At 66.7% G+C, this 55,353-nt stretch carries 55 protein-coding genes, 3 tRNA genes and 1 other RNA gene (2 of these 59 cut by a window edge); 29 read left to right on the forward strand and 30 right to left on the reverse strand.

The features are described from left to right. The 8 genes from ACYU8W_RS14660 to ACYU8W_RS14695 all read left to right on the forward strand — a co-directional run. A protein-coding gene (locus ACYU8W_RS14660) for a Na(+)/H(+) antiporter subunit C (RefSeq protein ID WP_129624208.1) crosses the window boundary here: on the forward strand, positions 1–220 show its 3' portion. Its footprint begins 209 nt before the window's first position; 220 of the gene's 429 nt are visible here — the last part of the coding sequence; the start codon falls outside the window, past its left edge; the stop codon is at positions 218–220. Beyond that, positions 217–1,758: a Na+/H+ antiporter subunit D gene (locus tag ACYU8W_RS14665; RefSeq protein ID WP_499470194.1), complete on the forward strand. Its 1,542-nt coding sequence runs from the start codon at positions 217–219 to the stop codon at positions 1,756–1,758. Before ACYU8W_RS14660 ends, ACYU8W_RS14665 begins: the two co-directional genes overlap by 4 nt. Further along, positions 1,755–2,345, forward strand: coding sequence for a Na+/H+ antiporter subunit E (locus tag ACYU8W_RS14670; RefSeq protein ID WP_499470196.1), 591 nt, complete (start codon positions 1,755–1,757; stop codon positions 2,343–2,345). The genes ACYU8W_RS14665 and ACYU8W_RS14670 overlap by 4 nt, the downstream gene beginning before the upstream one ends. Beyond that, the gene (locus ACYU8W_RS14675; RefSeq protein ID WP_170221670.1) at positions 2,342–2,665 is read left to right on the forward strand and encodes an MrpF/PhaF family protein; all 324 of its coding nucleotides are present in this window, start codon (positions 2,342–2,344) and stop codon (positions 2,663–2,665) included. Before ACYU8W_RS14670 ends, ACYU8W_RS14675 begins: the two co-directional genes overlap by 4 nt. Continuing rightward, the gene (gene mnhG, locus ACYU8W_RS14680; protein WP_129624212.1) at positions 2,662–3,036 is read left to right on the forward strand and encodes a monovalent cation/H(+) antiporter subunit G; all 375 of its coding nucleotides are present in this window, start codon (positions 2,662–2,664) and stop codon (positions 3,034–3,036) included. Before ACYU8W_RS14675 ends, mnhG begins: the two co-directional genes overlap by 4 nt. A gap of 33 nt (positions 3,037–3,069) precedes the next feature. Then, entirely contained in the window at positions 3,070–3,222 is a 153-nt protein-coding gene (locus ACYU8W_RS14685; RefSeq protein WP_499470199.1) for a hypothetical protein, read from the forward strand. A gap of 252 nt (positions 3,223–3,474) precedes the next feature. Further along, entirely contained in the window at positions 3,475–4,269 is a 795-nt protein-coding gene (locus tag ACYU8W_RS14690; RefSeq protein WP_499470201.1) for an ABC transporter ATP-binding protein, read from the forward strand. Position 4,270: 1 nt separating this feature from the next. Beyond that, positions 4,271–6,826, forward strand: a complete 2,556-nt coding sequence (locus ACYU8W_RS14695) for an ABC transporter permease (RefSeq protein ID WP_499470203.1) — start codon at positions 4,271–4,273, stop codon at positions 6,824–6,826. A 115-nt stretch (positions 6,827–6,941) separates the two neighbouring features. Here the strand turns inward: ACYU8W_RS14695 and ACYU8W_RS14700 are convergent, their stop codons facing one another. Beyond that, complete coding sequence (locus ACYU8W_RS14700; protein WP_239702530.1) at positions 6,942–8,429, reverse strand: amino acid permease; 1,488 nt, start codon at positions 8,427–8,429, stop codon at positions 6,942–6,944. Positions 8,430–8,644: 215 nt separating this feature from the next. On the opposite strand from ACYU8W_RS14700, the gene ACYU8W_RS14705 reads away from it, so the two are divergent. After that, positions 8,645–10,399, forward strand: coding sequence for an alpha-amylase family glycosyl hydrolase (locus ACYU8W_RS14705; protein ID WP_499470205.1), 1,755 nt, complete (start codon positions 8,645–8,647; stop codon positions 10,397–10,399). Positions 10,400–10,662: 263 nt separating this feature from the next. Here ACYU8W_RS14705 and ACYU8W_RS14710 read toward each other — a convergent pair whose 3' ends face one another. The 3 genes from ACYU8W_RS14710 to ACYU8W_RS14720 all read right to left on the reverse strand — a co-directional run bounded on the left by ACYU8W_RS14710 (position 10,663) and on the right by ACYU8W_RS14720 (position 13,263). Then, complete coding sequence (locus ACYU8W_RS14710; protein WP_499470207.1) at positions 10,663–11,688, reverse strand: phosphotransferase family protein; 1,026 nt, start codon at positions 11,686–11,688, stop codon at positions 10,663–10,665. Between the two features lie 116 nt (positions 11,689–11,804). Continuing rightward, a complete protein-coding gene (locus ACYU8W_RS14715) occupies positions 11,805–12,437 on the reverse strand; it encodes a CoA transferase subunit B (protein ID WP_499470209.1) in 633 nt (210 codons plus the stop codon). 1 nt (position 12,438) lies between these two features. Next, positions 12,439–13,263, reverse strand: coding sequence for a CoA transferase subunit A (locus ACYU8W_RS14720; protein ID WP_499470211.1), 825 nt, complete (start codon positions 13,261–13,263; stop codon positions 12,439–12,441). Between the two features lie 131 nt (positions 13,264–13,394). Here ACYU8W_RS14720 and ACYU8W_RS14725 point away from each other — a divergent pair, with 131 nt between their 5' ends. Continuing rightward, positions 13,395–14,387 (forward strand): patatin-like phospholipase family protein, encoded by a 993-nt coding sequence (locus ACYU8W_RS14725; protein WP_499470213.1) that lies wholly within the window; start codon positions 13,395–13,397, stop codon positions 14,385–14,387. 241 nt (positions 14,388–14,628) lie between these two features. Here ACYU8W_RS14725 and ACYU8W_RS14730 read toward each other — a convergent pair whose 3' ends face one another. The 8 genes from ACYU8W_RS14730 to ACYU8W_RS14765 all read right to left on the reverse strand — a co-directional run bounded on the left by ACYU8W_RS14730 (position 14,629) and on the right by ACYU8W_RS14765 (position 22,162). After that, complete coding sequence (locus tag ACYU8W_RS14730; RefSeq protein ID WP_499470215.1) at positions 14,629–15,288, reverse strand: DUF2461 domain-containing protein; 660 nt, start codon at positions 15,286–15,288, stop codon at positions 14,629–14,631. A gap of 76 nt (positions 15,289–15,364) precedes the next feature. After that, a complete protein-coding gene (locus ACYU8W_RS14735) occupies positions 15,365–16,234 on the reverse strand; it encodes an amino acid ABC transporter permease (protein WP_499470216.1) in 870 nt (289 codons plus the stop codon). Beyond that, positions 16,231–16,911: an amino acid ABC transporter permease gene (locus ACYU8W_RS14740; protein WP_129624220.1), complete on the reverse strand. Its 681-nt coding sequence runs from the start codon at positions 16,909–16,911 to the stop codon at positions 16,231–16,233. The genes ACYU8W_RS14735 and ACYU8W_RS14740 overlap by 4 nt, the downstream gene beginning before the upstream one ends. Before the next feature lie 70 nt (positions 16,912–16,981). Then, entirely contained in the window at positions 16,982–17,803 is an 822-nt protein-coding gene (locus ACYU8W_RS14745; protein ID WP_129624221.1) for a glutamate ABC transporter substrate-binding protein, read from the reverse strand. Positions 17,804–17,858: 55 nt separating this feature from the next. Then, positions 17,859–18,665, reverse strand: coding sequence for an amino acid ABC transporter ATP-binding protein (locus ACYU8W_RS14750; RefSeq protein WP_499470217.1), 807 nt, complete (start codon positions 18,663–18,665; stop codon positions 17,859–17,861). 99 nt (positions 18,666–18,764) lie between these two features. After that, complete coding sequence (locus tag ACYU8W_RS14755) at positions 18,765–19,823, reverse strand: aspartate-semialdehyde dehydrogenase (RefSeq protein ID WP_499470219.1); 1,059 nt, start codon at positions 19,821–19,823, stop codon at positions 18,765–18,767. A gap of 6 nt (positions 19,824–19,829) precedes the next feature. Continuing rightward, on the reverse strand, positions 19,830–20,882 hold the full coding sequence (locus tag ACYU8W_RS14760; RefSeq protein ID WP_141927481.1) for an aspartate-semialdehyde dehydrogenase: 1,053 nt from the start codon (positions 20,880–20,882) through the stop codon (positions 19,830–19,832). Then, complete coding sequence (locus tag ACYU8W_RS14765) at positions 20,879–22,162, reverse strand: aspartate kinase (RefSeq protein ID WP_129624225.1); 1,284 nt, start codon at positions 22,160–22,162, stop codon at positions 20,879–20,881. The genes ACYU8W_RS14760 and ACYU8W_RS14765 overlap by 4 nt, the downstream gene beginning before the upstream one ends. 304 nt (positions 22,163–22,466) lie before the next feature. On the opposite strand from ACYU8W_RS14765, the gene ACYU8W_RS14770 reads away from it, so the two are divergent. Genes ACYU8W_RS14770 through ACYU8W_RS14780 form a run of 3 tightly spaced genes read left to right on the forward strand, consistent with a single transcriptional unit; the run spans position 22,467 to position 24,397 of the window. After that, positions 22,467–23,189, forward strand: coding sequence for a phosphatase PAP2 family protein (locus ACYU8W_RS14770; RefSeq protein WP_499470222.1), 723 nt, complete (start codon positions 22,467–22,469; stop codon positions 23,187–23,189). A 52-nt stretch (positions 23,190–23,241) separates the two neighbouring features. Beyond that, positions 23,242–23,844, forward strand: a complete 603-nt coding sequence (gene recR / locus ACYU8W_RS14775; RefSeq protein WP_499470224.1) for a recombination mediator RecR — start codon at positions 23,242–23,244, stop codon at positions 23,842–23,844. Continuing rightward, positions 23,837–24,397 (forward strand): DUF5063 domain-containing protein, encoded by a 561-nt coding sequence (locus ACYU8W_RS14780; RefSeq protein ID WP_499470226.1) that lies wholly within the window; start codon positions 23,837–23,839, stop codon positions 24,395–24,397. Before recR ends, ACYU8W_RS14780 begins: the two co-directional genes overlap by 8 nt. 4 nt (positions 24,398–24,401) lie before the next feature. Here the strand turns inward: ACYU8W_RS14780 and ACYU8W_RS14785 are convergent, their stop codons facing one another. Beyond that, entirely contained in the window at positions 24,402–25,073 is a 672-nt protein-coding gene (locus ACYU8W_RS14785) for a lysophospholipid acyltransferase family protein (RefSeq protein WP_499470228.1), read from the reverse strand. A gap of 2 nt (positions 25,074–25,075) precedes the next feature. Further along, positions 25,076–27,412, reverse strand: coding sequence for a DNA polymerase III subunit gamma and tau (locus tag ACYU8W_RS14790; protein WP_499470230.1), 2,337 nt, complete (start codon positions 27,410–27,412; stop codon positions 25,076–25,078). A gap of 291 nt (positions 27,413–27,703) precedes the next feature. On the opposite strand from ACYU8W_RS14790, the gene ffs reads away from it, so the two are divergent. Further along, an RNA gene (gene ffs, locus ACYU8W_RS14795) (signal recognition particle sRNA small type) lies at positions 27,704–27,800 on the forward strand. Positions 27,801–27,880: 80 nt separating this feature from the next. Here the strand turns inward: ffs and ACYU8W_RS14800 are convergent. Further along, a tRNA-Ser gene (locus ACYU8W_RS14800) sits at positions 27,881–27,967 on the reverse strand. Positions 27,968–27,996: 29 nt separating this feature from the next. Then, entirely contained in the window at positions 27,997–28,674 is a 678-nt protein-coding gene (locus ACYU8W_RS14805; RefSeq protein WP_499470232.1) for a MerR family transcriptional regulator, read from the reverse strand. 211 nt (positions 28,675–28,885) lie between these two features. On the opposite strand from ACYU8W_RS14805, the gene ACYU8W_RS14810 reads away from it, so the two are divergent. After that, entirely contained in the window at positions 28,886–29,707 is an 822-nt protein-coding gene (locus ACYU8W_RS14810) for a LytR C-terminal domain-containing protein (RefSeq protein WP_499470234.1), read from the forward strand. A gap of 13 nt (positions 29,708–29,720) precedes the next feature. Here the strand turns inward: ACYU8W_RS14810 and ACYU8W_RS14815 are convergent, their stop codons facing one another. Next, positions 29,721–31,214: a helicase HerA-like domain-containing protein gene (locus tag ACYU8W_RS14815; RefSeq protein ID WP_499470407.1), complete on the reverse strand. Its 1,494-nt coding sequence runs from the start codon at positions 31,212–31,214 to the stop codon at positions 29,721–29,723. 270 nt (positions 31,215–31,484) lie between these two features. Between ACYU8W_RS14815 and ACYU8W_RS14820 the strand changes: the two genes are divergently transcribed. Further along, positions 31,485–32,009: a LytR C-terminal domain-containing protein gene (locus ACYU8W_RS14820; RefSeq protein WP_499470235.1), complete on the forward strand. Its 525-nt coding sequence runs from the start codon at positions 31,485–31,487 to the stop codon at positions 32,007–32,009. Between the two features lie 91 nt (positions 32,010–32,100). Continuing rightward, a complete protein-coding gene (locus tag ACYU8W_RS14825; protein WP_499470409.1) occupies positions 32,101–32,694 on the forward strand; it encodes an alpha-hydroxy-acid oxidizing protein in 594 nt (197 codons plus the stop codon). On the opposite strand, the gene ACYU8W_RS14830 is transcribed toward ACYU8W_RS14825, so the two are convergent. Together ACYU8W_RS14830 and ACYU8W_RS14835 are read right to left on the reverse strand one after the other, a co-directional pair. Beyond that, positions 32,607–33,050: a VOC family protein gene (locus tag ACYU8W_RS14830; RefSeq protein ID WP_499470237.1), complete on the reverse strand. Its 444-nt coding sequence runs from the start codon at positions 33,048–33,050 to the stop codon at positions 32,607–32,609. The genes ACYU8W_RS14825 and ACYU8W_RS14830 overlap by 88 nt on opposite strands. A gap of 115 nt (positions 33,051–33,165) precedes the next feature. Then, entirely contained in the window at positions 33,166–33,555 is a 390-nt protein-coding gene (locus tag ACYU8W_RS14835; RefSeq protein ID WP_499470239.1) for a helix-turn-helix transcriptional regulator, read from the reverse strand. Between the two features lie 54 nt (positions 33,556–33,609). Here ACYU8W_RS14835 and ACYU8W_RS14840 point away from each other — a divergent pair. After that, a tRNA-Ser gene (locus tag ACYU8W_RS14840) sits at positions 33,610–33,699 on the forward strand. 54 nt (positions 33,700–33,753) lie between these two features. On the opposite strand, the gene ACYU8W_RS14845 is transcribed toward ACYU8W_RS14840, so the two are convergent. The 4 genes from ACYU8W_RS14845 to tadA form a co-directional block, all read right to left on the reverse strand. Next, positions 33,754–34,527, reverse strand: a complete 774-nt coding sequence (locus ACYU8W_RS14845; protein WP_499470241.1) for an acetoin reductase — start codon at positions 34,525–34,527, stop codon at positions 33,754–33,756. A 10-nt stretch (positions 34,528–34,537) separates the two neighbouring features. Then, positions 34,538–36,325 (reverse strand): NAD(P)/FAD-dependent oxidoreductase, encoded by a 1,788-nt coding sequence (locus tag ACYU8W_RS14850; RefSeq protein ID WP_499470243.1) that lies wholly within the window; start codon positions 36,323–36,325, stop codon positions 34,538–34,540. An 89-nt stretch (positions 36,326–36,414) separates the two neighbouring features. Continuing rightward, on the reverse strand, positions 36,415–37,587 hold the full coding sequence (locus tag ACYU8W_RS14855; protein WP_499470245.1) for a GAF domain-containing protein: 1,173 nt from the start codon (positions 37,585–37,587) through the stop codon (positions 36,415–36,417). 90 nt (positions 37,588–37,677) lie between these two features. Beyond that, positions 37,678–38,163: a tRNA adenosine(34) deaminase TadA gene (tadA, locus tag ACYU8W_RS14860; RefSeq protein ID WP_499470247.1), complete on the reverse strand. Its 486-nt coding sequence runs from the start codon at positions 38,161–38,163 to the stop codon at positions 37,678–37,680. On the opposite strand from tadA, the gene upp reads away from it, so the two are divergent. Further along, positions 38,162–38,803 carry a uracil phosphoribosyltransferase gene (gene upp, locus ACYU8W_RS14865; RefSeq protein ID WP_499470249.1) on the forward strand — a complete coding sequence of 214 codons (642 nt, stop codon included), beginning with the start codon at positions 38,162–38,164 and terminating at the stop codon, positions 38,801–38,803. The genes tadA and upp overlap by 2 nt on opposite strands. A gap of 4 nt (positions 38,804–38,807) precedes the next feature. Here upp and ACYU8W_RS14870 read toward each other — a convergent pair whose 3' ends face one another. The 3 genes from ACYU8W_RS14870 to ACYU8W_RS14880 form a co-directional block, all read right to left on the reverse strand. After that, positions 38,808–40,052, reverse strand: coding sequence for an MFS transporter (locus ACYU8W_RS14870; RefSeq protein ID WP_499470251.1), 1,245 nt, complete (start codon positions 40,050–40,052; stop codon positions 38,808–38,810). Continuing rightward, positions 40,039–40,587 carry an ArsR/SmtB family transcription factor gene (locus ACYU8W_RS14875; protein ID WP_499470252.1) on the reverse strand — a complete coding sequence of 183 codons (549 nt, stop codon included), beginning with the start codon at positions 40,585–40,587 and terminating at the stop codon, positions 40,039–40,041. Before ACYU8W_RS14875 ends, ACYU8W_RS14870 begins: the two co-directional genes overlap by 14 nt. A 70-nt stretch (positions 40,588–40,657) precedes the next feature. Next, the gene (locus ACYU8W_RS14880; protein ID WP_499470254.1) at positions 40,658–41,605 is read right to left on the reverse strand and encodes a small ribosomal subunit Rsm22 family protein; all 948 of its coding nucleotides are present in this window, start codon (positions 41,603–41,605) and stop codon (positions 40,658–40,660) included. A 146-nt stretch (positions 41,606–41,751) separates the two neighbouring features. Between ACYU8W_RS14880 and ACYU8W_RS14885 the strand changes: the two genes are divergently transcribed. From ACYU8W_RS14885 to ACYU8W_RS14910, 6 genes are all read left to right on the forward strand, one after another. Further along, complete coding sequence (locus ACYU8W_RS14885) at positions 41,752–41,925, forward strand: hypothetical protein (RefSeq protein WP_168990104.1); 174 nt, start codon at positions 41,752–41,754, stop codon at positions 41,923–41,925. A 4-nt stretch (positions 41,926–41,929) separates the two neighbouring features. After that, on the forward strand, positions 41,930–42,871 hold the full coding sequence (locus ACYU8W_RS14890) for a PH domain-containing protein (protein WP_499470256.1): 942 nt from the start codon (positions 41,930–41,932) through the stop codon (positions 42,869–42,871). A gap of 69 nt (positions 42,872–42,940) precedes the next feature. Further along, positions 42,941–43,519 (forward strand): peptide deformylase, encoded by a 579-nt coding sequence (gene def / locus ACYU8W_RS14895; protein WP_129624248.1) that lies wholly within the window; start codon positions 42,941–42,943, stop codon positions 43,517–43,519. Between the two features lie 59 nt (positions 43,520–43,578). Beyond that, entirely contained in the window at positions 43,579–45,135 is a 1,557-nt protein-coding gene (locus tag ACYU8W_RS14900; protein ID WP_499470258.1) for a metallophosphoesterase family protein, read from the forward strand. Positions 45,136–45,257: 122 nt separating this feature from the next. After that, positions 45,258–46,418 carry a hypothetical protein gene (locus tag ACYU8W_RS14905; RefSeq protein ID WP_499470260.1) on the forward strand — a complete coding sequence of 387 codons (1,161 nt, stop codon included), beginning with the start codon at positions 45,258–45,260 and terminating at the stop codon, positions 46,416–46,418. Between the two features lie 155 nt (positions 46,419–46,573). Next, positions 46,574–46,646, forward strand: a tRNA-Arg gene (locus tag ACYU8W_RS14910). An 85-nt stretch (positions 46,647–46,731) separates the two neighbouring features. Here the strand turns inward: ACYU8W_RS14910 and ACYU8W_RS14915 are convergent. Next, on the reverse strand, positions 46,732–48,411 hold the full coding sequence (locus ACYU8W_RS14915; protein ID WP_499470262.1) for a long-chain fatty acid--CoA ligase: 1,680 nt from the start codon (positions 48,409–48,411) through the stop codon (positions 46,732–46,734). 90 nt (positions 48,412–48,501) lie between these two features. Here ACYU8W_RS14915 and ACYU8W_RS14920 point away from each other — a divergent pair, with 90 nt between their 5' ends. Both ACYU8W_RS14920 and ACYU8W_RS14925 read left to right on the forward strand, forming a co-directional pair. Beyond that, positions 48,502–50,823 (forward strand): glycoside hydrolase family 3 C-terminal domain-containing protein, encoded by a 2,322-nt coding sequence (locus ACYU8W_RS14920; RefSeq protein WP_499470264.1) that lies wholly within the window; start codon positions 48,502–48,504, stop codon positions 50,821–50,823. Between the two features lie 65 nt (positions 50,824–50,888). Continuing rightward, on the forward strand, positions 50,889–51,617 hold the full coding sequence (locus tag ACYU8W_RS14925) for a TSUP family transporter (RefSeq protein ID WP_499470266.1): 729 nt from the start codon (positions 50,889–50,891) through the stop codon (positions 51,615–51,617). Positions 51,618–51,665: 48 nt separating this feature from the next. Here ACYU8W_RS14925 and ACYU8W_RS14930 read toward each other — a convergent pair whose 3' ends face one another. The 3 genes from ACYU8W_RS14930 to ACYU8W_RS14940 form a co-directional block, all read right to left on the reverse strand. Continuing rightward, a complete protein-coding gene (locus ACYU8W_RS14930) occupies positions 51,666–52,463 on the reverse strand; it encodes a transglutaminase-like domain-containing protein (protein ID WP_499470268.1) in 798 nt (265 codons plus the stop codon). A 74-nt stretch (positions 52,464–52,537) separates the two neighbouring features. Beyond that, the gene (locus ACYU8W_RS14935; protein WP_499470270.1) at positions 52,538–52,720 is read right to left on the reverse strand and encodes a hypothetical protein; all 183 of its coding nucleotides are present in this window, start codon (positions 52,718–52,720) and stop codon (positions 52,538–52,540) included. 75 nt (positions 52,721–52,795) lie between these two features. Continuing rightward, positions 52,796–53,704, reverse strand: a complete 909-nt coding sequence (locus ACYU8W_RS14940) for a GNAT family N-acetyltransferase (protein ID WP_499470272.1) — start codon at positions 53,702–53,704, stop codon at positions 52,796–52,798. A gap of 110 nt (positions 53,705–53,814) precedes the next feature. Between ACYU8W_RS14940 and ACYU8W_RS14945 the strand changes: the two genes are divergently transcribed. After that, complete coding sequence (locus tag ACYU8W_RS14945; protein WP_499470274.1) at positions 53,815–55,218, forward strand: class II fumarate hydratase; 1,404 nt, start codon at positions 53,815–53,817, stop codon at positions 55,216–55,218. 29 nt (positions 55,219–55,247) lie between these two features. Then, on the forward strand, positions 55,248–55,353 hold the 5' portion of the coding sequence (gene corA / locus ACYU8W_RS14950; protein WP_499470276.1) for a magnesium/cobalt transporter CorA. Its footprint extends 1,049 nt past the window's final position; only the first 106 of its 1,155 coding nucleotides appear in the window; it begins with the start codon at positions 55,248–55,250; its stop codon lies off the right edge, out of view.

Here is a 55,353-nt window from a genome sequence, read left to right on the forward strand (position 1 = left end):
GCCGCAGGCCATGGTGCTCACCGCGATCGTCATCACCCTCGCCGTGTCGGCGTTCGTGCTCGCGATGGCGTACCGCAGCTTCCAACTGCACGGTCACGACGAGACGGCGGACGACGTCGAGGACTCCCGCATCCGCGAACTGGCCAAGAAGGACGAGGCGTCCGACTCCTTCGAGGAGACCACCTTCTCCGACAGCGGTGAGGACGTGGTGAGCGAATGAACAACCTGCTCCCCGTCCCCGTCCTGCTCACCATCTTCGGTGCCGGTGTCGCGCTGGCGCTCCCACGTCGTCCGCGCCTGCAGCGTGCCGTCTCGGTGCTGTGCCTTTCCGGCGTCATCGTCGTCGCCGCGATCCTCATGTGGCACACCGACCAGGAAGGTCCGCTGGCGCTGTGGATGGGTGACTGGCCGGCGCCGCTCGGCATCGTGCTGGTGGCAGACCGCCTGAGCGCGCTCATGCTGCTGGTCGCATCCGTGGTGGCCCTCGCCGTCCTGGTGTTCTCCACCGGCGCCGAACACGACGAGCAACGCCGCGACATCCCGGTCTCGATCTACCACCCGACCTTCCTGCTGCTGATCGCCGGCGTCTCCAACGCCTTCCTGGCCGGCGACCTGTTCAACCTGTTCGTCGGATTCGAGATCCTGCTGTTCGCGTCCTATGTGCTGCTCACCCTCGGCGGCACGGCCGACCGCATCCGGGCCGGCACGACCTACATCATCGTCAGCCTGCTGTCGTCGTCGCTGTTCCTCATCTCGATCGCCTCGATCTACGCGGCGACCGGCACCGTCAACATGGCGCAGCTGTCCCAGCGGCTGGGTGACCTGTCCGAGCCGGTGCAGTTGTTGCTGCACATGCTGTTGCTGGTCACCTTCTGCATCAAGGCGGCCGTCTTCCCGCTGTCGGCCTGGTTGCCGGACTCCTACCCCACCGCCCCGGCACCGGTCACGGCCGTGTTCGCCGGCCTGCTGACAAAGGTCGGCGTGTACGCGATCATCCGGACGCAGACATTGCTGTTCCCCGGCGAGCACCTGACCAACCTGTTGTTGGTGGCCGGTTTGCTCACGATGATCATCGGCATCCTGGGCGCGGTCGCGCAGACCGAGATCAAGCGGATGCTGTCGTTCACGCTGGTCAGCCACCTGGGTTACATGATCTTCGGCATCGCGGTCGCCAACCCCGCCGGCCTGGCCGCGACGATCTTCTACACCGCGCACCACATCACCATCCAGGCCACGTTGTTCCTGGTGACCGGGCTGATCGAACGCCGCGGTGGGTCGTCCGCCCTCGACAACCTGGGCGGAATGGCCAAGGTGTCACCGGTGCTGGCGTTCCTGTTCTTCCTGCCCGCGATGAACCTGGCCGGTATTCCGCCGATGTCCGGCTTCATCGGCAAGCTGGGCCTGATGCAGGGCGGTGCCGAACTCGGCACCCCGCTCGCCTGGGTGGTCGTCGTCGGCGGCATCGTCACCAGCCTGCTGACGCTGCTGGCGATGGCCAAGGTCTGGAACCGTGCGTTCTGGGGCACCTCCCCCAGCAAGTACGACGACGAGGAACTGCACGGAGCCGTCGCCGACGACCTGTCCGGCGATCGCCGTCCGATGCCGCCGCTGATGGTCGGTGCGACCGGTGCCCTGGTGCTGTTCAGCCTGTCGCTGACCTTCTTCGCCGGGCCGCTGTACGACTACACCGGCCGGGCTGCGGCGAACCTGACCGATCAGAGTTACGTCCGCGCCGTCCTGGGCGAGGTGCAGCCATGATCAACGCACGCGCCCGGATGCGCTTGCGTCCCGCCGCGGTGCTCAGCATGGCCGTGGTGTGGATGCTGTTGTGGGGGTCCCCGTCACCGGTGGCATTCCTCGGCGGCGTGTTGCTGGGTTGGCTGATCACGATCGTCTTCCCCTTGCCGCCGATCCACCTGTCCGGGCGTCCGCACCTGGTCGGTTGCATCGTCCTGCTCGGTCATCTGCTGCGCGATCTCGTCGTGTCGTCGGCCAGGATCGTCCGCCTGACCTGGGCACGCGAGGTGCATCTTCGCTCCGGCATCGTGCGTACCGAGTTGTTCTCCGACAACGACCTCTACCAGGTGCAGGTCGCCGAACTGACCTCGCTCATTCCGGGCACTGTCGTCGTCGAGATCGTCCGTTCGCCACGACGTCTTTACCTGCACGTGCTCGACCTGGAGGGTGAGAACGCGATCGCCGATGTTCGGCACCAGGTGCTCGAGACGGAGCGGCGGGTACTTCGAGCGTTCGGCACGAAGCAGGAGCAGGACGCCTTCGAGACCGCCTGCGTGAAGCTGCCGCCCACAGCCACCCGCCGCGACGAATGGGAGGTCGAGGAATGACCTTGGTTGCGCACGTCATCATCGGCATCGCAGCCGTCGTGCTCTTCGCATCCGCCCTGATCGCGGTCGGACGCATCGCGCACGGCCCCAGCCAACTCGACCGCAGCGTCGCCGCCGACCTGATGGTCGCGGTCGTCATCGCATCCGTCGGACTCTGGGCGGCGTACTCCGACTCCTCCACCGAGATCAACGTGTTGCTGCTGCTGTCGATGCTCGGGTTCACCAGTGCCGTCGCCGTGTCGCGCATGGTGGCCGACCGAATGGTCAGCCGGCGCCGCTACGAGCAGACGCACCACAGCGACCAGGAGAGCACGTCATGAACGGGTTCCTCGACCTGCTCGGCGCGATTCTGCTGCTGATCGGTTCGCTGCTGTGCCTGGGCGCGGCGGTCACGCTCGTCCGCTTCCCCGACCTCCTGTCGAAACTGCACGGAATCACCAAGCCGCAGGTGCTCGGCATCATCGTGATCGCGCTCGGCATCGCACTGTCGCTGCGCACCTGGTACGCCGTGGGCATCTGCGTGCTGATCGTCTTCATGCAACTGTTCACCGCACCGGTCGCCGGCACGATGGTCAGTCGCAGCGCCTATCGCGCCGGCCTGATCGACTCCGACACCCTCGTCGTCGACGAACTCGCCGAAGACCTCGCCGATTCCGGCTTCGCACAACGCACATCCGACGACAACCAGTAACCCTGCGGTGAGTCGGGCGTCCGCTGAGTCTGCATGGTGACACCTGTCACGGACGACGTCGGCTGTGGCGCCTTCATCCCGATCGTGGGCGCGCTGGTCGCGGTCCCGACTGTGGCGGCGATCAACGTCGTCGCGCACCACCTGCTGGACTCCCCCCGTTGCGGTGACCTTCCGATCAGGATGTGAGGGAGGGAAAGCCGGTGAAGGCATCGCGCAGAGCGAGCAGTGCGCAGCCCGGCGGTGGCTGGAGACAGGGCATGGGCGATGCTCGCGACGGCGCCTGCTGTGCGTGCTGGCCCGACGAGCGAATGTCGGGTAAACCGCAATGCGCTCTACCGGGCTCACGTGAAATGCTCGACGCAGCAGATGCTCCTCGGGGGGGACGACGCACGCTGGACGCGCCCGGTCAGCTCCCCACGCCGATCGAAAGGTTGACCGATGACGGTCCCCGCAGCACCCGTCCGTCAAGCCGCCGCGGTGGCCGAGAACCTCACGAAGACCTACGGCTCGGGTGAGACCACGGTGTACGCCCTGCGTGAAGTCAGCGCGACCTTCGACCGTGGTCAATTCACCGCCATCATGGGACCATCCGGATCCGGCAAATCGACGCTCATGCACTGCCTGGCCGGTCTCGACACCGCGTCGAGCGGGCGCGTCCTCATCGGCGACACCGACCTCAGCGGCTTGAAGGACGCCGCGATGACCAAGCTGCGGCGCGATCGCATCGGGTTCGTCTTTCAGTCGTTCAACCTGGTGCCGACGCTGACCGCGAAGGAGAACATCACCCTTCCGCTGGACATCGCCGGCGCCGCCGTGGACAAGGAATGGTTCGACACCGTCACGCAGCGACTCGGTCTCACCGACCGACTCGGTCACCGGCCCAGCGAACTGTCGGGTGGTCAGGTGCAGCGCGTCGCGTGCGCTCGGGCGCTGGTCGGACGACCGGAGATCATCTTCGGCGACGAACCGACCGGAAACCTGGACTCCAAGTCGTCCGCCGAGGTGCTCTCGATCCTGCGCGGGGCGGTCGACGACTTCGGGCAGACCGTCGTGATCGTCACCCACGACCCGCGCGCCGCGTCCTACGCCGACCGCGTCGTCTTCCTCGCCGACGGACAGGTCGTCTCCGACCAGAGCGGCCTGTCGGCCGATGACATCTACGAGTACATGAAGCACCTGGACGGTGGCGCCGGTCCGTCGTCCCCGCACACCGCCCCGACCCAGGGACGCTGACATGGCGAACACCATGCGCAAGGTGTCCTTGCGGAATCTCGGCGCGCACAAGCTGCGCCTGCTGCTCACCGTCCTGTCGGTCGTACTCGGCACATCGTTCGTGGCCGGCTCACTGGTCTTCACCGGCACCGTCGGCAAGTCGTTCAACGACCTGTTCGACAACGTCGCGGTCGGGGTGGATGCCCAGGTCACCTCCAAGAACGAGAGCGGTGGGGTCAGCACCGACCTCGGCATTCCCCAGTCGGACGTCGATCGGATGCAGGCGCAGAAGCGCCGCCTCGGCGTGGACAAGGTGCAGCTCGGCTACACGGGGACGATCGTCGTCGCCGACGCGAGCGGCAAGGCGATCCAGACCGGCGGCGCGCCCAGCGTCGGATCGAACTGGGTGCCGAACGACCAGGCGTTGGACCCGAACGGCGTCCGGATCATCGAAGGACGTGCCCCGCAGGCACCGAACGAGATCATCCTCAACCAGGACGCGGTCAAGAAGGGCAAGCTGAAGGTCGGCTCCCGGACCAAGGTGGTCGCCACCAACGGCAACGGTGAGCCGATGGACGTCACGGTTGTCGGCGTGACCAAGCTGTCGACCGCCGCCAGCGGGTACACCGAAGCCGACTTCACCACCGAGGGCGCCCGACGACTGTTCACGGACGGTGAACACGTGTCGACCGTCTCGCTCAGCGCCGTCGACGGCGTCTCCCCCGAACAGCTGAAACAGCGTGTTGCACAGGCCTTTCCGGACCTGAAGGTGACGACGGGCGACGAGGTGCGCAAGCAGGCGAAGGACTCGATCAACCAGTTCCTGCAGATCTTCAACTACATCCTGTTGTCGTTCGCGGCGATCGGCCTGATCGTCGGCACGTTCATCATCTACAACACCTTCTCGATGATCGTCGCGCAGCGGGTGAAGGAACTCGCGCTGCTGCGTGCGATCGGTGCCGGTCGCGAGCAGATCACCCGGTCGGTGCTCTTCGAGGCGTTCGTGGTCGGGCTGATCGGGTCGGTGATCGGCTTCGCGGTCGGCATCGGTCTGGCGGCCGGGTTGCAGGCGTTGCTGTCGTTGACCGGCTCGGGGCTGCCCGAAGGAGCGTTGGCGATCTCGCCGGTGGCGCTCGTCGCCTGTCTGCTGGTCGGCGTGCTGGTGACGATGGTGAGTGCGTACGCACCGGCTCGCCGCGCATCCAAGGTCGCTCCGGTCGAGGCGATGCGTGAGAGCCAAACCGACGGCGCCGCATCGCTCAGGCTGCGCACGTTGATCGGTGCAGTGCTCGCCGTCCTGGGTGCCGCCGCCATCGCGATCGGCGCAACCGGCAAGGGCGGACAGGCGGCGGGCACGGTCGGCCTCGGCGCCGTCCTGCTGATCGTCGCCATCATCATGGGATCGCCCGCCCTGTCACGTCCGATCATCGGCGCGCTCGGTGCGGTCATCGCCCGACCGTTCGGCAAGCTCGGCAACCTGGCCCGCACCAACGCCGTCCGCAACCCGCGCCGGACGGCCGCGACAGCGTTCGCGCTCACCCTCGGGCTGATGCTGGTTGCCGTGATCGGCACTCTCGGATCGTCCTTCAAATCGACGATCGACGCAGCTGTCAAGAGCGACATCACCGCCGACGTCATCCTCATCGGCAGCGAACGCGGCGTTCCGCCGGCGAGCGCCGCCGCCGTCGCCGCGGTGGACGGCGTGCAGGACGTGGTGCAACTGCGTAACGTCCCGGCGAAGGTCGACGGGAAGAATGCCGTCGGCACGGCGCCCAGCGGCGACCTGGGCAACGTGATGAAGCTCAAGATGGTGCAGGGCAGTTCCAATCTCGGCGGCAACGACCTGCTGGTCTCGGACAAGCAGGCGACCGAGCCGGGTTGGAAACTGGGATCGAAGGTGCGTCTGCAGACCGTCTTCGGCACCAGCACGACGGCGACCGTCACCGGTGTGTACCAGGAGAGTCCACTCTCGGGTCCGTACCTGATCGGCGAGGACGCGTACGCGGCCCTTGTGCCCAAGCAGTTGCAGTCGTCGTTCGTGACCCTGGTCAAGGTGGAGGACGGCGCGGACGTCCCGCCGGTGCAGGAACGCATCGGCGAGGCGACGAAGGACTACCTGACGATCAAGGTGCAGACACCGAAGGAGTTCGCGAACTCCCAGTCGGGTCAGATCGACCAGATGCTCACCGTGCTCTACGGGATGCTCGGTCTGTCGCTGCTGATCGCGGTGCTCGGCATCATCAACACGCTCGCGTTGTCGGTGGTCGAGCGCAAGCGCGAGATCGGCATGCTTCGTGCGGTCGGAATGTTGCGCAAGCAGGTGCGCCGGACGATCTACCTGGAGTCGATCCTGATCTCCATCTTCGGTGCTCTGCTCGGCATGGTCATCGGCGTCGCGATCGGCTGGTGCCTGGTGCGCACCTTCCGCGAGTGGATCCCGGACATCCAGGCGGTCATCCCGTGGGGAACGATCCTGTTCACTTTGGCGATGTCAGCAGTGGCCGGTGTGCTGGCCGCACTGTGGCCGGCCATCCGGGCGGCCCGCACCAAGCCGCTCGAAGCGATCGTCGATCTCTAGATCACCGGCAGGACGTCCGCCCAACGCGAATGTGAACGCTGCCCCTGACAACGAAAAAAGACGAACGGGCGAGCTCCTTGGAAGGAGCCCGCCCGTTCGACATCTCCGGTCGACGTCAGAGATTCGCCTTCTCCGTCGCCGGACCGGTGTAGCCCTTGGCCAGCCGGCTGCGGTGATAGCCGTAGACGAAGTAGATGACGAACCCGAGCACCAACCAGATGAGAAAGCGCAACCAGGTCTCGACCGGGAGCGTGAGCATGAGGTAGCCACAGATCAACGCCGAGATGATCGGCAGCACCGGGCTGAACGGCACCTTGAACGGGCGGTGCATGTCGGGACGCTTCTTACGCAGCACCGGGACCGCGATCGACACGAGGAAGAACGCGCTCAACGTGCCGATGTTGATCATGTACTCCAGTTCGCCGATCGGGGTCAGCGCGGCGACCAGGGCGATGACCAGGCCCAGACCCATCGTGATCCGCAGCGGGGTTCCGGTCTTCGGGTTCGTCTTGCCGAGGCTCTTCGGCAGCAGCCAGTCACGCGACATCGCAAAGATGACACGCGAGGCGCCGATCAGCAATGTCATGACGACCGTGGTCAGACCGGCGACCGCACCGGCCGCGATCAATGTCGCGAACCCGTCCTGCCCGACCGCTTCGAAGGCCTTCGACAGGGACGCACTGGGTGCGATCTCGTTGTAGGGCTGCATACCGGTCAGCACCAAGGCGACGCCGCAGTAGAGCAGGGTGCAGATGATCAGCGAACCGATGATGCCGCGCGGCAGGTCGCGAGCGGGGTTCTCGGCCTCTTCGGCGGTGGTCGCGACGACGTCAAAACCGATGAACGCGAAGAACACCAACGAGGCTCCGGCCATGATGCCCGCGATACCGAAGTGTGCTGGTGTCATGCCGAAGATCCACTCGGTCAGCGGCTGCTTCCAGACGTCCGTGGTGCCCTCGGCCGGCTTGCTGTCCGGGACGAACGGCGTGTAGTTCTCCTTCTTCACGTAGAACAGACCAGCGACGATCACGAACAGGACGATGAAGACCTTCAGCGCGACGAGTGCGAGGTTGACCCGCAGCGACTCCTTGATACCGACGCTGACCAGGATCGTCAGCACCGCGACCAGGAGAAAGGCGGGAAGGTCGAAACTCGAGCCGTACGCGATCGACTCGGGCATCGACCAGCCCATCTGTTCGAAGAACACTCCGAGATAGGCCGACCAACCCTGCGCGACGACAGCTGCACCGAGCATCAACTCGAGCAGGAGGTCCCACCCGATGATCCACGCGATGATCTCACCCAGTGATGCATAGCTGAAGGTGTAGGCCGAGCCGGAGACCGGGATCGCCGACGCGAACTCCGCATAACAGAGGGCAGCCAGGCTGCAACAGAACGCGGCGATGATGAAGGAAAGAACCACTGCCGGACCGGCGAGTTCGTTGGCGGCTTTACCGGCCACCGTGAAGATGCCTGCGCCGATGACGACGCCGACGCCGAACACCGTGAGGTCGAGCGCGGTGAGCCGCTTCTTGAGTTGGTACTCCGGTTCGTCACCCTCGGCGATCGATTGCTCGACCGTCTTCGTACGCATCATGCTCATGGCGAGAGCCTTCCTGCTGGTGCTGCCCGAGTCGACAGTTGAATCTACGACTGCCTGACCCCCTGGGCCAGAGTGAGAAAGGGAAAATTTCGCACTCGTCGGGAGTACCCAGTGGTATCGCCCACATTCCGGTCACCCCGCCCGGCGTCCGTCGCCACGTACGCTGGCGCACGGCCGTCCGGCCGGGCAGTTCGCGTCGAGTTCAGGAGACACCGATGGGTCAGCAGGCAGGGATGGGAGCGATCCCCTTCGAAGGCGGCGTCGCCTTCCGAGTGTGGGCTCCCCACGCAGAACGCGTGGCCGTCGTCGGCGACTTCAACGGCTGGGACGGCGGCGCGACCGTCATGGAGTCCGAGGGCAACGGTCACTGGTACGCCGAGACCAAGGCGGAGGTCGGCCAGGAGTACAAGTACGAGCTCACCGCCGGCGGTCAGTCCTTCCAGCGCATCGACCCGTATGCCCGCAAGGTGACCAACTCGGTCGGCAACGGGATCGTCTACGACCACGGCACGTACGACTGGGGCAACGACGCCCCCAAGCTCGACTCGATCGACGACGTGGTCATCTACGAATTGCACGTCGGCTCGTTCAACGCCGAGCAGGGACGCGGCTCGTTCGAGTCCGTCGGCGAGCGCCTGGACTACCTGAAGTCGTTGGGAGTCAACGTGATCGAGCTCATGCCGGTCATGGAATGGGCAGGCGACGACTCCTGGGGGTACAACCCGGCCCACCTGTTCGCGGTGGAATCAGTGCTCGGCGGGCCCGACGGTCTGAAGAATCTCGTCAAGGCCGCGCACGAGCGTGACCTCGCGGTCATCGTCGACGTCGTCTACAACCACTTCGGTCCGAGCGACCTGCCGACCTGGCAGTTCGACGGTTGGTCGGAGAACGGCAAGGGCGGCATCTACTTCTACAACGACGAGCGGTCCTCGACGCCGTGGGGCGACACCCGCCCCGATTACGGACGCCCGGAGGTGCGCGCGTTCATCCGCGACAACGCCCTCATGTGGTTGCGCGATTTCCACGCCGACGGTCTGCGGTTCGACATGACGCCGTACATCCGCAGCAAGGACGGCTCAGGCATGGACATCCCCGAGGGTTGGGCGATGATGCGGGAGGTCAACTCCGCTGTGCGACAGGAGTTCCCGGACCGCATCCTGATCGCCGAGGACATGCAGCAGAACCCCGCGGTCAGCTCGACGGACGAGGCCGGCGCCGCTTTCCACGCCCAGTGGGACGGTGCGTTCGTGCACCCGGTGCGTGAGGCGCTGAAGGCGTCCACCGACGAACACCGCTCGCTGGAGGCACTCGCAGGAGCGATCCTGCAGAAGTACAACGACGACGCGTTCCAGCGGGTCATCTACACCGAGTCGCACGACGAGGTGGCAAACGGCAAGGCGCGCGTGCCGCTGGAGGTCGCGCCCGACGACACGTCCGGCGAGCTCGCCCAGAAGATGGCCACGCTCGGTGCCGCGACGATGCTGACCTCCCCCGGCATCCCGATGCTGTTCATGGGTCAGGAGTTCCTGCAGGACGGCTGGTTCCAGGACACGGTCCCGCTCGACTGGTCGCTCACCGAGCAGGTGCCCGGCGTGGTCGACATCTGGCGCGACCTGATCGCGTTGCGCCGCAACGCAACCGGACGCAGTGCCGGACTGCGTGGTCAACACACCGAGGTCGTCAGCGCGGACGACCACGCCAACGTCATCGCCTACCACCGCTGGGCGCAGGGCGGCCCGAACGACAGCGTCGTCGTGGTGCTGAACTTCAGCGGCGAGGCACGCTCCGACGTTCCGGTGCGCTTCCCGGGCGCGGGTGGTTGGGAACTGTTGCTGAACACCGACGGCACGAGCTACTCCGACGAGTTCGGTTCAGTCGCAGCAGGATCGGTGACCGCGGAAGGCGAGCCGGCTGCAGCGACGGTCAACATCGGCCCGTACTCGGCCCTCGTGTTCGGCTACACCGGCTGAGCCCCAGCGCATCTCGCCTTGGTTTCGGCACGTGGGGGTTCGCAAGCTCACCCCCACGGCTCAACCAGCGGCGGTGGTCGAGCTACGCCGCCGACGAAGCAGGCAGCGAGCACGGTGGTCCACGACGAGAACCTCGTCAAGGCCGTCGGCAACCAGAAGTCGTCCGTGACCGCCTCGCTGGTACAGATCGGTCGTCGCGGCGCTGGTGACCGTAGTCATCATCCTGCTTGCCCGCCGCGACGAACGACGGTCAGCCACGTAGCTCATGCGTCGAGGGTGTCCAGACCCTTCTGGGAGATGTGCTTGACGAGGTGGTCGAGTTCGCCGAAGTTCTGGCCCGCCATCGAACCGGCCTTCTGCCGGGCGTTGATGCCCTGGACGATGCCGGCGAGCTTGAACGCGGCGAACGCCTCGTAGAAGCCGAGATCCGACAGGTCGAGCCCGGTGCGCTCGGCGTACCGCTTCTTGACGAAGTCGCGTCCCGGGAAGCCCGGCGTGCGGGTGATGGACGGTGTGATGCCGACCGGCTCGTCCGACTCCTCGACCCAGTAGAAGAGGGTCAGCGCCAGGTCGGCGAGCGGGTCGCCGAGCGCCGAGAGCTCCCAGTCGAGGACCGCGGCAACGGTGCGCGGGTCCTTCGGATCCATCATGCAGTTGTCGAGCCGGAAGTCACCGTGGATGACCGAAACCCGCTGCGGCGCAGGCGCCCCCGAGGACAGGCGGCGTCCGAGCTCGTCCATCTGCGGAATCTCGATGGTCTTCGAGCGCTGCCACTGCTCGGTCCAGCGACGCACTTGGCGCTGCATGAACCCCTCGGCCTTGCCGAAGTCGGCAAGCCCGACAGAGTCGGGGTCGGTCAGGTGCAGCGCGGCCTGAGTATCGACCAGCGCCCCCGCGATGCGCTGCATGTCGTCGACCGAGTCGGCGTATCCCTCGGGGAATGCTTCGCGGATCACGTGACCGTCGACCTTGCGCATCACATAGCAGGGCAGTCCGAGCAACTCGCCTTCGTCGACGAGCACGATCTCGGGCACCGGCACCGACGTGCCGGCGAGCGCCTTCTGCACCCGCGCCTCACGACCCATGTCGTGAGCACTCGGCAGCAGCTTGCCCGACGGTGGACGGCGCAGGATGAGTTCGCCTGCGCCGGAGCGCAGTTCGAAGGTGAGATTGGACTTGCCGCCCGCGATCAGCTTGGCCTCGAACTCACTCCATGCCTCGTCACCGGTCGCTTCGGCCAACGCGGGCCCGAGGTGCTCCGGACGCACCAACTCGTCGTACTCACTCACCGCATGTCTCCTCAAAAATCGCCACCGACGCCGATGGTCAGCAGATTACGTGGCCGCCCTCTGGCGAGACCCTGCGGGACGCGCGACGACGTCGATGCCCGCACGCCTCGGCGAGGTCAGGCGAAGGTCAGCGGAACGCCGGTCTTCTCCTGCAGTTCCTCCTGCGACAGACCATCGACGATCTCCCGGACGACGAGACCGTCGTCGGTCACGTCGATCACCGCGAGGTCGGTGATGATGCGCTGGACGACTCTCTTGCCGGTCAGCGGCAACGAGCACTCCTGCACGATCTTGTGGCTGCCGTCCTTGGCGACGTGCTCCATCAGCACGATGACCTTCTTCGCGCCGTGGACCAGGTCCATCGCCCCGCCCATTCCTTTGACCATCTTGCCGGGGATCATCCAGTTGGCGATGTCGCCGACCGCGCTCACCTGCATGGCGCCGAGGATCGCGGCGTCGACCTTGCCGCCGCGGATCATCCCGAAGCTGGTCGAGGAGTCGAAGATGCTCGCCCCCTTTCGCAGGGTGACCGTCTCCTTGCCGGCGTTGATGAGGTCGGCGTCCTCCTCCCCCTCGAAGGGATAGGCACCGGTGCCGAGGATGCCGTTCTCGGACTGCAGCACGAGTTCGACGTCGTCGGCCACGTAGTTGGGCACGAGCGTCGGCAGGCCGATGCCGAGATTGACGTAGTCGCCGTCCTGCAGCTCCTGCGCCGCACGACCCGCCATCTGTTCACGGGACAGAGCCATCTCAGGCCTCCTTGCTTTCTGCGACGTTCTCCGAGCCACCGGCCGCGCCGGCGCCCGGACGCTGACGGGTGGTCGTGCGCTCGATCAACTTGTCCTGCGCCTGCTCGGGCGTCAGGGGCACGACGCGGTGGACGTAGATGCCCGGCAGGTGCACTTCGTCCGGCTCGATCTCACCGGGCTCGACGAGGTGCTCGACCTCGGCGATCGTGACGCGCCCGGCCATCGCACAGGCCGGGTTGAAGTTGCGGGCCGACGTGCGGAAGACGAGGTTGCCGTGACGGTCACCCTTGCAGGCACGCACCAGCGCGAAGTCGGTGACGATCGACTCCTCGAGCACGTACTCGTGCTCTGCGCCGAGGCTGTCGAAGGTGCGGGTCTCCTTCGGCGGCGACTCGATCTCGGTACCTCCGTCGGCGTCGTACTTCCACGGCATGCCGCCCTCGGCCACCTGAGTGCCGACACCGGTCTGCGTGTAGAACGCGGGGATGCCGGCACCACCGGCGCGCATCTTCTCGGCCAGGGTGCCCTGCGGGGTCAGGCGAACCTCGAGCTCGCCGGACAGGTACTGCCGCGCGAACTCCTTGTTCTCACCGACATAAGACGCCTGGACGAGGCTGATCCGCTTGTCGGCCAACAGGATTCCCAGGCCGGCACCGTCAACGCCGCAGTTGTTGGAGATCACTTTCAGGTCGTCCGCGCCGGCGTCGTGCAGCGCCTTGATGAGAACCGTCGGGATGCCGCAGAGCCCGAATCCGCCGACCGCGAGCGAGGAACCGGGGCCGATGTCGGCCACCGCCTGCGCCGCGGACGCAACAACCTTGTCCATGACCGCACTTTCGTTGTGTCGAGGTGAACCAGCCTCGATGCTATCCATCATGTGACCGCGGTCACCATGGCGGCCACACACGGTGCCGGCAGCCGACTGGTGCCACGCCACACCGTCCTACAGTTGCAGTCATGACACCCGGGAAGAGAGTTGCCATCGCACTCGGCTCCGGTGGTGCCCGCGGCTACGCCCACATCGGCGCCCTCGAAGTGATCGCCGAACGCGGCCACGAGGTCGTCACGATCGCCGGCACCTCGATGGGCGCTCTCGTCGGCAGCTTCGCCGCGTCCGGCCGGATGGACAACCTCAAGGAGTGGGCGCTCAGTCTCACCCAGCGCGACATCCTGCGGCTGGTCGACCCGAGCCTCGGCGGCCCGGGTGTGGTCCGAGCCGAGCGCATCCTGACGAAGATCGGTGCACTGCTTGCCGATTCGCAGATCGAGGACTTCCCGATCCCGTTCACCGCCGTCGCCACCGACCTCGACGGACGCCGCGAGGTGTGGTTCCAGAAGGGTCCGGCCGACATCGCAGTGCGTGCATCGATCGCGATGCCCGGAGTCATCCACCCGATCACCGTCGACGGACGAATGTTGGTCGACGGCGGCCTGATGAACCCGATCCCCGTCGAACCCACGCGCGCGGTGTCCTCCGACATCACGATCGCGATCTCGCTCAACGGTGTTCGCCAAAGTCAGGGCGTGAACGAGGGTGTGCCGCTCTCGCCGCTGCGCACCATCATCGGAAGCAGCGAGGCGTTGACCCGAGGAGCTCGCCGAGTTCGCCGGAGCACCAACGAGATCCTCGAGACGCCGACGATGCAGCGGTTGTCTGCGCGACTGACCGCCAACCGTGCGGCCGAGGACGCCGACCTGGACGCCGACCCGCTGGCACGTCTGCTCGGGTCGCGCATGCCGAAGGACCTGTCGACGATCGAGATCTTCAACCGCTCGTTCGACACGATGTCGTCGCTGGTCGCGCGGTACCGGATGGCGTCCAACCCGCCGGACGTCCTGGTCACGTTGCCCTCGGACGCGTGCCGAACGCTGGAATTCCACCGCGCCGCGGAGATGATCGAACTGGGTCGGATTCTGACCGCCGAAGCCCTGGACGCCCAAGGGCTCTGAGCTGAACAGCGTCCGGCTGAGTCCCAGCCCACCGCACCGTGGTTTCGGCACCTGCGCCTTCCTGCGTCAGGCCCAGGGCTCAACCAGCAGGTGCGTCGAGCCCCAACCCTCCCCGCACCACCCAACGACGACCCGACCGACAACCGCTTGAACAGCGAGTGGGCTTGAACCCCAACCAATTCCGCTGGTTGAGCCGCGGGACTGACGAAGGAAGTCCCGCGCGCCGAAACCAACGCAACACTCAACGAAGACCCGTCCCATCGTCGCCGAGATGAGTGGCGAGCCAGTCGACAAGGGGTCGGCCGGTGCGCCAGTCGTCCCGGATCCGCGTCAACACCTCCGGGGTGTGCACGAACGGCTCGAAGCCGTACTGCTTCGACAGCGACATCGTCCTGTGTCGCAGCAGTTCGATGCGCGGGTTGTCTGCGCTGTAACCGCGCGGCGCGGTCTTGACGGTGTCACCGCCGAGCGCCCAGCCCTGCGCCGTCAGATCACCGATCATGCGCTCGAGGGTCGCGCCGCTCGGGCTGTCGATCACCTTGCGCAACAGGGCGAGTCGGTCCGGCGGGGCGTTGTAGAACCCGAGGCCGACCATGACACCGGCGGCGGACAACTGCACGTACCACCCGGTGGCCTCGGCAGCGGACACGTACATCCCCTGATGCGTCTTGTACGGGGTCTTGTCCTTGCTGAACCGGATGTCGCGGTTCGGGCGGAAGATCTTCGCCGACCCGAACTCGTCCTCCAGGTCCGCTGCGAGAGCCTCGAACGGCGCGCGCACCGACTCCTCGTAGGTCGAGCGGTGCGCGTCCCAGAACGCCTTGCTGTTGTCCTGCTCGAGGTCGTCGTAGAAGTCGAGCGCTGCCACCGGGAAACCGTCGAAACTCACATCCGAAATCACCGTTCGATCGTAGACATGAGGAAAGTCCGCAGCCCCGCCCAAAGGGACGAGGCTGCGGACTTTCTGCAGAACGGGACTACGCGGCTGCGTCGGCAGCGACCGCCGGTCCGCCGGTGACCTGCTGCTTCCTCGATCCGCGACCGCGGTTCTTCAACCGGCGCTCGACGAACTCGGCCAGCTTGGACAGCGAGTAGTTGATCAGGATGTAGATCACACCGAGCACGAACATCATCTGCACGATATTCGCGTTGTTGGATCCGATGCCCTGGCCGGTGCGCAGCAGTTCGCTGTAGAGCACGTTGTAACCGAGCGCGGTGTCCTTCAGCACGACGACCAACTGGCTGATCAAAGCCGGCAACATCGCGGTGATCGCCTGCGGCAGCTGAACCATCCGCAGGGTCTGGCTGGGTCGCAGACCGATCGACAGACCGGCCTCCCGTTGCCCGTTGGGCAACTGGTCGACACCGGAGCGGATGACCTCGGCGACCACCGAGGAGTTGTAGAGCACCAGACCGGTGACGGTCGCGTACAACGGGGCCAGTTCGTCGTCCACGGCACCACTGGTGGACAGGTAGCCGTAGCTGAACAGCATCATCAACAGCACCGGGACTGCGCGGAAGATCTCCACGAACACCGAGCAGATCCAGCGCAGCGGCGCGATCTCCGACATCCGGCCGAGGGCGAAGATCACACCCAGGACACCGGCGATCACGATCGCGATCGCGGCCGCCTTGAGCGTGCCGACCAGGCCCTCGAGCAGGGACTGCCAGACGGTGCCGGTGGTCAGCGGCTTCCACAGCGCCGACGCGAACTGGCCCTTGTCGTCCAGCCGCTTGTAGACCAGGAACATTCCGACCAAGAACAACAGCACACCGACGACGGTGAGCATCATGTGCCGGCGGCGAGCCTTCGGGCCGGGTGCATCGAACAGAACCGAGGCGCTCATCGCTTCACCGCCAGCTTCTTACCGAGGTGCCCGATGAGGACGCCGGTGGGGAGGGTCAGCAGGACGAACAGTCCGGCCGTGGCCAGGAACGCCTGGTTCAGCAGGCCGGGGTCTTTCTCGGTGACCGCGGTCAGCAGGGCTGCCATCTCTGCCACACCGATGACGACCGCGATCGTCGTGTTCTTGGTGAGCGCGATCAGGGTGTTGCCCAGCGGCACCACCGCGCCGCGGAACGCCTGCGGCAGCACGACCTCCTTCAGCGACTGACCGAAGGTGAGCCCGATGGAGCGGGCGGCCTCGGCCTGCCCGAGCGGGATCGTGTTGACGCCACTGCGCAGCGACTCACAGACATACGCGGCGTGGTAGATCACCAGACCGAGCACCGCCAACCGGAAGTTGTTGATGTCGAGGTACGCGGGGTCCTTGCTGTCGGCGAGGCTGATGCTCAGCTGCGCCCACAGGACCAGGTTCATCGACAGGATGATCAACGTCAGCGGCAGGTTGCGGAAGACGTTGACGTAGGAGGTGCCCAGGAAGCGCAACATCGGCACCGGCGACATGCGCAGCACCGCGATGATCGTGCCCAGGACGAGGCTGCCGATCGCTGCCAGGACCGTCAGCTTGATGGTCATCCAGAAAGCCGACAGCAGGTGGTACTCGTTGATGAGTTGTGACATCACTGCCTTTCGAAGTCACGAAAGGGAAACCGCGTCGGTGCCGGCATGACCGACACCGACGCGGCACCGATCACGCGCAGGTCTCGAGGGACTTCGGCGGGTTCTCGGTGGTGTTGTACTTGTAGTCGGCGCCCAGGTTCTCCTTCAGCGCCTTCTCCCACGACCCGTCCTTGATCATTTCCTGGATCGCGGAGTTGACCTTGGTGCAGGTGTCCTTGTCGCCCTTCTTCAGGCCGACGCCGTACTTCTCGGTGGAGAAGGTGCCACCGACGAGCTTGAAGGCACCCTTGTACGCCGCCTGGTTGGAGTACCCGGCGAGGATCGCGTCGTCCGTGGTCATCGCGTCGACAGCGCCCGACTTCAGCGCGGTGGCGCAGGCGGAGTAGGTGTCGTACTTCTGCGGCACCAGAGCCGGCTGCTTCTTCTTCAGGTTGTCGACCGAGGTCGAACCGGTGACCGAGCAGACCCGCTTGCCCTTGAGCGCGTCGACGCTGTTGATGTCACTGTCGGACTTCACCAACACGGACTGGCCGGCGACGAAGTACGGGCCGCCGAAGGAGACCTGTGCCTTGCGCTTGTCGGTGATCGAGTAGGTCGCGAAGATCATCTTGACGGTGCCCGCGGCCAGCATCTTCTCGCGCTGCTTCGAGGGCGACTCGACGAACTGGATCTGGTCTTCCTTGAAGCCCATCTTGCCGGCGACGTACTTGGCGACGGCGACGTCGAAGCCGGAGTTCTTGGTGCCCTCCTTGAAGCCCAGACCAGGCTGGTCGAACTTCACACCGATCTTGATCTTCTCCCCCGAGCCGGACGAGTCGTCTCCGCCGCAGGCGGCGAGGGTCAGGGATGCTGCGGCCATCATGGCGACCGCGGAAGCGGAACGGAACTTCATGATTCTCCTCCTGCTGACGGGATGGTTGTCATCCCGGGACTGTGGGTGAGCGTGCTCAGTGCGCCAGGATCTTGGACAGGAAGTCCTTGGCGCGATCGGTCTTGGGGTTGTCGAAGAACTCCTCGGGCGTCTCCTGCTCGAGGATCTGGCCGTCGGCCATGAAGACGACGCGGTCGGCGGCACGGCGCGCGAAGCCCATCTCGTGGGTCACGACGATCATCGTCATGCCCTCCTTGGCGAGCTGCCCCATGACGTCGAGCACCTCGTTGATCATCTCGGGGTCGAGTGCCGAGGTCGGCTCGTCGAAGAGCATCACCTTGGGCTCCATCGCGAGCGACCGCGCGATCGCCACGCGCTGCTGCTGTCCACCGGACAACTGCGCCGGATACTTGTTCGCCTGGTGGTCGACACCCACGCGCTTCAGCAGTTCCATCGCGCGCGACTCGGCCTCCTTGGCCTTCATCTTGCGCACCTTGATCGGCCCGAGCGTGACGTTCTGCAGGATCGTCTTGTGCGAGAACAGGTTGAACGACTGGAAGACCATGCCGACGTCCGCACGAAGCCTGGCCAGGCCCGCGCCTTCTTCCGGCAGCGGAATGCCGTCGATCGTGATCGACCCGCTCTCGTAGGTCTCCAGGCGGTTGATCGTGCGACACAGCGTCGACTTACCCGACCCGGAAGGGCCAAGGACGACGACGACCTCACCCTGGTGAACGGTCAGGTCGATGTCCCGCAACACGTGCAGATCACCGAAGTGCTTGTTCACGTTCTCCAGGACGACCAACGGCCGACCGGCCTGCCCGTCACGCCCCGCTTTGCTCAGATCCGCGGGCTGCCCCTCGGCGGCATTCTGCTGCGTCATGGCGGACACCCTAAGTCACATGAACACATCAATGTAATGACATGCGGGCATTTGGGACGTTACGCAGCGCAATCGTGACCAAATCCGGACGTCCGCCGTTCAGCTCGCAACGAGCTCCGCGAGTTGGATCATGTTGAGCGCCGACCCCTTGCGCAGGTTGTCGACGCAGACGAAGAGTTCGAGGGCGCGCGGGAAGTCACCGGGCTGCCTGACCCGTCCGACGAACACCGGGTCCGTGCCGACGACGTCGACGGGCGTCGGCCACTCCTGCCGCAACGGATCGTCCAGGACGACAACGGAGTTGGATCTCTCGGTCAGCGCGCGGACGGCGTCCGCCCGCGTGAGTCGTCGCTCGAAGCTCAGATGCAGCGAGGCCGAGTGGGTGGTCGTGACCGGCACCTGGACGCAGGTGGTCGCCATCCGCAGATCGGGTTCACCCAGGATGGCGCGCACCTCTTCGCGGACACGCAGTTCGGTACTCGACCAACGTCCGTCGCCCGGGCCACCGACCCACGGAATCACGTTGAACGCCACCGGCGCCGGGAACGGTGAGCGCCCGTCGATGTCGGACACGAAGCGACGCACATCGCCCGGAGTCTGACCGACGCCTCGGTTCCCGGCAAGCTCGGCGGTCTCGTCGTACAGGCGATGAACGCCGCGGACACCGGCGTCGGACACGGCCTGGTACGTGGCGGCGACGACCTCGCGCAGATGCCAGACCTCGTGCAAAGTCGCGAGCGTGTTGGCCATCAGCAAGGTCGTGCCCCCGGGACTGGCGATGATCCGCCCGCCCTCGCCGCGGGCTGCATCCGGATTGATCTCCGGCACCACCAACGGCACGGTCGGGTTGACCGTGTGGGCCCCGGAGTTGTCGATGACGACGGTGCCGGCTCGCGCGATGATCGGCGCCCAGGTGCGGGCGACATCGATCGGCACGCTGAGGATGCAAACGTCGACGTCGTCGAAGTTCGCCTCCGCCAACTCCTGGACAGGCAGTTCCTGGCCGAGCGCCTGCATCGTTGCTCCGTGGGAGTGTCCGGACGCGAGCAGCCGCACCTCGCCCCAGACGTCGGGACGGGTGGGCAACATCGAGACCAGGGTCTGTCCGACCACCCCCGTCGCACCCACGACGGCGAGAACAGGTCGGCGACCGTTCATCGGGCCTCACGTCCCCGAAGCGATGACCTCGGCGATCTGCACGGTGTTGAGCGCGGCACCCTTGCGCAGGTTGTCGTTGGAGATGAACAGCACCAGACCCTTGCCGTCGGGGACGGACTGGTCCTGCCGAATCCGTCCGACGTACGACGGGTCGGCGCCGGCAGCATCGAGCGGAGTCGGGACGTCGGCGAGCTCGACGCCGGGGGCGTCGGCCAGCAGCGAACGGGCCTCGTCCGGCGTGATCGGCTTGTCGAACTCGGCGTGGATCGCCAGCGAGTGACCCGAGAAGACAGGGACGCGGACGCAGGTGCCGGCGACCAGCAGGTCGGGCAGACCGAGAATCTTGCGACTCTCGTTGCGCAGCTTCTGTTCCTCATCCGTCTCCCCCGATCCGTCCTCGACGACGTTACCCGCGAGGGCGACGACGTTGAAAGCGATCGGAGCCACGTACTTCTTGGCCGGGCCGAGTTCGACCGACGAACCCTCGTGGGCCAGTTGCTCGAGGTTGCCGGACTCCACGCCCTGGCGCACCTGGCCGGCAAGCTCCTCGACACCGGCGAGACCCGAGCCGGAAACAGCCTGGTAGGTGGCAACCGTCAACCGACGCAGATCTGCCTGGTCGGACAGCGGCTTGAGCACCGGCATCGCGGCCATGGTGGTGCAGTTCGGGTTGGCGATGATGCCCTTGGCGGGCGAGAGCGCCTCGTTCGGGTTCACCTCGGTGACGACGAGCGGCACCTCGGGGTCCATGCGCCAGGCCGACGAGTTGTCGATCACGGTCACACCGGCGGCGGCGAACTTCGGCGCCAGTGCCTTCGAGGTCGCCCCTCCGGCGGAGAAGATGGCGATGTCGAGACCCGACGGGTCGGCTGTCTCGGCGTCCTCCACCTCGATCGAACGGCCTTGCCACTCAATGGTCTTGCCTGCCGAACGCGCGGACGCGAACAGGCGCAGGTCACCCACGGGGAAGTCGCGGTCGGCCAGGATCTGCAGCACGACGCCGCCGACCTGTCCGGTGGCACCGACGATGCCGACGTTCAACTTCTTCGCCTCGTTCATCGGCCCGTACCTCCGTAAACGACCGCTTCACCGTCGGCCGAGTCGAGTCCGAACGCGGTGTGAACGGCGCGGACGGCGTCGTCCAACTGGTCATCCTTGGTCACGACCGAGACGCGGATCTCGGAGGTGCTGATCATCTCGATGTTGATGCCGTTGTCGGCGAGTGCCTGGAACAGGGTGGCGCTGACACCCGGGTGCGAACGCATGCCGGATCCGACGAGCGACAGCTTGCCGACCTGGTCGTCGTACTGGAGCTGGTCGTAACCGATGGAGTCCTTGGCGGCCTGCAGCACCTCGACGGCCTTCTGACCGTCGCCCTTGGGGCAGGTGAAAGAGACATCGGTCAGACCTGTGTCGAGCGCCGAGACGTTCTGCACGATCATGTCGATGTTGATCTGTGCGGCTGCGATCGTCTGGAAGATCTTGGCGGCCACACCCGGGGAGTCCTTGACCCCGACGACGGTGACCTTGGCTTCGCTGCGGTCGTGCGCGACGCCGGCGATGATCGGGTCTTCCACGCCTTCTTCTCCTTGGTTGTTGCGCGAGTCGTTGTCGACGACCCAGGTGCCTTCACGGTGACTGAACGAGGAGCGCACGTGGATCGGCATGTTGAACCGTCGTGCGTACTCCACGCAGCGCAGCATCAGGATCTTGGCGCCCGAGGCGGCCATCTCCTGCATCTCCTCGTTGCTGATGCGGTCGATCTTGCGCGCCGTCGGGACGATGCGCGGGTCGGCGGTGAAGATGCCGTCGACGTCGGTGTAGATCTCGCAGACATCCGCACCCAGCGCGGCCGCGAGCGCGACGGCGGTGGTGTCGGAGGCGCCACGACCGAGCGTGGTGATCTCCTTGGTCGTCTGGCTGACGCCCTGGAAGCCGGCGACGATCACGATGTGCCCGCCGTCCAGCGCCTCGCGGATGCGTCCGGGCGTGATGTCGATGATGCGTGCCTTGCCGTGCACGTCGTCGGTGATGACGCCGGCCTGGGAGCCGGTGAACGACCGGGCGGAGTCGCCGAGATTGGCGATGGCCATCGACAGCAGGGCGGCCGAGATGCGCTCACCGGCGGTCAGCAGCATGTCGAGTTCGCGCTCCGGCGGTGCCGGGGACACCGCAGCGGCGAGGTCGTGCAGTTCGTCGGTGGTGTCACCCATCGCGGACACCACGACACACACCTGGTTGCCGGCCTTGCGGGTGTCGACGATCCGTCGTGCGACGCGCTTGATGCTGTCGGCGTCCGCCACCGATGAGCCGCCGTACTTCTGGACCACCAAACTCACGGCGGATCTCCTTGGGTTGCTGTGCGTGTGCGTTTGCTCGCGAGCTCGAAGGAGCCCCGACAATCGTAACGACGGCTTGTGGCGTCCCCCTGCGCAGACCGCGATTCGGACTCGTCGTCGTCGTAGGCAACCGCCGGCGGGCAAACAATTGGCAAACAAGGGTCGAGAAGGAGACACTTACCTGGTGTCAAGCAGCGTGAACAGCGTTGGGGGAACTGTCGCGACAGTCGCGACCAGGGGGGGCAGGCGGCATCGGGCGCTCCTCCCTGTCACGCTCCGCACCCACCGCTCCCCGAGATGGTGGGTGGAGATCTCGATCATCGTCGTCCTGAACGTCGTCTACGAACGGCTGCGTAACCTGGTGCCTGCCCGTCAGGACGAGGCGTACAACCGCGGCCACCAGGTGCTCGATCTGACCCAACAGCTGACCGGTGACCTCGAGCTCTCGGTCAACCGGTTCGTCGCCGGGCAATCGATACTCGCGCACGGCTTCAACGCCTACTACACCTACTTGCATCTGCCGGTGACCGCGCTGACGCTCATCTGGATCTTCCGCGTCCACAAGCGCTACTACCGGGCGGCGCGCACCGTCCTGGTCGGCACCACGGTCCTCGGCCTGGTCGGTTTCTACCTGTTGCCGATGGCTCCCCCGCGGTTGCTGCCGGGGGCCGGATTCACCGACACGCTGGTGACCTACGGCGCCTGGGGTTCCTGGTCGGACCCGACGGTCGCCAGTTCCACCAACCAGTTCGCCGCGATGCCGAGCCTGCATTGCGCGTGGGCACTCTGGGTGGGCCTGTGCGTCTTCTCGATCGCGCGGCGACCGTGGCTACGCGTCCTCGGCATCGTGTATCCGATGATGACCTTCGTGGTCGTGGTCGGCACGGCCAACCACTTCATCCTCGATGGCGTCGCCGGTGCGGCCGTGCTGGCAGCGGCCTTCGCAGCCCAACGACTGCTGTTCGGGCAGGGCGCCTTCCACCCCGCACCCACCCGCGACGAACTGCGCCCGCAGACCGCGAACTGATCCTCGCGCGCGGCAACCGGCGCTGTCGGCCTGACAACGTACGCTCAGGGTTGTGTACGAAGGTGTGGTCCAAGACCTGATCGACGAGCTCGGCCGGCTTCCCGGCATCGGGCCCAAGTCCGCGCAGCGCATCGCGTTCCATCTGCTCCAGGCCGACAGCGCCGACGTGAACCGTTTGGTCGAGGTGCTGCAGACGGTCAAGGCGCGAGTTCGCTTCTGCGACACGTGTTTCAACGTGGCCGAGTCCGATCGATGCCGCATCTGCGCCGACGAGAAACGCGACCGTACCCAGTTGTGCGTGGTCGAGGAACCCAAGGACGTCATGGCCATGGAGCGGGCGCGTGAGTTCAAGGGCGTCTACCACGTGCTCGGCGGTGCGATCGATCCCATGTCGGGCATCGGCCCGGACGACCTGCGCATCACCGAACTCTTCCGCCGCTTGGGTGAAGAACCCGTCGAGGAAGTGTTGATCGCGACCAACCCCAACCACATCGGCGAAGCGACCGCCACCTACCTGGTGCGCTCGATGCGTCCGATGGGCGTCCGGATTTCGCGTCTCGCCTCAGGCCTGCCGGTCGGCGGCGACCTGGAGTACGCCGACGAAGTCACCCTCGGCCGGGCCATCGAAGGACGAAAGGTGCTGACGAATGTCTGAGATCTCCGACCTGGGCGGCCTGGCCGCCGAGACCGCCCGCGACGCCGAGACCTTCACCACCGCCGTACGCGAGATCGCCGCCGGCGGCGCCCCCGAGACAGCGATCCCGCTGTTGCTGCTCCTGCTGTCCCAGTTGCAGATGAGCGGCGCCCGACTCGGCGCGGTGCAGGACGTCGTGCCCACCGAACGCTTCGAAGCCGATCCCGGCCCTGAGACCGACCTCGACCCGTTGCGCCAGAACCTCGCCAACCTCTTCGAGGGCATCGACGACTACACCGACCTGGTCGACCCGGTCACCTCCGTCGAACCCGCGCGCGGCGCCGTCTCCGACGACCTCACCGACATCGTCCAGGCACTCGAGCACGGACTCGTCCACTACCGCGCCGGTCGCACCGTCGAGGCGCTGTGGTGGTGGCAGTTCAGCTACCTGTCGGAGTGGGGCGTACGCGCTGCGTCGTGCTTGCGGGTGCTGCTGACGATCCTGCGCCACCTGCGCCTCGACGTCGACGACGACGCTGCCGCCGAGGCCGAGTTCGACGCCCTGCACCCCTGATCGATCAGGTCGTGGTAGCCGAGCGCTCGTTGTAGACGCCGGCGAGCTCCTGACCGCTGAGCACGGCGATCGCGTCCATGATCTCGTCGGTCGCCAGGCGCCGGGCCTTGCCTTGGGCGACGCCGTCCAAGCGTCCGGAGAAGTCGATCGGCTCCCCGAACTTCACGGTGAACTTCTCGCGCCGCACCTTGTTGGTGCCGATCGGTTGGACGTGCTGTGTGCCGATCAGGCCGACCGGGACGACCGGCACCTTCGCGGTGAGCGCCAGATGCGCGACGCCGACGTGTCCGCGGTAGAGCCGCCCGTCGCGCGAGCGGGTGCCCTCGGGATAGATGCCGAACACTTCCCCACGACGAAGGACGTCGAGCGCGATGTCGAGCGACTGCGCGGCGGCCTTCGAGTCGTCACGCTCGACCGGCACCATGCCCATCGAGGTGAACCACGCTCGGCTGGCCGCACCCTTCACGCCGGTGCCGGTGAAGTACTCGGCCTTGGCGAGGAACACCACCTTCCGGGGCGCCACCAGCGGGATCGCGAAGCTGTCGATGAACGACAGGTGATTGGACGCGAGCAACACTCCACCGGTGCGCGGCACGTTGTCGGCGCCCTCGACGTCGGGCCGGAACCAGGCCCGGGCCAACGGCGACACCAACAGCTGCGTCGTGAGGTAGAGCATCGCTACTCCCTGATGTCTTCGATGACCGTCGCACCGAGCACGGACGTCATCACCGGCAGGCCGACCTCGGCGCCGTCGGTGACGTCTTCGTCGTCCATCGACTCGACCGGCCCGTCGTCGTCACGACCTCTGCTCGACTCGGGAGCGGCGGTGGACGAGGGCTGCTGCGGCGAGGCGCTCGGCGCAGCTTCTGCGGTTGCCCAGGCGGGCGCGTCGGAGGACACCGAGGACCAGTCACCCGATTGGTCGTCGCGCTGATAGCGAGACAGGGCTGCCTGTTGGTCGAGGGCCGCACGGTCTGCGCTGGGCGGAGCGGGGTGCTCGGACGCGCGATCGTCGGAGGGCGTCACACGCGACGGTGTGACCGCAGCGCCGTCGGGTTCTCCACCGGCCTGACGGACCCGCTGTTGCCAGCGGGAACGGATTTCCGCCTGCTTGGCCGCTTCGTCCTCACCTGCGTCGACCACGTGGGCATCAGCGCTGGGGCCCCAACCGGAACTGCGCTGCTGCTGCTCCTGCGCCACCGACACCTGCCCGTCGGACCCGGTGACCTGAGCCGTCACCCGGACGTCGAGCCCGAGTGCGTCGTGCACGGCCTTGCGAACGATCTCCGGGTTGGGGTCGGAGCCGATGCGCTCGACCAGTCCGGGGCTGCTGCTGCCCAGGGTCAACACCGAACCGTCAAACGCTGCGACGTGCGCATGCTGGCTGATCAGCGTCCAGGTGACCCTGCGAATGGCAGAGATTCGCTGCAGGATCGCCGGCCATTCGCGACGGATCTCTTCGACCCCGAGTCCACCGGGGCGAGCTGCCGGTGCCTGCGACGGTGCCTGCTCGGGCTCCGGCGCGGACTGCCGCTCGGCCGGACGCGCGTCGCGGGACGGTGTCTGTTCGGTCGGCGTCTGCTGACCCGTCGATGATCGCCGAGGCGGCACGGAGTCGTCCGGGAAGTCGTCCTCGGGCGGCGGTTCCTGCTCGAACGCGGGCTGCGGACCTCGCTCGACCGGACGCTGCTGCACACGGCGCTCCGACGCTTCGGCGACCGGGGTCTCGCGGGCCGGCCGCTGCTGGGAGGAGGCCGGGTCACGCTGCGGCACGGGGCTTTCCGACTGATCGACGGTCGGGTTCGGCACCGGAACGGCAGCCGGTCGGGAAACAGGAGCTGTCGCGGAACCGGCGGAGATGTCGATGCGCCGCTCCAGCCGGTCGAGGCGGGCGCCGTACCCGTCCTCTCCCGCGGCGCGGGGCAGCAGCACCCGCGCACACATGAGTTCCAACTGCAGGCGGGGACTGGTCGCACCGGTCATCTCGGTGAGACCCGCGTTGATGATGTCGGCGGCGTACGACAGCCGACCGGGCCCGAACGCACCGGCCTGACTACGCATCCGCTCGATCTGATCACCGGGCAGACCGCGCAGCACCGCCTCGGCCCCGTCGGGCACCGCAGCGACGATGATCAGGTCGCGCAATCGCTCCAGGAGGTCCTCGACGAAACGCCTCGGATCGTGACCCGACTCGACGACGCGGTCGACCTGCTGGAACACCGCAGCACCGTCACCGGCCGCCAAGGCGTCGACCGTCGCGTCGAGCAACGCACCATCGGTGAAACCCAGCAACGCGGCAGCACCGGCGTAGGTGAGCCCGTCATCGGTCGAACCGGCGATCAACTGGTCGAGCACCGAGAGCGAGTCACGGACCGACCCACCACCGGCACGCGTGACGAACGAGAGCACTCCCGGCTCCACGGCCACGCCCTCGGTCGCGCAGAGGCCCTCCATATACTCGGCCAACCGCGCCGGCGGAACCAGACGGAACGGGTAGTGGTGGGTGCGCGAACGGATCGTGCCGATGACCTTCTCCGGCTCGGTGGTCGCGAAGATGAACTTCACGTGCTCCGGCGGTTCCTCGACGATCTTCAGCAACGCGTTGAAGCCTTGCGGCGTCACCATGTGCGCCTCGTCGATGATGTAGATCTTGAACCGGCTCTGCGCCGGGCCGTAGGACGCACGCTCGCGCAGGTCGCGAGCGTCGTCGACACCACCGTGGCTGGCCGCGTCGATCTCGATGACGTCGACCGTGCCGGCTCCCTTGCGCGACAACGCAACACATGACTCGCAGGTGCCGCACGGCGTGGGCGTCGGCCCCTGCTCGCAGTTGAGGCAGCGGGCCAGGATGCGCGCGCTGGTCGTCTTGCCGCAGCCGCGCGGACCGCTGAACAGGTAGGCGTGGTTGACCCGCCCCGTGCGCAGGGCCTGCATCAGCGGCTCGGTGACGTGCTCCTGGCCGATCACATCGGCGAACGTCTCCGGGCGGTAACGACGGTAGAGGGCTGTGCTCACCCGTTCACTCTATGCCGCAGGACCGACAGCCCACACCGGTCGACCCGAGCTGGGGACGAACGCCAGGAAAGGGGAAATGAGAGGACCCCTCGCGCACCTGAAAGAGCAGTTTGTCCTCTGGAGGCTCCTTCGGCGTTCGATCCGTCGCTCGTACCTCGCTGACGGCTCGAGCCGCCCCGCCTCCGTGTGCCGCCGCCGTGTGCCGCCTCCGTGTGCCTGGCCGTCGACTCACCCGGGTGCCGCCACGGCACCGCGATTGGGCCTGGGCGCGCGCCTGTTCTAAACTCCTCAGCAGACCCCTCGTGTGGTGATACCTCACTGAACTCCCCCAGGGCAGGAATGCAGCAAGGGCAGGTGAGCTCTTTCAGGTGCGCGAGGGGTCCTTTCATGCCCGTTGGGCCCTGAACATGAACAAGCCCCCGGCACCGAAGTGCCGGGGGCTTGTTCGTGATCACTGCGATCACCACGCGGAGGATGCGGGATTTGAACCCGCGAGGGGTTTCATCCCCAACACGATTTCCAATCGTGCGCACTAGGCCACTATGCGAATCCTCCAGGCCGGTCGAGGATACCGGGCCGGACGCTCAGTCCGAAATCGGCTCCAACTGGGGCGTCTCGGCGCCGGCACGCCGGGCGACATCGGATTGCGCGAGTCGGCGCAGCGTGATCAGCAACTTGTCGGAGACTGCGGTGCCGAGCACGGTGTTACGGACGGCGAGGGTCGCGTCGTCCGGGACGAGGGAGATGTCGACCTCGGCGATGTCGTGCGCCAGCCGAGCAAGGCCCACCATGTGCGCCATCGTCATACCCACGTCGGCCTCGGCGGCCACTTCCAGCTGGCGCTCGAGCAGATCGACCATCCGGTCACCGTCGCTGTACTCCCACCCGAGTTTGTCCAACAGCTGCCGGGCGAGTGGGTGCTCGCGCCGCGGGACGATCACCGGTGGGGCAAGTGACTTCTGGGCGGTCGCGAGCAGGCTGAGCCGGTCGACCTGCGGGTCGTTCATCGCGTCGACGACCATCTTCGTGGCCGCGATCGAGAGTCCCCCGACCTCGGTGAGCGCCCGGACGAGCCTGACCCGCTCCACATGGGAGTCGTCGTAGAAGGACTGGGTCTTGGCCTGCGCTTCGCCGGGATGCAGCAGCCCCTCGCGCAGGTAGAACTTCAAGGTGGCGATGGGCATCCCCGTCACCTCGGACAGTTCCGAGATACGCACTGCAAACCTCCTCGGGAAGCACCCGCGCTGCGGGTTCACCCTCACTATCGCTCTGGACGACCATTCGTTCGGGCTCGCCTCCCCCGGAAGCCGGGACGACCGTAGCAAAGTCTTCGCCCACCACCGCCCGCAGCTCTTGGGGAGTTCCTGCCAAATTCATTTGAAGCCGCGACTCATGAGCCTGACTCGACCGTCGAGCCGCCCGGACGTGTCCCGGGCACGGGCACGAGCCGGACGTGAAACAATCACGCTGGCTGTGACTGCGATCGTGAAGGGGACGACAATGCGCGACCGACGGTTGGCATGCGTCGGCTTCGTCGTCGGTATCGCCGTCCTCGTCACCGGGTGCAGCGACGACCCCGCACCCCAGAAACCCCGTGCGACCGCTGCGTGCCCGAAGACACTGCCGAAACCGTCGTTCACGGTGCCGCTCTCCCAGATCTACCTCAACATCTACAACGCCAGCGCCACCTCCGGCCTGGCTTCGAAGGCCGCGGGTGAACTGACCTGGCGCGGCGCTCACGTGCTGAAGACCGGCAACGACCCCAACCCCGACGGCCGACCCGAACCGCGTACCGCGGAGATCCGCCACGGCAGGAACGGCCGCCAGGTCGCGCTGAATCTCGCTTCCCAGGTACAGAACGCCGTCCTGTACCAGGACGACCGGAGCAACCCAACGGTCGACCTTGTCCTGGGCGACGCGTTCAAGTTCGTGCCGGTGCCGCCGCCGCCCGCGCAGAAGGTGACCGTGCGGGTGTACAACACGACGTTCAAGGGCGGACTGTCCGGCACTGTCGCTGCCGGGTTGCGCGAGCGTGGCTTCCAGGTCGCAGCCAACGGCAATGACCCCAACGGCGGCTACTTCCCCGACGACACCGCGATCATTCGGCACGGCGAATTCGGCGAGCCGGCCGCGCGCCGCGTGCAACTGTCCATCAAGGGCGCACGCCTGGTGAAGGACGGTCGCAAGGACGAGACCCTCGACGTCGTGCTGGGCAGCAAGTTCGAGGAGTTGGTGCCCGCCGCCGAGGCGACTCCGGCTCCCGCGAAACCGATTTCCGGACCGCCGGGCTGCTGATCAGAACCAGCGGTCAGCGACGACGCCGAGCCGTCCCGAACAGGCTTCGGGTGATCTCGCGTCCGATGACGGTGCCGGCCGAACGAAGCATCGATTTGAAGGCACTCGACTTCACCACCTGCTCGACCACTCCCGGTTCCTGCTCGCCCCGCCGGGCGGGCGGAGCTGCCGGCGCGGGCGGCTCCGGGTCTGCGGCTGCGGGTTCCGGCGCCGCCTCCATCCGTTTGTTCAACATCTCGTACGCCGACTCGCGATCGACCGCGGCGCCGTACTTGGCGTTGAACGGCGACGCGGAGACCAACTGATCCATCGTCGCTTCGGACGACGGCGCCATGAGCGAGGTCGGCGCGAGCATCCGCGTCCAGGCCACCGGCGTCGGTGCACCGTGCTCGCTCAGGACGGTGACGACAGCTTCACCGGTGCCGAGGGTGGTGAGCAGTTCCTCCAGGTCGTACTCGCTCGTCGGGAAGGTGCGGACAGTCCGGGTGAGCGCCTTCTGGTCGTCCGGGGTGAACGCGCGCAACGCATGCTGGACGCGGTTGCCGAGTTGGGCGAGGACGGCCTCCGGCACGTCCTTCGGCGTCTGTGTGACGAAGAAGATGCCGACACCCTTGGATCGGATGAGCTTCACCGTCTGTTCGATCGAGGCGAGGAACGCCTTCGACGCGTCCTTGAACAGCAGGTGCGCCTCGTCGAAGAAGAAGACCAGCTTCGGCTTCTCCGCGTCACCCACCTCGGGAAGGTCCTGGAAAAGGTCAGCGAGCAGCCACATGAGGAACGTGGAGAAGAGTTCGGGACGGTCCTGCACCTGCGGAAGTTCAAGACACGTGATGACGCCCTTTCCGTCCGGCGCAACTCGCATCAGATCGGCCGTGTCGAACTCCGGTTCACCGAAGAAGACGTCGGCGCCCTGGTCGGAGAACGTGATCAGCGAGCGCAGGATGACGCCGGCCGTCGCGGAAGAGAGGCCGCCGAGTTCCTTCAGGTCGGCCTTGCCCTCGTCCGAGACGAGGTGCTTGATGACCGCCTGTAGGTCCTTGAGATCCAGCAGCGTCAGTCCGCGCTTGTCGGCGTAGTGGAAGATCAGGCCGAGGCTGGACTCCTGGGTGTCGTTGAGACCGAGCACCTTCGCCAACAGAGTAGGTCCGAACGAGGTCATGGTGGCGCGGACCGGGGCGCCCTTGCCCCGTCCGCCGAGGGTGAGGAACTCGGTCGGGTAAGCGGTCGCGGTCCACTGTTGCCCGATGCCCTGCGTGCGATCGAGCAGCTTCTCGCTCGATTCGCCCGGCGTCGCCAGGCCGGAGATGTCGCCCTTGATGTCGGCGATGAAGACCGGAACGCCCTGGTTCGACAACTGCTCGGCCATCAACTGCAATGTCTTGGTCTTGCCCGTTCCGGTCGCGCCGGCGACCAGGCCGTGGCGGTTCATCATCGCCAGTGGCAGGCGCACCGGCGCGTCGGGATGCGGGGTGTCTTCGTCCATCGCCACCCCGAGCTGGAGGGCCATGCCCTCGAAGCCGTACCCGGACTTGATCTGGTCGAGTTGCGTCGCAGATTCGCTCACGGCGACGACTCTAGACTCAGATCACCTCCGAACACCGGCGAGCCGCCGGAACCGGCCGACCTAGACTGGCGCGGTGATCTCCCAGGCCGTGAGCGAAGTGCGCCCGTCCTTCGATCACGGCCTGGGGTGTCGTTACGGATCGACATGCCCACCGACATGGGCACCGATCGCCGCTGCACGCACTCGTCCACGTGATCTGATGGTGCCGATCTCATGAAGTACGCACAATCGACCGGACGCTCCCACGCCCGCGACCGCAAGCGCAGGCGTTCCCTCATGGTGCTCATCGGGGTCGGACTGGCCGTCGTGCTCGGATCGGCCTACGCGGCGGCGTACACCACCGGGATGATCCCGGGTAGTCGTCCGCCCCAGAAGCCGGCGAGCTGCTCATCCACGAAGGTCGTGCACGCCAACGCCGGGTTCGTCCTGAACGTCTACAACGCCTCCAGCGGCCAGGGCAAGGCCAAGGAGACGGCGAAAGCGCTGAAGGCGCACCACTTCACCGTCGGTGTTGTGAGCAACGACCCGTACCAGATGAAGCTGAAGACGGTCGGCCAGATCCGGTACGGCCCGAAGGGCGCAGCCAAGGCGAAGCAGTTCGTGCAACCCCTCGTGCCGGGCGCCCAGAGCATGACCGACGGACGCGACGACGACTCGATCGACGTCGTTCTGGGTGATGCCTTCCCGACGATCAACACCCCCGCGCCGACCACCAGCACCACCCCGCCCGGCTGCTGAACCAGGAGTCCCCGAGATGACCCAGTTGCCTTTCGGGCGCGAGTGCGCGGCGTGAGCCGCCTAGAACAGTCGATCTCCCTGCTGGGCAACGATTTCCCTCCCTCTGCTGACAGCCCCGATCGGTGTGGCCGAGATGGCACATCCCGATGCCGATCTCGCCGTCGCGCGCGGGGCGAAGGCCGCGGGTGTGCCGATGATCATCTCCTCGCAGGCGTCCGTGCCGAGGGAGCAGATCGGCGCCGAACTCGGCGATCACCCGCGTCGGTTCCAGCTCTACTGGAGCAACCAGCCGTCCGTCGTCGAGTCGTTCGTGCGACGGGCCGGGGCCATCGGTGCGGGCGCGATCGTGGTCACGCTCGACACGACCGTGCTCGGCTGGCGCACGCTCGACATCGATCGCGCGTACCTGCCGTTCGCCCATGGCCTCGGCATCGCGCAGTACACCTCCGACCCGGCGTTCCGCGCGCTCGTGGAGGAGCGGGTGGCGTCGGGCGTCACAGCCGAGGTCGACGGACGGCCGACCCCGGAGGCGGTGCGTTCGCTGCTGGCGATCACCCGGCATCACCCCGGCGGGTTCCGCGACAACCTGCGCTCGCCCTACCCGCGTGGGCCCTGCTGCAGGGTCTGGTTGATCCGCACCATGTTCCCGGCCGGGTCACGGAACGCGCAGTCGCGCACGCCGTAGAACTGGTCGGCCGGCTCCTGCAGCACCTCGGCGCCGCTGGCCCGCACGTGTTCGAACACTGCGTCGACGTCGTCGACCTTGAAGATCAGCGCACTGAGCAGCCCCTTCGCGGTCATCTCGGCGATGGCTTTCTTGTCCTCGTCGGAGTAGGGCATGCCGTCGGGCTGCTGGAGCGTGATCTCCATCTCGGGCTGGTTGGGGGTGGTGAGGGTCAGCCACCGGAAGCCGCCGTTGCTGACGTCAGTGTTGACGGTGAGGCCGAGCACGTCGCGGTAGAACGTGAGGGCCTTGTCGGGGTCGTCGACGAAGACGAACGTGTTGGTCAGGGTCAGGGAGGCGAGTGCTGTGTTGTTCATGCCGACAACGCTAGGCACGCGCCGCCGCGGACGCTTCTCGAAAACTGATCATTTGGTTTCTCCAGAGGTGGATCGTCGTTGCCATGAAAACGGTGATCGACCTCTGGACGCAGGTTCAGCGCCGCGGGCGGGTCATCTGCTTCGCGATGCACCCGGGCACCCCGACCAGTCCGTCGTGCGAGGCGGCCCGGTAGTCGCTCGGGGTCTGCCCGACCAGCTCGGTGAACTTCGCGCTGAACGAACCGAGCGAGGTACACCCCACCGCCATGCAGACGTCGGTGACGCTCAACTCACCGATGCGCAGCAGCGCCTGGGCGCGCTCGACCCGCCGGGTCATCAGGTAGGAGTAGGGCGTTTCGCCGTACGCCTTCTTGAACGAGCGCTGGAAGTGGCCGACCGACATCAGCGCATCGGCCGCGAGCGCGGGCACGTCGAGGGGCTGGGCGTAGTCGCGATCCATCCGATCACGCGCCCGCCGCAGCCGGACGATGTCCTCGTGCTCCACCGGTCCAGTCTGCCGGTTTGGGCCGAACGTCGTCCGTCGGGTATGTTCTTCGGCGGTGGCGTGTCCGAGCGGCCTAAGGAGAACGCCTCGAAAGCGTTTGTGGGTTAACCCCCACCGAGGGTTCAAATCCCTCCGCCACCGCCAGATGGAACGAGGCGCCCGCAGCGATGCGGGCGCCTCGTTCCGTTTGCCGTCTGACTAACTGAAGACCATTCCACCGTCGACCAGCACCGACTGTCCGGTCATGTAGTCCGAGTCGGGGCCAGCCAGGTACGACACCAGCTTGGCGACGTCGTCGCCGGTCGAAACGCGTCCGAGTGCGATGCCTGCGGCCATCGCCTTCATCGACTCGCCCTTGCCGACGTTGTTGATCGCGCCGAGATCGCGATCGATCTCCTCCCACATCGTCGTGTCGACGATGCCCGGGCAGTAGGCGTTGACCGTGATGCCGTGCTCGGCCCACTCCTGCGCGGCCGACTGGGTGAGCGCCCGCACCGCGAACTTGCTGGAGCAGTAGACACCGAGCAACGGAAATCCCTTGTGCGCCGCGATCGACGCCGCGCCGATGATCTTGCCGCCGTTGCCTTGGGAGATCATCTGCTTGGCGGCCTCGGTGTAACAGAGGAACACCCCTCGCCCGTTGACCGCGTGCACCCGGTCGTATTCCTCGGGAGTCACTTCGAGCAGCGCCTTGGTCTGGGCGATACCGGCGTTGGCGACCATGACGTCGAGCGACCCGAGTTCGTCGACGGTCGTGGCCACCAACCGGCGTACGTCGTCGGCCGATGACACGTCACCGGTGGCGGCGACGACCTTGCCGCCGTGGGCCCGCAACTCCTCGGCGGTGGCCTCGAGTGCGTCGGACATGTCGGGAAGGTCGGACACGACCAGGTCGTGTCCGTCGCTCGCCAATCGGTTCGCGATCGACTTGCCGATTCCGCGCGCTGCGCCGGTGATGTGGACGTTGGACATGACGGCTCCTTCAGGACAGGTGGACGGTTTCGGGGACGGCGTAGACGGGGGTGTCGAGCCCCTCCATGCGCGCCTTGAGCTGAATCGACAGGTAGCGCGAGTAGTGCCGGGACTGATGCAGGTTGCCGCCGTGGAACCACAGGTTGTCCTGCTTGGTGGGCTTCCACATGTTGCGCAGCTCGCCTCGCCACGGGCCCGGGTCCTTGGTCGTGTCGGAGCCGAGGCCCCAGCACTTGCCCACCTTGTCGGCGACCTCCTGGCTGATCAGCTTCGCCGCCCAACCGTTCATCGAGCCGTAGCCGGTGGCGAACACGATGAGGTCGGCGTCGAGGTGGCGTCCGTCGTCGAGCACCACCCCGGTCTCGTCGATGTGGTCGACGTTCGCCGGTGCGACGAGCTTGATCTCGCCCTTGGCCACCAGGTCGGAGGCACCGATGTCGATGTAGTAGCCGGAGCCGCGCCGCAAGTACTTCAGGAACAGACCGGAGTCGTCGTCGCCGAAGTCGAGCATGAACCCGGCCTTCTCCAACCCGTCGTAGAACTCCTTGTCGTTCTCGCGGATGACGTCGAAGGCCTGCTTCTGCACGCCCGGCAGCACCTTGTACGGGATCGAGGCGAAGATCAGGTCGGCCTTGTCGTGGTCGATGCCGTTGGCCAGCGCCTCCTCGGAGTAGAGCGGGCCGAGCACCTCGGTCATCAGCGACTGTGACCGCACGATGTGGGTGCTCGAACGCTGCAGCATCGTGACGTCGGCCCCGGCTCGCCACAGGTCGGCGCAGATGTCGTGGGCCGAGTTGTTCGAGCCGACGACGACGGCCTTCTTGCCGGCGTACGCGTCGCCACCCGGGTGCTGGGACGAGTGCTGGATCTCGCCCTTGAAGGTCTCCATGCCCGGCACGGTCGGCATGTTCGGCACACCCGACATGCCCGTTGCAAGCACCAATTGCGAGGGCTCGAGGGTGACCGGGGAACCGTCGCGCATCACCTTGACGGTCCACTTCTGGGTCGACTCGTCGTAGTCGGCCGACACGCACTCGGTGTTGCTCCAGTAGTCGAGCTCCATGATCTTGGTGTAGCTCTCCAGCCAGTCGCCGATCTTGTCCTTCGGCGTGAACACCGGCCAGTTCGCTGGGAACGGCAGGTAGGGCAGGTGGTCGTACCAGACCGGGTCGTGCAGACACAGGGAGTGGTAGCGGCCACGCCACTGGTCGCCCGGACGCGGGTGCTTGTCGATGATCAGCGTCGGCACCCCGAGCTGCTTCAACCGGGCACCGAGCCCGATGCCACCCTGACCGCCGCCGACGATGACCACGTACGGCTGGTCCTCGTAACCCAGGCGCGCCTGACGTTCCTTCTGGTGGTCGAGCCAGTTCTTGTCCTGGTTGGGGTTGCCGTGTTCGGCGCCGAGCGGACGCCGGGTGCCCCGGTTCTCAGGAAAGTCGACGAGTTCCTGCGAGGTGGTCAGCAGCGTCCATGCCTTGCCGTCGCGCAGCCGCACCAGGCCCTTGCCGTTGAACGCGTCGTTGTCGAACTCGAACCAGGCCTCGATCACGCCGTCGGCGTCGGCCGCTTCGGTCGCACGAATGTTCCTGGGGCGCAGGCCTTTCGCAGTGCCGTCGAGCATCGCGGTGATCTCGTCGGCGCCCTCGGCGGTGTGCAGGTTCCAGGTGAGCGTCACCAGGTCGCGCCAGTAACACTCCGGCCCGAACAGGTCGGTCACCGCGGCGGCGTCGTCCCCGCCGAGGGCTTGCTCGAACGAGCTCAGCCACTGCTGGGCGGTCTTCAGTTCATCGGTCATCACGGTCTCCTTCGAAGGTGATGTGGGTCACATCGCCGACGTTAGGAGTCAGGTGCGCAGCGAGAAAGCGTTGCAGAAGGTTGCAGCGGTCAGTCGATCGCGCACGGCACGGTGAAGCGGTAGGGCCGGCTCTCCAGCAGGCCGCCGACGCGGCGTCGCAACCGGGAGATCTCGGCCCGCACCGACACGGCGCTGCCGACCCCGAGCACGGTTTGCAGTTGGGCGACGCCGAGCCCGCCCGGCGCGGCCGCGAGCGCTTCGACCAGCACCACCTGCTTCGGGGTGAGCGCGAACCGCGCGTTCGCGGCGTCCGATGGGTCTTGCGCCTCCCCCACCTCCAGGGTCGGACGCGGGTGCCGCACCAGCCGTAGCCGCGGCTGCGGCGACTGAGTCGGGTGCAATGCCCAACCCGACCCGACCGGCACGCACTCGAAGCTGCCGAACGCGGGCAGCCAGATCGCACCGGAAGCGAATCCCCTTGGCGCCCAGACGCGTTCGGGCGCATCGATACCGCGGGCCGCCGCGACCCAGCCGTACCTGTCGACAACCAGCGCGGCGCGCTCGTCTGCGCCGGCAAGGTCGCGCAGCGAGCGGCGATGGCTCAATGTGAGTTCCGACTCGACGGCCCGGACGGCGCTGGTCACCAGCGACAGGGTGTGCGGGTGGGCGCTCGCGAGCGGCCCGGACAGCGTGATCGCTCCGATGACCGCGGTCGAGGCGGGGTCGCGGATCGGTGCGCCGGTGCAGACCCAGCGGTGCTGGTCGGGGTTGGAGTGCTCCGCACCGAACAACTGGATCGCTCGTCTCTCCGTGAGCGCGGTGCCGAGCGCATTGACGCCGACGAGGTCTTCGGTCCAGCGGGCACCTTCGACGAACCCCAGCCGTTCCGACTCGGCGCGCACCGGACGTGGCCCGTCGACCCACAGCACGACTGCGTCGGTGTCGCAGACGACCATCTCGTTGCTCGACTCGACGGCCGTGTCGAGCAGCAACTGACGCAGCGGCTCGACCGCAGCCGCGAGTACCACTGAGGCGTCCCGCCGCTCGCGCACCTGGTCGACAGCGAGCGTGCCGATGGAACGAGCGGCTCGGTGCTCGGGCTCGTGGCGCGCCCATGCCCGCGCCACCTCGGGGCGCAGGGCGTCAGGGACCAGCCGGCTGCGCTGCCATTGCTCGTGCAGGCGCGCAAGATCCGCGGCCTTGTGCCGCAAGTCGTCGAGAGCACGGACGGCTGGCGTCACCGGCAAGGTCGGGCTGCTCATCGGACTCCTGGGGTCGGGCGTGTGCGACCAGTCTGACCTATCGGAATGTGATCTGCACCACTTGGTGGGCCCTGGGGTGAGGAGTCGCAATCAGCCCTTGCGCCGCCGCCGAGCGCGGAAGAAGTCGGTGAGCAACTGCGCGCACTCTGCTTCACGCACCCCGCCGGCCACGGTCAGCTTGTGCGGGGAGCGGTTGGTCGCCACGACGTCCCACACGCTGCCGCACGCGCCCGCCTTCGCATCCCATGCCCCGAAGATCACCCTCGGGATGCGGGCCTGCATCACCGCACCGGTGCACATCAGGCAGGGTTCGAGAGTGACGACAAGGGTGCAGCCGTCGAGGCGGTAGTTGCCGTGCGTCTCAGCCGCCGCACGGATCGCGACGATCTCGGCGTGTGAGAGCGGGTCGTTGATCGCGACCCGCGCGTTGCGTCCCGTGCCGATCACCACGCCGTCCGCATCGAGCACCACGGCCCCGACCGGCACGTCGTCAGTGGCGAGCGCGGCACGCGCCTCGTCGAGCGCGATCTGCATCCAGTCGTCGGCGGCGGCGATCACCCGTAGAGTCTGGTCCATGCGTGTTCTGGTCGCCAATCACCCGCTCATCGCCCACAAGCTCACCTACCTGCGGGACGTGCGCACCGACTCCCCCACGTTCCGGCGCCTGGCCGAGGAGCTGATGACGCTGCTGGCCTACGAGGCCACCAGGGACGTGCGGGTCGAGCCGTTCGAGATCAACACCCCCGTCGCCCCCACCACCGGTATCAAGCTGTCATCGCCGAAGCCGCTGATCGTGCCCATCCTGCGTGCCGGCCTGGGCATGCTCGAAGGCATGGTGCGGCTGTTGCCGAGCGCCGAGGTCGGGTTCCTCGGCATGCAGCGCGACGAGGAGACACTCGAAGCGGTCACGTACGCCAACCGCCTTCCCGACGACCTGTCCGGCCGCCAGGTCTACGTGCTCGACCCGATGCTCGCCACCGGTGGTTCGCTGGCCATGGCCATTCGTTACCTGGCGGAGCGCGGCGCGGACGACGTCACCGCGGTCACGCTGCTGTGCGCGCCCGAAGGCATCGAGTTCATGGAGAGGGACCTCGCCGAACTCGAGATCCCGATCACGCTGGTCACCGGCTCGATCGACGAACGTCTCAACGAGCAGGGCTTCATCGTCCCGGGCTTGGGCGATGCGGGCGACCGTCTGTACGGCGTCGCCGACTGACCGGTCAGGTGAGCAGCGGCTCGTCGGCGTGCTCGGGAAGCCGTTCCATCGTCCGGATCGAGTGCACGGCGAGCGTCGACAGCGCGATGAGCGCGTAGAGCACGCCTGACGCGATCAACAGCGGCTTGAGCGGGACGGCAGTGGCGAGGACGCCGAACACGAGCATCCCGATCGGCATCGCGACGAACGAGCCGACCATGTCGTAGCTGACCACCCGCGACAGTACGGTCGGCGGAATGCGTTCTCCCAGAGCGACATTCCAACCGGTGCCGAACGTCTCGATACCAGCGCCACAGGCGAACGCGACGATCATCATCGGCGCAGTGACCGGATGAAGACCGAGCATCGCGATCATCAGGGCGGCTCCGACGCCGATCCCCAGCATCCCCGCGCGCAACGGCCGCAGGACGTGAAGCCGCAGGAGCACGAGCGACATCAACAGCATTCCCGCCGCCTCGGCTCCCATCACCCAGCCCCAGCCCTCGATCCCGAGGGTCTCGGTGTTCTTGGCGACCAGGGGGCCGAGGACGAGGATCGCGCCGGACTGGATGGCGTTCATGAAACCGAACGCGACGACGATCACCCACAACCAGGTGCGGGATCGGAACTCCGTCCACCCCTCGCGCAGTTCGTGGACGATGCCGGTGCCGCTGCGCACGACGCCCGGCAGCTTCACCGGCAACAACAGCAGACTCGCCACGACGAACGACGCCGCGTCGATCGCGAGCGCCCACGGCGCCCCGCCCAGCGCGACCAGCATCGCGCCGAGGACCGGCCCGAGGAACTGTGCGGAGTTGCGGACGAAGGCCATCAGCGCGTTTGCCTGCTGCAACCCTCGCCGCGGCACCAGTTGAGGTACGAGTCCCTGCACGGCGGGTTGGGCGAAGGCGCTCGTCGCACCGGCGAGGGCTCCGAGCCCGACCAGGATCGAAACGGTCGCCCGATCGGCGAACAACAGCCACGAGGTCACCGCGAGAACGGTCGCCGAGGACAGGTAGGTCGTCTGCAGCACGACGCGTCGGCTGAAGCGATCGGCGACGACCCCGCCGAACAACGCGCACAACACGTTGGCGCTGATCTGCGCGGCGAGCACCTTCGACAGAGCGGATGCCGAGTTGTCGACGTGCAGCACGGCGAACGCATATGCCACCGAGGTCATCATGCTGCCGAAGCGGTTCACGCTGGAGGCGAAGAAGAACCAGCGGAAGTCCTTGTGCTGCAATACTCCCCACGAGTCAACGAGTCTCATCGCCGCGCTCCATCGCAAAAATCCAGGTGGTGAAGGAGACGTGTTCGGCGCCGTCCGCGCGCGGCTCGAGGGCGCGGTCGTGCACGAGCAGCGAGACCTCGCCGAGCAAGTCACGGACCTTCTTCAGATCGTCCGGCGTCAGCCACACCTCGGCGTCCGCGAAGAAGTTGTCGCCCTTGGCAGCAGCGGGGATACGACGTCGCAGTTCGCCGTCAAGGGCTTGTCGCACCTGCTGCATCCGCCCGGGGTCCGGCCCGTGCGTCGGCAGACCCTTCTGGCGTTCTAGATCGACCCGGGCGACGTACCGGTACTTCTTGGCGATCCCACCACGCACCTTCTCGGTGGACGCCACTTCGAGCTCACCGGCGTCCGCCAACCGCCGCAGGTGGTAGCTCGCATTCGCCTGAGTGATGTCGAGTTCACGGGCGACCTCGGCAGCGCTGAGCTCGATCCCGGTCAGCAGCGACAGGATGCGCAGCCGCACCGGGTGCGCCCAGGCGCGGGCCGACCGCAGTTCTTCACCTCCCAAAGACATGTTTGGAAGTCAACCAGCTGTGACGCTCGACTGTCAAAGGTTTCTTTGGTAGTTGCCGGACGCGGCTGGGTCAGACCCAGGGGTCGCCCCACCGCAGGTCGCGGGCCTGCTTGTACGCATCCCCCTGCTTCTTGGTGACGACCCGTCGACCGGTCTCGCCCGCGGCATCACAGACGGTCAGATCGACGAACCCCTTGCGCTTGCCCGGGTGCCGCAGCACGCGCGCACCGGACGGCGAAGCACCGGAGCGGACGGCGAACACGAACGAGAACTTCTCGTCCTCGTAGCTGAGATCGCCACCCTTGATCTGTCGGTGCATCGCCGAACGCTCGACCCGCGCGGCGAAGTGGCACCAATCAGGTTGTCGCACAGGGCATTCCCTCGACTGCGGACAAGGAGCCGCGATCGTCCAACCCGAATCGACGAGTTGTGCACGGGCGGCAAGGATCCGCTGATGTCCGTCCGGCGTGCCCGGCTCGATCAGGAACACCGCCTCGGACGCCGACGACCACATCGCGTGGACCAGCGAATCCCGCTGCGTCTCGGTCAGCTCCGAGAGCACGAACGACGCCATTACCAGGTCGGCAGCCGGCACCGCCGATCCGACCCTCCAGGTCTCGAAACGAGCATCGAACACGGACGAGGACAGGCGCTGCCCGCATTTCAACGCCGCGTCCACCTGGTCGAGCACACGCACCGACGAGGGCTCGAACACCGACGCAGCCGCCCACGCCCCGGCGCCGGTGCCACCACCGAGGTCGACCACCGAGTCGATCCGGCCAACGAAGCACAACGAGGAAAGCGCGAGCGCCCGCTCACATGCGGCGTAGGTCGCCGGCATTCGATACGCCGCGTACGCAGCCACGTCCGCGTCGGTCGCAAGGATCGGCGACTGCGCCGCCCCACCTCGCCGGTAGCGCTCTGACAGCCGCGCCGTCGCGGCCGCGAGCGTCGCGCGGGGGCGTCCGGCGAGCTCGTCCTCGAGAGCCGAACGCAACACCGGAGCCAGTGAGTTCACGGGTCGAAGCGTACGACCACCGGCACTGCGACACTCCCGGGCGGTGGCCACTCCAGTCACAGCCGTCACATCGCTGGCAGAATGAGCCGCGCAAATGTGCTCGTCTTGAGCGGGCTGTCCCGCTCGCTCATCAACCGGAGGGTCCCATGGCGACCGAGAAGATCAAGAGGATCACCATCTGGGTGCTCTTCGCCTTCGTTCTCTATGCCATCTTCACCAGCCCTGACAAGTCCGCCGACATCGTCCGCAACATCTGGGACCTCCTGGCCTCCGGGGTCGAGAACATGGGCGACTTCTTCAAGGCCATCATCGGCAAGTAGCGTCATGCCACGGCGTCCCCTCGACGATCCGAGCAACACCCGATCCTCGTGGGGTGACCTGGTCGACCCGCGCGGCGCGCAGACGATGCGCCGCTTCCTGGTGCACGGCGAACGGATGGTCGTCGTCCACCGTCCGCACTGGGCATCGCTCGCCGGCACCGTCTTCTCGTTGCTCGCGGGCTTCGCGATCACGCTGTTCGTCGGGTTCACGGCACCGCCCTCGTTCGGGGTCGTCACGAACGCGATGTGGTATGTCCTGCTCGCGATGCTGGCCTACACGGTCATCGCGGTCTGGCTCTGGACCCGCGACTGGTTCATGGCCACCGATCAGCGGCTGGTCTGGCGACGCGGCATTCTCAACCGCAAGACCGCGATGATGCCGCTGGCCAAGGTGACCGACATGTCGTTCAACCAGCCCGTCATCGGACGCATCCTCGGCTATGGCGAGTTCGTCATGGAGTCCGCGGGCCAGGAGCAGGCACTGCGCCTGATCACCTACATTCCGCACCCCGAGGCGTCCTATCGGGCGATCTGTGGCGAACTGTTCAGCCATCCGGACGAGGACGCGATGCCGGTGATGGTGCCGACCACGGACGCGTACGACGACCGCGCCGACGACACTGATCCGTTCCTGCCCCGTACGTCCTCGACCTCGACCCGCACCGCCACGAGGACCGCACCACCACGTCAGCCTGCGGGCGGGCGACCGGTCCCCCACGTCCCCGAGTCCGACGTCGCATCCCGCCTCGGCACTTATGTCGACCGTTACCGCGACAAGGCACGCACTCCGATGCGCGAACGCCTGCTGCGCGGCCCGCAGGTCACCGAGCCCGCACCCGACCACGAGAACGCGTCCCAGATCGACACTCCCTTCCAGGGCGACAGTTGGTCGGTGAGCCATGAGGACGCGTCCCCGCCGCAACGCATCGACCGCCGCGACCACTGAGCACTCGACGCCTCGGAGCGCGTGCGAAACTTGGTCGCTGATCCGTCACCACCCAGGAGAACCACGCACATGGCCGTCCGTCCCATCACGATCATCGGGCACAAGGCGCTGCACCAGCCGACCAAGAAGGTCAAGGAAGTCACGGACGAGATCCGGACGCTGGTCGCCGACATGTTCGACACCATGGAAGCGGCCAACGGCGTCGGCCTGGCCGCCAACCAGGTGGGCGCCCGCCACCGCATCTTCGTCTTCGACTGCCCGTCCGAACGGGGCGAGGACGACAACTTCGTCGGCGTCGTGGTGAACCCCGTGCTGGAGAAGGGGGTCGTGCCGCCCGGAGAGCCGGACGAGGACGACGGCCTGGAGGGCTGCCTGTCCGTACCCGGCGAACACTTCCCCACCCCGCGAGCCGAGTGGGCCCGCGTCACCGGCACCGACCTGGACGGTAACCCGGTCTCCTACGAGGGCGAGGGACTGTTCGCACGCTGCCTGCAACACGAGACCGACCACCTCGACGGCAAGCTCTACCTCGAGCGCCTCACCCCGAGCCAGCGCGACCTGTCGCGCCAGGCCCGCAAGGAACGCGGTTGGGAAGCGGAGGGCGTCACCAAGTGGGACCCGGCCACCCAGAAGGCCGACGACGTCTGATCCCAAGTTCACTGTGCCGTTTCCCGCCGAGGACGCCGGTGATTTGGTCGGGTTGAGGAGTGAAGGCTCCACAGATCACCCGAAGCAACGCGCTCAGCGCCGGTAGGTGGGCGCTCGCGACGCTGTTGCTTGCCGCATTCGGGTACGTCGGTGGGGTCGGGATGACCAGCATGTTCCCCACCACCGTCGAGACGAAGTTCTACTCTGCGGACGTCCGGATGGGGCTGGTGCCCGACTCCACGGTCCGCCTGCCGACCCTGCTGGGCGACGTGTCGGTCGGCTTCGACGGCCCCTTGCCTGCCCCGGGCATCATCGTCGACGCCCAGTTGCGCAAGGACGTCACCGAGGCCTTTGCCGGCCGGACACCGACGCCCGCACAGTTCCAGCCGAGCCCCGCAGAGCTGGACACTGCTGTCCGTGCCGGGCTCACCGGGGTGGCCTGGCGGTTCGTCCTCGGCCTCGCCCTCACCGCCGGAGCCCTGCTCGTTGCGCGGCGCGCCTGGCGGAACCCGCGCGCGAGTCTGGTCACGGCGGCCGGCGCGCTCGCGCTCTCGCTGGTCGCACCGGCCCTCGCCGGTTACGTGACCTACCACGAGCGCCACATCGGCGAGGTCCGCACCACGTCGCTGTTGAGCATGGCGCGCAACGACATGTCGATCCTCACCGATCTGGAGAAGCGCACCTCCGAGTCCTCGCGGTACATCACCAGCGTGCTCGCCCTTTCGAGCGCCCTGCAGACCAAGTACGCGCCCCGCTCGACCGCTGCGCCGACCGCGCTGCGGGTGATGTTCGTGAGCGACATCCACGGCACGAACCAGTACGCATTGATGCGCGACATCATCCGATCCGAAAGAGTGGACGTCGTTGTCGACGCGGGAGACCTGATCAACTTCGGCAGTGTGCGCGAGGCCGAAGCCGCCGGCATCTTCCGGTCGATCGAGCGGCTCGGCGTGCCGTACCTGTTCGTCCGCGGCAACCACGACGCGACCAGCGCCACCGATACCGCGTTGCTGGACCGGATGAGCAAGGTGCCCAATGTGGTTACTCTGCAACCCAACTCACGCCTGTACACGAAGGTGACGATGGCCGGTGTGACATTCGGCGGCTTCAACGACCGGCGCTTTTACGGCGACGGCGACCCGAAGGACAACAGCATCCACTCAGGTGCCCGCAAGCACTTTCTGAGCACGTGGAAAGACAACGAGGTCCCGGCCCCGGACGTCGTGGTGGGCCACGAGCCGGGCGCGGTCGAGGACGGGTTCGAGGACGACCAGTTGCTGATCTCCGGACACACCCACACCCCGCATCGTGACGGGAACTGGATGACCGTCGGCACGTTCACCGGCGGCGGGCTCTTCGGCGCTCGCCTTGCACAGGCCGCCGAGAAGGGCACCGAGGTACAGACCCAGGCGTACTCGTTCGACATCGCCGAGTTCGACACCGGCTGCTCCTTGACCACCATGCGCCGCTACACCTTCACCGGCCTTCTGCAGGGCCGTCCCGAGTTGCAGTCGACCAACGTGTTGAGCGGGCGACAGTTCGTACCGGAAGCTGCAGACGATCGGCAGTGCGGAGGACCGGTCGAGCCGGTCACCGTGCCGGTACGCGGCGAGTAGCAGACGGGTTCCTTGTCAGTCGTCGTGATGGGTAGGTCTCCCCACCGCGGGAACGCCTGTTCACACGCCATCATCAGACCAACGAACTTCGCTCGCGCAATCACGAAACAAGGGGAAATGCCATGCGTAACAACACCGCTCGCCTGTCCAGCCTCATCCTGATCGCGATGGTCGGCTTCGGCACCACTGCCTGCAACAACGAGACCACGGGGCCCGGCTCACCGTCGTCCCCCTCGTCCCCCTCGTCCTCGTCGGGGCCGTCGTCCTCGCCGGAGGGTTCGTCGGCGTCGTCGTCCGGGTCGAGCAACTCCAGCAGCCCGTCCTCGCAGTCGACCGTGAAGTCGGGCAGTCTGAGCAAGGTCGCCGGCACCCCGTACGTGAAGTCGATCAAGGTGACCAACGGTCACGAGGCCATGTCGTACGCCAAGGACGGAACGGTCAAGTTCTTCGAGAGCGAGGACGGCACGTCGTGGAAGCAGGTCGGCTCCTCCAAGGCGCCCGAGTCGCACGAGCGGTCGACCCCGAAGATCGACGCCGCCGAACTCGGTGACTTCCACGCCGTCTTCGTCGTCAACAGCAGCCTTCCGGGCGTCGGTCACCGGTTCGCAGCCGGTTTCTCCAACGGCAGCGGAGTCTGGGGACCGCTCACCAAGGACGGCAACGATCTGGTGGTGAACACCAAGGGGTCGGACGCCACGTGGGGTCCGATCGAGCTCGGGTTCTCCGACCAGGGCCTGATCGAGACGTCCCCGTGGGACAACGACGCTTCCACCGCGGAGCGCACCGCACACCCGATCGTCCGCGTCTGGAAGGCGAACGGTGAAGGCACGTTCATCCTCAAGAGCGACAACGTCTTCCGCGCCGAACCGGTGACGGTCGAGCCTGCGGAGCCGAAGAAAGGCGAGGAGAACACCGGAGACGGACGCTTCACCGCGCGCATCGTGTCGGTCGACGGGAACAAGGTCACCTTCAAGCCGCAGGTCGACAACTGCGACCCCGAGCCGGAGGTGCCGTGTGGCCCCGAGGACGGCACCGCGCGCTCCGCGACCCTTGCCCCTGATGCCCGCGCGTCGATCCTGGTCGGCGTCAACGAGAACATCAGCGCTCCCCAGTGGGTGTGGACGCAGAGCGTGCACGGTGCACCGAACCTGTCGAACTACCGTGAGGGATCGTCCTACGTCGTCCCTTCGAAGTACACCGCCGCCGAGCAGACCAACACCGCGATCCTGCAAGTCAAGGACGGCCGCATCGTCGCCGCCGCCACCGTCAGCCCGGGTAACTGAGTGCGGGCTCGTCCGGCTCGAACCGTCCGCCGGTTGCGGGCCGGACGGGCGCCCGGCTTCACCGATCAGAGCGTGACGTACACCTCGTGCCCTCGATTTCTCATCGATCGAGGTGAGCAGGTAGAGTGTGACGTCGTTGCCAGTGATGGCAGCAAGCACCCGTAGCTCAACGGATAGAGCATCTGACTACGGATCAGAAGGTTTGGGGTTCGAATCCCTACGGGTGCACAGGTAATACCAAGAATCTGTGTTGAGACAGAGGATTCCAAGCCCCGACCGGCGGATGCGCCGGTCGGGGCTTCCTCGTTCTGACCTACTGGGCGGGTGCCCCAGTCTCCGCGACGTCGAGACCGCCCTCGGCGAAGCGCGACCGTAGTGCCTTCTTGTCGTACTTGCCGACGCTCGTCTTGGGCACCTCGTCGATGATCGCCCAGCGCTCGGGCACCTGCCACCGCGCGACGCGTCCGGACAGAAAGTCGCGCAACTGCTCCATCTCCACCGATTCGCCGTCCTTGATGACGACAGCGGCCAACGGACGTTCGCCCCACTTGTCGTCCGGCACACCGATGACGGACGCCTCGAGCACGGCCGGGTGCGCCATCAGATGGTTCTCCAGGTCGACCGAGCTGATCCACTCGCCGCCGGACTTGATGACGTCCTTGGCGCGGTCGCTCAGCAGGATGTAACCGTCGTAGGTCATCGAACCCACGTCACCCGTGCGCAGCCAGCCGTCGTCGAACTTGCTTGCCATATCGGCCAATTCGCCTTCGGCTTCGCTGCCGTTGCTGTAGTACGAGCCGGTGATCCACGGACCGCGGACCTCGACCTCGCCGACCGATTCCCCGTCCCACGGCTGCACCGAACCGTCCGGCCCCATGATGCGGGCCTCGACCCCGCCCATGATCCGGCCCTGCGAGGCGCGGTACTTCCAGTACTCGTCGCCGCCTTCCTCGAGACGACCGGGAGGGAACGCCAGGCTCGCCACCGGCGAGGTCTCCGTCATGCCCCAGCCCTGGATGATCTCCACGTCGTAGCGCTCGAAGGCCTTCATCAAAGCCGGCGGGCAGGCCGCGCCGCCGGACATCAGCATGCGGCAACTCGACATGTCACCACCCTTGGCGTCCAGGTGCTGCAGCAGTCCGTTCCAGATGGTCGGCACGCCCGCACCGACGGTCACCTGCCACTTCTCGATCATCTGAGCTAGCGGTTCGGGTTGCAGGAAGCGGTCGGGCATGAGCAGGTTGTCGCCCGCGAGCATCGCGGTGTACGGGTAGCCCCACGCATTGGCATGGAACAGCGGCACGACGACGAGCGCGGTGTCGGACGGCGTGAGCGCGAGCGTCAGGCAGCAACTCATCGCGTGGATGTAGTTCGAGCGGTGCGAATAGGCGACGCCCTTGGGGTTTCCGGTGGTGCCGGAGGTGTAACACATGGACGAGGCGTCGTTCTCGTCGACGTCCTTGGGCCACTCGAACTCGTCCGACCGACCGGCCAGCAACTCGTTCCAGTCGTGCACTGCCTCGACGTGAGCAGGCGCCCCCAGGGCCTCACGGACGGCGTCGTCGACCGGTCCGTTGACGATGACGTGCCGGATCTTGGGCAGGTGCTCCAGCAGCTTGCTGAACGGCTCGGCGAGGGTGTTGTCGACGACGACGACCTCGCTGCCGCCGTGGTTGGCCGTGTAGATCAGTTGCTCGGGGAACAGTCGGATGTTGAGGGGGTGCAGCACCGCCCCCATCGACGGGACGGCCAGGTAGGCGACGAGGTGCTCGGCGTTGTTCCACATGAAGGTCGCGACGCGGTTGTCACCGTCGATACCCATGCCCCGCAACGCATTCGCGAGCTGTCGACACTGTCGTCCGATCTCGCTGTACGTGACCTCCCGTCCCCCTTCCGGCGTCCAGGTGATGCATCTGCTCTCGGCGTGCACCGTGGTTCCGTACTCCAGCAGGGACGAGATCAACAGGGGCGGCGACTGCATGGTGCTCTTCATGGACAGAGCTTGCCATTTCCGGCCGCGATGATGTGGCGTGAATCACAGCAAGCCGCTTCCGACTTTGCGAAAGTGGTCGTTGTGTCCCACATGCCGAGAGCCACCGACCTGACCAGTGACGAGCAGATCGGTCTGCTCAGCGGTGTCGACTTCTGGCACACGCGTCCGCTGCCCGTTCATGATCTGCCTCCCGCGACCCTGTCGGACGGTCCCCTCGGCATCCGGCTGCAGCGCGAGTCGGCCGATCATCTCGGAGTCGGCGACAGCCACCCGGCCACCTGTTTTCCCTCTGCCGTCACGTTGGCCTCCAGTTGGGACCTCGACCTTGCACGGGAGGTGGCTGTCGCGTTGGGTGCCGAGGCGAGCCAACTCGGTGTGGACGTCGTGCTCGGCCCAGGGCTGAACATCAAGCGAAACCCGTTGGGCGGCAGGAACTTCGAGTACTTCTCCGAGGATCCGTTCATCAGCGGACGTTTCGCTGCGGCGGTTGTCGATGGTCTGCAGAGCGTCGGTGTGGGCGCCTGCCTGAAGCACTACGCGGTCAACAATCAGGAGTACTACCGCTTCGTGGTCGACGTGGTCGTCGACGAGCGCACGCTGCGTGAGATCTACCTGTCCGGCTTCGAGTACGCCGTCAAACGGGGCAAGCCATGGACGGTGATGGCGTCGTACAACTCGGTCGACGGTGAACTTGCCTCCCAGAATCACCGACTACTCACCCAGATCCTGCGCGACGAGTGGGGCTTCGACGGAGTGGTGATGAGCGACTGGGGTGCGGTGTACGAGCGTGACGTCGGCATCACCGCCGGTATGGATCTGGAGATGCCCGGCGGACATTCCTTGTCGGACAACGACATTCAGGATGCTCTGGCCTCCGGACAGCTCACCGATCGACAGGTCGAGACGTCCGCACAGCGCGTCCTCGACCTGCTCGCACGAGTGCAGGGCAACGAGGTCGGCTCGGTCGAACCCGATCACGACGAACTGTGTCGGCGGGCCGCGGCGGCCGGCGCGGTCCTGCTCCGCAATGACGACACCCTTCCCCTCGATCGCCGGGCATCGATCGCGCTGATCGGTGGGCTGGCCGAGGTTCCGCGGTTCCAGGGCGCAGGCAGTTCACTGGTCAATCCCACCCGAGTGACGACGGTGCGGGACGCGTTCGCCGACGCCGGCGTCGAGGTCACCTATGCCGAGGGCTACGACCCGGCGACGTCCACGAGCAGCGCCGCTCAGCTCGACGAAGCAGCGCGAATCGCAGCGTCTGCCGATGTCGCCGTCGTGATGGTCGGGTTGCCCCCGGCCTACGAATCGGAGGGCTTCGATCGCGACACATTGTCGCTCCCTGCGGCGCACGACGAACTGGTTTCGGCTGTTGCACAGGCCAATCCGCGCACCGTCGTGGTTCTGTCGAACGGCGCACCCGTCACGATGCCGTGGCGCGACGAGGTGGCGGCGATCGTCGAGGGTCACCTCGGCGGGCAGGCATCCGGCGCCGCCGTCGTCGACGTGCTGCTCGGTGATGCCGAACCCGGCGGGCGCCTGGCAGAGACCTTCCCCGAACGTCTCGAGGACGTCGCGAGCACGCCGTGGTTTCCCGGACGCCCACGCCAGGTCGAGTACCGCGAAGGGCTCTTCGTCGGGTACCGGCACCACGTGTCCGGCGGTCCGGCACCGGCGTTCCCGTTCGGCCACGGACTCGGCTACACGACCTTCGACTGGTCCGATCCCCAGTTGTCCTCACCGTCGATCCGCCGTGGCCAGGCCCTGACTGTGAGCATCACGGTGACCAACACCGGTACGCGTGCGGGAAGCGAGGTCGTGCAGATCTACCGTCGTGACCTCACCGGCGTCGTCCTGCGTCCGGAACGCGAGCTGGCCGGCTTCGCCAAGGTGCATCTCGAAGTCGGCGGTTCACGACGGGTGGACGTCGAGGTGCCTGCCCGAAGCTTCGAGTTCTGGGACGTCCGTACGGACGAATGGCGCTGTCCCACCGGACGATTCGAACTCGTCGCAGCGCGATCGAGTGCAGATCCCGGCCTCACGCTCTCGCTGCAGGTCGACGGTGACGCCACCGACAGTGCCGATCCACCGTCCGGGCCCGCCCTCGCTGCGAGCGACGTCGATTTCGCCGCGCGGCTCGGTCGCTCCATCCCGGCACCGCGTCCGACACGTCCGTTCGACCGCGACTCCACCTTCGCCGAGATCGCCACGACCCCGGCCGGACGCGCCTTCCGGGCGATCTGCTGGCGCGCGACGATCGCCGGCACCGAGCTCAGCGATGCCGACCGTCCCATGGTCGAACGCAACTTCGCCGAGTTGCCGCTGCGCGCGGCGGCACGCTTCGGCGACGGCAAACTCAGTTGGCGGACGATCGACCTCGTCCTGCGCCTTTGCAACCTCGGTCGACGCTGACCGATTCGTCGTTTCCCGGCGGCCGCTGAGACCATCGTCCGTCGGCCTGAGCGAAGGGAGCACCCATGGGCATCTCATGGACGCTGTTCGTCGCTCTCGGACTCGTGATCGGCCTCGGCGCGTTCGTGCAACGGGTCGCCGGGTTCGGTCTCGCGGTCGTCGCGGCACCCTTCGTCGTCATGGCAGCTCCCGACCTGATGCCGGCGTCGTTGTTGATCACCGTCCTGCCGCTACCGCTCCTGGAGGCGGTGCGCGGACGAGCTCATGTGCTGTGGCGGTCCTGCAGCTGGGCACTGCTCGGACGCCTGGCCACGATGCCGCTCGGCGTCTGGTTGGTGTCGGTCGCGTCGACCTCGGTGATCTCGCTCGTGGTCGCCGCGATGGTGCTGGCTGCGGTTGCGGGCTCGTTCACCCGGATCCATGTGCAACCGACGCCCGCCCTGTCGGGGCTCGCCGGCCTGGTCACCGGCGTCTCGGCCACAGCCGCATCGATCGGCGGACCCTTCTACGGCCTGGTGCTGCAGGAGCAGAAGCCGCAGCAGGTGCGCTCCACGCTCGCCCCGTTCTTCCTCATCGGTGCACTGGCCTCGCTGGCCGGACTGGGCGTCGGCGGCCAGGTGCCGCGTGAGGCGCTGATCGCAGGCGTCGCCTGGATGCCGTTCATGGTGCTCGGTTCGGTGCTCGCGCAGCCGCTGCGTCACCGCATCGACCCGACCCGGTTCAAGCAGCTGATGCTGATGCTGGCCACCGTCGCTGCGGTGGCCGTGATCGTCCGGGTCGCCCTGACCGTCTGAGTGTCAGACCATCCGCGTCGCGGACTGCGTCTGACACTCAGACAACGATCAGCGCAGCTGGGTCAGCATCGAGGGGTCATCGGTCGGCAGGTCGGGCTCGGCGATCGCGGTGACCTGCATCTGACCGAGCTCCACCTGACCGGCAGCAACCGTCATGAACGCGGTGTCGCTCGCGTCCCGGCCGGTCGCGATACGCAGCAGTGAGGTACGCGGCGCCATCGAGGTCGCGTCGACGACCTGCCACTTGCCGTCGATCAACGCTTCGGCGACCGCGTGGAAGTCCATCGGGCTGAGCCCCGGCGCGTAGACGCTCACCAGCCGGGCAGGCACGTTCAGCCCACGCAGCATCGCGATCACCAGGTGCGCGAAATCGCGACAGACCCCCTGCCTGGACAGGTAGGTCTGGATGGATCCGTCGGTCGGACGACTGGAACCGCTGACGTACTGCAGGCTCTGATTCACCCACACCGTCACGGAATCCAGCAGGTCCTTGCCCTGCTTACCCCCGAACGTCGCATGGGCAACGGGAGCGAGAGTGTCGGAATCGACATAACGGCTCGGACGCAGGAACACGACCTCGTCCAGGAGCGTCACGTCCGGCTCGGGAGCCTGTTCGTCGACCGTGCATCGATAGTCGAGGACGAGATCGCCCGCCGGGGTTTGCCGGCACCGGTGCAGCCGCGTCATCCCGTCGACGATCTCTTCCATCTCGATCTTCGTGCCGTCGACGGTGACCGTGAGCTCCTCCTCGGCTCGCGGTACGACCTCGGACACCGCCACCGACCAGGTGATGTCGGCGGTGGCGGAAACAGTGGCTTCGACATGGGCGGAAACAACGCGGCGCATCCGTCCATCCTGTCGGCGGAACGAGCAGCACAGGGCTTGCCGCGCCGCGTTGTTTCCGTGTTGTTCCGCTCGGCTCACATCTGGAGAATCTGGTGCAGCTCTACGACCTTGCCCCCGACGATCTTCACCACCACGTGAGTGGGAGTGGTCAGCCGGTCGATCCCCTTCGGCAGCACATAGGGCGACCCGGTGAAGTACTTCGCGTTCATCGGTTCGGTGAGCATGAGCAGCCAGGCCCAGGACGGCGCGGTCACCATCGTGGCACCCGCCCCTTCTGCGAACAGGCGAGCGCGTGCGTTGGCACGAGCACCCCGATCAGGCCATGGGCAGACCTACCCGTCCGACCCCACCGCGATGCGCACGATCTCCTCGTTCACCGCGTACCCTTCGCGCTCGTAAAGCCGACGAGCATCCGCGTTGTGACCGAAGACGTTGAGCCACAACGTCTCTCGTCCGATGAACCGCATCTCGGCAGCCGCACCGCGCAGGATGTGGGTGCCGTAGCCCTTCCGCTGATGCGCAGGGTCCACCGCGATGTCGTAGATGAAGCCGTGGTCGGGTCGTTCCTGGACCCACAGCAGCCCGACTTCCTGCGTCGGATCGGCCGCGTCGAAGGCCGACCAGAGCCGATGACCGGGCGACTGCAGACCCTGCGGCAGCAGGCGCTTGTGTTCCTCGAGCGAAGCCAGCCGCGCGGTTTCGATCGTTTCGAAACCGCCGGCATCGAAGATGGAGTGGGCGTAATGCTCGATGCCGTCGTCGATGAACCGTTCGAAACGATCCTCGGTCATCGGACGCAGTTCGATCGTGCCGTCCGGCACGTCGTTCACCCGGATGCTCATCTTGGTCGCGACCAGCTCCGCCCCGGCCCGCTTCACTGCTGCACCGACGGCGTCACCGCGGTATGCGCTGGTGTCCAGCCGGCGCCACCCCTGGGCGCTCGCTTGATTCGTGAGCAGTTCGAGACCTTCCGACACCCGGTCGGGGGGCAGTTGCAGGTCGTACATCGCCGCGCCGTCACCCTGTTCGACCAGCCACGCGCTGCCGATCTGCTCGCCGCCCTCGACGAAGCGCCACAGCTGCTGCTTCCCTTGCTGATGCAGCGACTGCAGGACGCGGTCGGCAACAGCCGCCGGGTCTCCTGGCGCATTGCCGGTGCGGATCGCGATCAGGTGCGCCCGTACGACCGCGGTCCAACGCTCGAACTCGGCAGCGGTCATGGGCTCGGTCAGCAATTCCATGCAAGGACTGTCCAACGGCCCGCCCGGTTCGCACCGCAGCCGGAGGAACAACTGGAGCGCCAACCGCTGTTGACTGGAGAAAGACGACGAACTCGACCGAAGGAGCAACGATGTCCGAGCAGAAGACGAGGACCGAGCGCGATTCGATGGGCGAGGTCGAAGTCCCCGTCAACGCGAAATGGCGCGCACAGACCCAACGCGCTGTCGAGAACTTCCCCATCTCCGGGCGTCCGATCGAACCGTCCCTCATCCACGCGCTGGCCTCGATCAAGGGCGCGTCCGCGAGAGCGCGCGCCGCCAGTGGAGCCCTCGACTCCGATGTGGCACAGGCGATCTCGGACGCTGCCGCAGAAGTATCGGACGGCACCTGGGACGACGAGTTCCCGATCGACGTCTTCCAGACCGGCTCGGGCACGTCCAGCAACATGAACGCCAACGAGGTCATCGCGACCCTCGCTGCCGACACGCTCGGCAAGGACGTCCACCCCAACGACGCAGTGAACGACCCGTTCTCCTCCAACGACCAGTTCCCCGCGGCGATGCACATCGCCGCCACCGGCGGCGTGAAGAACGACCTCATCCCTGCTCTTGAGGTCTTCGCAAAGTCTTTGCGCACCAAGGAGACCGCGTTCGCCGACCTGGTGAAGTCCGGGCGTACCCACCTGATGGACGCCACCCCGGTGACCCTCGGGCAGGAGTTCGGCGGATACGCCGCGCAGGTCGAGTACGTCATCTCCCGCCTGAGCGAGGTGCTGCCCCGCGTCGGCGAACTTCCCCTCGGCGGCTCCGCCGTGGGCACCGGTATCAACGTGCCCACCGGGCTGGCCAAGACGGTGATCGACGATCTCGCGAAGTCGCTCGATCTGCCGCTGACCGAGGCGGGTAACCACTTCGCTGCCCAGTCCAGCCGCGACTCGCTGGCCGACCTGTCGGGCCTGCTGCGCACCTGCGCGGTCGCGTTCACCAAGATCGCGAACGACATCCGGTGGATGGGCTCCGGGCCGACCGCCGGTCTGGCGGAGATTCACCTGCCCGATCTGCAGCCCGGCAGCTCGATCATGCCGGGCAAGGTGAACCCGGTGCTGTGCGAGGCGATGCTGCAGGTCAGTGCGCAGGTGATCGGCAACGACGCAGCCGTAGCGTTCGGGGCCAGCGCCGGCACCTTCGAACTCAACGTGATGCTGCCCGTGATCGCGCGTAATGTACTGGAGTCGATCCAGTTGTTGGCCAACGTTTCTCGGGTCTTCGCCGAGCGTTGTGTCGATGGGATCGAGCCGGACGCCGACCGCATGCGCCGGTACGCAGAGTCGTCCCCGTCGATCGTCACTGCGCTCAACCACCAGCTCGGTTACGACGAAGCCGCAAGCATCGCCAAGCAGGCCTTGAAGGAGGGCAAGACCATCCGCGAGGTCGTCATCGAACGCGGCCACGTCGCCGACGGCACACTGACCGAGCAGCAGCTCGACGAAGCCCTCGACGTGCTCGCCATGGCTTACCCGCACGGACGCGACTGATCCGACCTTTCGGGGCTAGTGTTTCGGCCATGCCCGTCTGGCGCGGACGCCCGGTCACCGTCCCGAAATCACCCGCACGGAACCTGTTCACCTACCACGGTCCGGCTGCGTCGTTCGAGCCTGCGCGCGATGAGC

The sequence above is a fragment of the Yimella radicis genome (assembly GCF_054778255.1).

Coding starts and splice junctions, on each gene's coding strand:
- ACYU8W_RS14740 (WP_129624220.1), bottom strand. CDS start 16,911: ATGTCACAACTCATCAACGAGTACCACCTGCTGTCGGCTTTCTGGATG.
- ACYU8W_RS14675 (WP_170221670.1), top strand. CDS start 2,342: ATGACCTTGGTTGCGCACGTCATCATCGGCATCGCAGCCGTCGTGCTC.
- ACYU8W_RS14890 (WP_499470256.1), top strand. CDS start 41,930: ATGCCACGGCGTCCCCTCGACGATCCGAGCAACACCCGATCCTCGTGG.
- ACYU8W_RS14940 (WP_499470272.1), bottom strand. CDS start 53,704: ATGGAATTGCTGACCGAGCCCATGACCGCTGCCGAGTTCGAGCGTTGG.
- ACYU8W_RS14700 (WP_239702530.1), bottom strand. CDS start 8,429: ATGAGCATGATGCGTACGAAGACGGTCGAGCAATCGATCGCCGAGGGT.
- ACYU8W_RS14850 (WP_499470243.1), bottom strand. CDS start 36,325: ATGACCGATGAACTGAAGACCGCCCAGCAGTGGCTGAGCTCGTTCGAG.
- ACYU8W_RS14945 (WP_499470274.1), top strand. CDS start 53,815: ATGTCCGAGCAGAAGACGAGGACCGAGCGCGATTCGATGGGCGAGGTC.
- ACYU8W_RS14695 (WP_499470203.1), top strand. CDS start 4,271: ATGGCGAACACCATGCGCAAGGTGTCCTTGCGGAATCTCGGCGCGCAC.
- ACYU8W_RS14830 (WP_499470237.1), bottom strand. CDS start 33,050: ATGAACAACACAGCACTCGCCTCCCTGACCCTGACCAACACGTTCGTC.
- ACYU8W_RS14905 (WP_499470260.1), top strand. CDS start 45,258: ATGCGTAACAACACCGCTCGCCTGTCCAGCCTCATCCTGATCGCGATG.
- ACYU8W_RS14845 (WP_499470241.1), bottom strand. CDS start 34,527: ATGTCCAACGTCCACATCACCGGCGCAGCGCGCGGAATCGGCAAGTCG.
- ACYU8W_RS14855 (WP_499470245.1), bottom strand. CDS start 37,587: ATGAGCAGCCCGACCTTGCCGGTGACGCCAGCCGTCCGTGCTCTCGAC.
- ACYU8W_RS14735 (WP_499470216.1), bottom strand. CDS start 16,234: ATGAGCGCCTCGGTTCTGTTCGATGCACCCGGCCCGAAGGCTCGCCGC.
- ACYU8W_RS14750 (WP_499470217.1), bottom strand. CDS start 18,665: ATGACGCAGCAGAATGCCGCCGAGGGGCAGCCCGCGGATCTGAGCAAA.
- upp (WP_499470249.1), top strand. CDS start 38,162: ATGCGTGTTCTGGTCGCCAATCACCCGCTCATCGCCCACAAGCTCACC.
- ACYU8W_RS14925 (WP_499470266.1), top strand. CDS start 50,889: ATGGGCATCTCATGGACGCTGTTCGTCGCTCTCGGACTCGTGATCGGC.
- ACYU8W_RS14715 (WP_499470209.1), bottom strand. CDS start 12,437: ATGGCTCTGTCCCGTGAACAGATGGCGGGTCGTGCGGCGCAGGAGCTG.
- ACYU8W_RS14875 (WP_499470252.1), bottom strand. CDS start 40,587: ATGTCTTTGGGAGGTGAAGAACTGCGGTCGGCCCGCGCCTGGGCGCAC.
- ACYU8W_RS14815 (WP_499470407.1), bottom strand. CDS start 31,214: ATGGCCCTCCAGCTCGGGGTGGCGATGGACGAAGACACCCCGCATCCC.
- ACYU8W_RS14870 (WP_499470251.1), bottom strand. CDS start 40,052: ATGAGACTCGTTGACTCGTGGGGAGTATTGCAGCACAAGGACTTCCGC.
- ACYU8W_RS14745 (WP_129624221.1), bottom strand. CDS start 17,803: ATGAAGTTCCGTTCCGCTTCCGCGGTCGCCATGATGGCCGCAGCATCC.
- ACYU8W_RS14785 (WP_499470228.1), bottom strand. CDS start 25,073: ATGCTCTACCTCACGACGCAGCTGTTGGTGTCGCCGTTGGCCCGGGCC.
- ACYU8W_RS14685 (WP_499470199.1), top strand. CDS start 3,070: ATGGTGACACCTGTCACGGACGACGTCGGCTGTGGCGCCTTCATCCCG.
- ACYU8W_RS14705 (WP_499470205.1), top strand. CDS start 8,645: ATGGGTCAGCAGGCAGGGATGGGAGCGATCCCCTTCGAAGGCGGCGTC.
- ACYU8W_RS14670 (WP_499470196.1), top strand. CDS start 1,755: ATGATCAACGCACGCGCCCGGATGCGCTTGCGTCCCGCCGCGGTGCTC.
- tadA (WP_499470247.1), bottom strand. CDS start 38,163: ATGGACCAGACTCTACGGGTGATCGCCGCCGCCGACGACTGGATGCAG.
- ACYU8W_RS14760 (WP_141927481.1), bottom strand. CDS start 20,882: ATGAACGAGGCGAAGAAGTTGAACGTCGGCATCGTCGGTGCCACCGGA.
- ACYU8W_RS14665 (WP_499470194.1), top strand. CDS start 217: ATGAACAACCTGCTCCCCGTCCCCGTCCTGCTCACCATCTTCGGTGCC.
- ACYU8W_RS14820 (WP_499470235.1), top strand. CDS start 31,485: ATGAAGTACGCACAATCGACCGGACGCTCCCACGCCCGCGACCGCAAG.
- ACYU8W_RS14930 (WP_499470268.1), bottom strand. CDS start 52,463: ATGCGCCGCGTTGTTTCCGCCCATGTCGAAGCCACTGTTTCCGCCACC.
- ACYU8W_RS14885 (WP_168990104.1), top strand. CDS start 41,752: ATGGCGACCGAGAAGATCAAGAGGATCACCATCTGGGTGCTCTTCGCC.
- ACYU8W_RS14755 (WP_499470219.1), bottom strand. CDS start 19,823: ATGAACGGTCGCCGACCTGTTCTCGCCGTCGTGGGTGCGACGGGGGTG.
- ACYU8W_RS14915 (WP_499470262.1), bottom strand. CDS start 48,411: ATGAAGAGCACCATGCAGTCGCCGCCCCTGTTGATCTCGTCCCTGCTG.
- ACYU8W_RS14720 (WP_499470211.1), bottom strand. CDS start 13,263: ATGGACAAGGTTGTTGCGTCCGCGGCGCAGGCGGTGGCCGACATCGGC.
- ACYU8W_RS14935 (WP_499470270.1), bottom strand. CDS start 52,720: ATGGTGACCGCGCCGTCCTGGGCCTGGCTGCTCATGCTCACCGAACCG.
- ACYU8W_RS14725 (WP_499470213.1), top strand. CDS start 13,395: ATGACACCCGGGAAGAGAGTTGCCATCGCACTCGGCTCCGGTGGTGCC.
- ACYU8W_RS14690 (WP_499470201.1), top strand. CDS start 3,475: ATGACGGTCCCCGCAGCACCCGTCCGTCAAGCCGCCGCGGTGGCCGAG.
- mnhG (WP_129624212.1), top strand. CDS start 2,662: ATGAACGGGTTCCTCGACCTGCTCGGCGCGATTCTGCTGCTGATCGGT.
- def (WP_129624248.1), top strand. CDS start 42,941: ATGGCCGTCCGTCCCATCACGATCATCGGGCACAAGGCGCTGCACCAG.
- ACYU8W_RS14780 (WP_499470226.1), top strand. CDS start 23,837: ATGTCTGAGATCTCCGACCTGGGCGGCCTGGCCGCCGAGACCGCCCGC.
- ACYU8W_RS14920 (WP_499470264.1), top strand. CDS start 48,502: ATGCCGAGAGCCACCGACCTGACCAGTGACGAGCAGATCGGTCTGCTC.